At 73.0% G+C, this 55,229-nt stretch carries 54 protein-coding genes and 1 other RNA gene (1 of these 55 running past the window's edge); 24 read left to right on the top strand and 31 right to left on the bottom strand.

Going from position 1 to position 55,229, the window contains the following annotated elements; genetic code table 11:
- On the top strand, positions 1-715 hold the 3' portion of the coding sequence (locus tag ACLQ2N_RS35535; RefSeq protein ID WP_425819842.1) for a prenyltransferase/squalene oxidase repeat-containing protein. 359 nt of this gene lie to the left of the window's left edge; only the last 715 of its 1,074 coding nucleotides appear in the window; its start codon lies off the left edge, out of view; it ends in the stop codon at positions 713-715.
- A 9-nt stretch (positions 716-724) separates the two neighbouring features.
- Here ACLQ2N_RS35535 and ACLQ2N_RS35530 read toward each other — a convergent pair whose 3' ends face one another.
- The gene (locus tag ACLQ2N_RS35530; protein WP_383307100.1) at positions 725-1,012 is read right to left on the bottom strand and encodes a hypothetical protein; all 288 of its coding nucleotides are present in this window, start codon (positions 1,010-1,012) and stop codon (positions 725-727) included.
- 148 nt (positions 1,013-1,160) lie between these two features.
- Between ACLQ2N_RS35530 and ACLQ2N_RS35525 the strand changes: the two genes are divergently transcribed.
- The 3 genes from ACLQ2N_RS35525 (at position 1,161) to ACLQ2N_RS35515 (ending at position 3,665) form a co-directional block, all read left to right on the top strand.
- Positions 1,161-1,715 (top strand): hypothetical protein, encoded by a 555-nt coding sequence (locus ACLQ2N_RS35525; protein ID WP_425819840.1) that lies wholly within the window; start codon positions 1,161-1,163, stop codon positions 1,713-1,715.
- A gap of 40 nt (positions 1,716-1,755) precedes the next feature.
- Positions 1,756-2,532, top strand: coding sequence for a maleylpyruvate isomerase family mycothiol-dependent enzyme (locus ACLQ2N_RS35520; RefSeq protein WP_425819838.1), 777 nt, complete (start codon positions 1,756-1,758; stop codon positions 2,530-2,532).
- A gap of 92 nt (positions 2,533-2,624) precedes the next feature.
- Positions 2,625-3,665: a PHP domain-containing protein gene (locus ACLQ2N_RS35515; RefSeq protein WP_425819836.1), complete on the top strand. Its 1,041-nt coding sequence runs from the start codon at positions 2,625-2,627 to the stop codon at positions 3,663-3,665.
- Positions 3,666-3,735: 70 nt separating this feature from the next.
- Here the strand turns inward: ACLQ2N_RS35515 and ACLQ2N_RS35510 are convergent, their stop codons facing one another.
- The 6 genes from ACLQ2N_RS35510 to ACLQ2N_RS35485 all read right to left on the bottom strand — a co-directional run bounded on the left by ACLQ2N_RS35510 (position 3,736) and on the right by ACLQ2N_RS35485 (position 10,147).
- A complete protein-coding gene (locus ACLQ2N_RS35510; RefSeq protein WP_425819834.1) occupies positions 3,736-4,506 on the bottom strand; it encodes a hypothetical protein in 771 nt (256 codons plus the stop codon).
- A 223-nt stretch (positions 4,507-4,729) separates the two neighbouring features.
- Positions 4,730-5,659: an N-acetylmuramoyl-L-alanine amidase gene (locus ACLQ2N_RS35505; protein WP_425819832.1), complete on the bottom strand. Its 930-nt coding sequence runs from the start codon at positions 5,657-5,659 to the stop codon at positions 4,730-4,732.
- 83 nt (positions 5,660-5,742) lie between these two features.
- Entirely contained in the window at positions 5,743-6,387 is a 645-nt protein-coding gene (locus ACLQ2N_RS35500; protein WP_425819830.1) for a class I SAM-dependent methyltransferase, read from the bottom strand.
- Between the two features lie 93 nt (positions 6,388-6,480).
- On the bottom strand, positions 6,481-7,806 hold the full coding sequence (locus ACLQ2N_RS35495) for a M20/M25/M40 family metallo-hydrolase (RefSeq protein ID WP_425819828.1): 1,326 nt from the start codon (positions 7,804-7,806) through the stop codon (positions 6,481-6,483).
- Positions 7,803-9,194 carry a cytosine permease gene (locus tag ACLQ2N_RS35490; RefSeq protein ID WP_425819826.1) on the bottom strand — a complete coding sequence of 464 codons (1,392 nt, stop codon included), beginning with the start codon at positions 9,192-9,194 and terminating at the stop codon, positions 7,803-7,805. The genes ACLQ2N_RS35495 and ACLQ2N_RS35490 overlap by 4 nt, the downstream gene beginning before the upstream one ends.
- Positions 9,194-10,147, bottom strand: coding sequence for a DUF1177 domain-containing protein (locus ACLQ2N_RS35485; RefSeq protein WP_425819824.1), 954 nt, complete (start codon positions 10,145-10,147; stop codon positions 9,194-9,196). The genes ACLQ2N_RS35490 and ACLQ2N_RS35485 overlap by 1 nt, the downstream gene beginning before the upstream one ends.
- Positions 10,148-10,295: 148 nt before the next feature.
- Here ACLQ2N_RS35485 and ACLQ2N_RS35480 point away from each other — a divergent pair, with 148 nt between their 5' ends.
- A complete protein-coding gene (locus ACLQ2N_RS35480) occupies positions 10,296-11,129 on the top strand; it encodes an IclR family transcriptional regulator (RefSeq protein WP_425819822.1) in 834 nt (277 codons plus the stop codon).
- Between the two features lie 23 nt (positions 11,130-11,152).
- The gene (pepE, locus tag ACLQ2N_RS35475; protein ID WP_425819820.1) at positions 11,153-11,881 is read left to right on the top strand and encodes a dipeptidase PepE; all 729 of its coding nucleotides are present in this window, start codon (positions 11,153-11,155) and stop codon (positions 11,879-11,881) included.
- Here pepE and ACLQ2N_RS35470 read toward each other — a convergent pair.
- The 8 genes from ACLQ2N_RS35470 to ACLQ2N_RS35435 form a co-directional block, all read right to left on the bottom strand.
- The gene (locus ACLQ2N_RS35470; protein ID WP_425819818.1) at positions 11,844-13,649 is read right to left on the bottom strand and encodes an MFS transporter; all 1,806 of its coding nucleotides are present in this window, start codon (positions 13,647-13,649) and stop codon (positions 11,844-11,846) included. The two genes, pepE and ACLQ2N_RS35470, sit on opposite strands and share 38 nt — an antisense overlap.
- 298 nt (positions 13,650-13,947) lie before the next feature.
- On the bottom strand, positions 13,948-15,390 hold the full coding sequence (locus tag ACLQ2N_RS35465) for a glycosyltransferase family 39 protein (protein WP_425819816.1): 1,443 nt from the start codon (positions 15,388-15,390) through the stop codon (positions 13,948-13,950).
- 52 nt (positions 15,391-15,442) lie between these two features.
- A complete protein-coding gene (locus tag ACLQ2N_RS35460) occupies positions 15,443-16,075 on the bottom strand; it encodes a response regulator (protein ID WP_425819886.1) in 633 nt (210 codons plus the stop codon).
- 5 nt (positions 16,076-16,080) lie between these two features.
- Positions 16,081-17,313 carry a sensor histidine kinase gene (locus ACLQ2N_RS35455; protein ID WP_425819814.1) on the bottom strand — a complete coding sequence of 411 codons (1,233 nt, stop codon included), beginning with the start codon at positions 17,311-17,313 and terminating at the stop codon, positions 16,081-16,083.
- A 12-nt stretch (positions 17,314-17,325) separates the two neighbouring features.
- Complete coding sequence (locus ACLQ2N_RS35450; RefSeq protein WP_425819812.1) at positions 17,326-18,045, bottom strand: ABC transporter permease; 720 nt, start codon at positions 18,043-18,045, stop codon at positions 17,326-17,328.
- Positions 18,045-19,022 carry an ABC transporter ATP-binding protein gene (locus tag ACLQ2N_RS35445; protein ID WP_425819810.1) on the bottom strand — a complete coding sequence of 326 codons (978 nt, stop codon included), beginning with the start codon at positions 19,020-19,022 and terminating at the stop codon, positions 18,045-18,047. The genes ACLQ2N_RS35450 and ACLQ2N_RS35445 overlap by 1 nt, the downstream gene beginning before the upstream one ends.
- Positions 19,023-19,214: 192 nt before the next feature.
- Positions 19,215-19,391, bottom strand: coding sequence for a hypothetical protein (locus ACLQ2N_RS35440; RefSeq protein ID WP_425819808.1), 177 nt, complete (start codon positions 19,389-19,391; stop codon positions 19,215-19,217).
- A gap of 121 nt (positions 19,392-19,512) precedes the next feature.
- Positions 19,513-20,799, bottom strand: coding sequence for a hypothetical protein (locus ACLQ2N_RS35435; RefSeq protein WP_425819806.1), 1,287 nt, complete (start codon positions 20,797-20,799; stop codon positions 19,513-19,515).
- Positions 20,800-20,997: 198 nt separating this feature from the next.
- Here ACLQ2N_RS35435 and ACLQ2N_RS35430 point away from each other — a divergent pair, with 198 nt between their 5' ends.
- Genes ACLQ2N_RS35430 through ACLQ2N_RS35420 form a run of 3 tightly spaced genes read left to right on the top strand, consistent with a single transcriptional unit; the run spans position 20,998 to position 23,761 of the window.
- Entirely contained in the window at positions 20,998-21,834 is an 837-nt protein-coding gene (locus ACLQ2N_RS35430; protein WP_425819804.1) for a Nif3-like dinuclear metal center hexameric protein, read from the top strand.
- Positions 21,831-22,574: a zinc ribbon domain-containing protein gene (locus tag ACLQ2N_RS35425; protein WP_383306759.1), complete on the top strand. Its 744-nt coding sequence runs from the start codon at positions 21,831-21,833 to the stop codon at positions 22,572-22,574. Before ACLQ2N_RS35430 ends, ACLQ2N_RS35425 begins: the two co-directional genes overlap by 4 nt.
- Entirely contained in the window at positions 22,574-23,761 is a 1,188-nt protein-coding gene (locus ACLQ2N_RS35420; protein WP_425819802.1) for a bifunctional RNase H/acid phosphatase, read from the top strand. Before ACLQ2N_RS35425 ends, ACLQ2N_RS35420 begins: the two co-directional genes overlap by 1 nt.
- Positions 23,762-23,953: 192 nt before the next feature.
- Here ACLQ2N_RS35420 and eda read toward each other — a convergent pair whose 3' ends face one another.
- Positions 23,954-24,574, bottom strand: coding sequence for a bifunctional 4-hydroxy-2-oxoglutarate aldolase/2-dehydro-3-deoxy-phosphogluconate aldolase (gene eda / locus ACLQ2N_RS35415; RefSeq protein WP_425819800.1), 621 nt, complete (start codon positions 24,572-24,574; stop codon positions 23,954-23,956).
- Between the two features lie 64 nt (positions 24,575-24,638).
- The gene (gene yaaA, locus ACLQ2N_RS35410; protein WP_425819798.1) at positions 24,639-25,439 is read right to left on the bottom strand and encodes a peroxide stress protein YaaA; all 801 of its coding nucleotides are present in this window, start codon (positions 25,437-25,439) and stop codon (positions 24,639-24,641) included.
- Positions 25,440-25,619: 180 nt separating this feature from the next.
- Here yaaA and ACLQ2N_RS35405 point away from each other — a divergent pair, with 180 nt between their 5' ends.
- From ACLQ2N_RS35405 to rnpB, 4 genes are all read left to right on the top strand, one after another.
- Entirely contained in the window at positions 25,620-27,038 is a 1,419-nt protein-coding gene (locus tag ACLQ2N_RS35405) for an RNB domain-containing ribonuclease (protein WP_425819884.1), read from the top strand.
- A gap of 64 nt (positions 27,039-27,102) precedes the next feature.
- Positions 27,103-27,612, top strand: coding sequence for a TetR/AcrR family transcriptional regulator (locus ACLQ2N_RS35400; RefSeq protein WP_425819796.1), 510 nt, complete (start codon positions 27,103-27,105; stop codon positions 27,610-27,612).
- 115 nt (positions 27,613-27,727) lie between these two features.
- Entirely contained in the window at positions 27,728-28,297 is a 570-nt protein-coding gene (locus ACLQ2N_RS35395) for a Uma2 family endonuclease (RefSeq protein WP_425819882.1), read from the top strand.
- 31 nt (positions 28,298-28,328) lie between these two features.
- An RNA gene (rnpB, locus tag ACLQ2N_RS35390) (RNase P RNA component class A) lies at positions 28,329-28,728 on the top strand.
- A 24-nt stretch (positions 28,729-28,752) separates the two neighbouring features.
- Here the strand turns inward: rnpB and ACLQ2N_RS35385 are convergent.
- Positions 28,753-29,319 carry a TetR/AcrR family transcriptional regulator gene (locus tag ACLQ2N_RS35385; protein WP_425819794.1) on the bottom strand — a complete coding sequence of 189 codons (567 nt, stop codon included), beginning with the start codon at positions 29,317-29,319 and terminating at the stop codon, positions 28,753-28,755.
- A gap of 95 nt (positions 29,320-29,414) precedes the next feature.
- Between ACLQ2N_RS35385 and ACLQ2N_RS35380 the strand changes: the two genes are divergently transcribed.
- The gene (locus ACLQ2N_RS35380; RefSeq protein WP_425819792.1) at positions 29,415-29,879 is read left to right on the top strand and encodes a nuclear transport factor 2 family protein; all 465 of its coding nucleotides are present in this window, start codon (positions 29,415-29,417) and stop codon (positions 29,877-29,879) included.
- Positions 29,880-29,982: 103 nt separating this feature from the next.
- Here ACLQ2N_RS35380 and ACLQ2N_RS35375 read toward each other — a convergent pair whose 3' ends face one another.
- Entirely contained in the window at positions 29,983-31,668 is a 1,686-nt protein-coding gene (locus ACLQ2N_RS35375) for a glycosyl hydrolase family 18 protein (protein WP_425819790.1), read from the bottom strand.
- A 394-nt stretch (positions 31,669-32,062) separates the two neighbouring features.
- On the opposite strand from ACLQ2N_RS35375, the gene ACLQ2N_RS35370 reads away from it, so the two are divergent.
- The 4 genes from ACLQ2N_RS35370 to ACLQ2N_RS35355 all read left to right on the top strand — a co-directional run bounded on the left by ACLQ2N_RS35370 (position 32,063) and on the right by ACLQ2N_RS35355 (position 37,114).
- Positions 32,063-32,815 (top strand): lytic polysaccharide monooxygenase, encoded by a 753-nt coding sequence (locus tag ACLQ2N_RS35370; protein ID WP_425819788.1) that lies wholly within the window; start codon positions 32,063-32,065, stop codon positions 32,813-32,815.
- Positions 32,816-33,227: 412 nt separating this feature from the next.
- Positions 33,228-34,016: a MerR family transcriptional regulator gene (locus ACLQ2N_RS35365; protein WP_425819786.1), complete on the top strand. Its 789-nt coding sequence runs from the start codon at positions 33,228-33,230 to the stop codon at positions 34,014-34,016.
- A gap of 32 nt (positions 34,017-34,048) precedes the next feature.
- On the top strand, positions 34,049-35,266 hold the full coding sequence (locus tag ACLQ2N_RS35360; protein ID WP_425819784.1) for a glycosyltransferase: 1,218 nt from the start codon (positions 34,049-34,051) through the stop codon (positions 35,264-35,266).
- Positions 35,267-35,434: 168 nt separating this feature from the next.
- Complete coding sequence (locus ACLQ2N_RS35355) at positions 35,435-37,114, top strand: cytochrome b (RefSeq protein ID WP_425819782.1); 1,680 nt, start codon at positions 35,435-35,437, stop codon at positions 37,112-37,114.
- Here the strand turns inward: ACLQ2N_RS35355 and ACLQ2N_RS35350 are convergent.
- The 3 genes from ACLQ2N_RS35350 to ACLQ2N_RS35340 all read right to left on the bottom strand — a co-directional run bounded on the left by ACLQ2N_RS35350 (position 37,075) and on the right by ACLQ2N_RS35340 (position 39,740).
- A complete protein-coding gene (locus ACLQ2N_RS35350; RefSeq protein ID WP_425819780.1) occupies positions 37,075-37,464 on the bottom strand; it encodes a cytochrome c oxidase subunit 4 in 390 nt (129 codons plus the stop codon). The two genes, ACLQ2N_RS35355 and ACLQ2N_RS35350, sit on opposite strands and share 40 nt — an antisense overlap.
- A complete protein-coding gene (gene ctaD / locus ACLQ2N_RS35345) occupies positions 37,461-39,167 on the bottom strand; it encodes a cytochrome c oxidase subunit I (RefSeq protein ID WP_425819777.1) in 1,707 nt (568 codons plus the stop codon). Before ctaD ends, ACLQ2N_RS35350 begins: the two co-directional genes overlap by 4 nt.
- A gap of 195 nt (positions 39,168-39,362) precedes the next feature.
- Entirely contained in the window at positions 39,363-39,740 is a 378-nt protein-coding gene (locus ACLQ2N_RS35340) for a VOC family protein (protein ID WP_425819775.1), read from the bottom strand.
- A 524-nt stretch (positions 39,741-40,264) separates the two neighbouring features.
- On the opposite strand from ACLQ2N_RS35340, the gene ACLQ2N_RS35335 reads away from it, so the two are divergent.
- Positions 40,265-40,438: a hypothetical protein gene (locus ACLQ2N_RS35335; protein WP_425819773.1), complete on the top strand. Its 174-nt coding sequence runs from the start codon at positions 40,265-40,267 to the stop codon at positions 40,436-40,438.
- Here ACLQ2N_RS35335 and ACLQ2N_RS35330 read toward each other — a convergent pair.
- Positions 40,362-41,240: a PhzF family phenazine biosynthesis protein gene (locus tag ACLQ2N_RS35330; protein WP_425819771.1), complete on the bottom strand. Its 879-nt coding sequence runs from the start codon at positions 41,238-41,240 to the stop codon at positions 40,362-40,364. The genes ACLQ2N_RS35335 and ACLQ2N_RS35330 overlap by 77 nt on opposite strands.
- 45 nt (positions 41,241-41,285) lie before the next feature.
- Positions 41,286-42,068, bottom strand: coding sequence for an SDR family oxidoreductase (locus ACLQ2N_RS35325; RefSeq protein ID WP_425819769.1), 783 nt, complete (start codon positions 42,066-42,068; stop codon positions 41,286-41,288).
- Between the two features lie 240 nt (positions 42,069-42,308).
- On the opposite strand from ACLQ2N_RS35325, the gene ACLQ2N_RS35320 reads away from it, so the two are divergent.
- The gene (locus ACLQ2N_RS35320) at positions 42,309-43,937 is read left to right on the top strand and encodes an alkaline phosphatase D family protein (RefSeq protein ID WP_425819767.1); all 1,629 of its coding nucleotides are present in this window, start codon (positions 42,309-42,311) and stop codon (positions 43,935-43,937) included.
- Here ACLQ2N_RS35320 and ACLQ2N_RS35315 read toward each other — a convergent pair.
- Positions 43,934-44,932: a Gfo/Idh/MocA family protein gene (locus tag ACLQ2N_RS35315; protein WP_425819765.1), complete on the bottom strand. Its 999-nt coding sequence runs from the start codon at positions 44,930-44,932 to the stop codon at positions 43,934-43,936. The two genes, ACLQ2N_RS35320 and ACLQ2N_RS35315, sit on opposite strands and share 4 nt — an antisense overlap.
- A gap of 78 nt (positions 44,933-45,010) precedes the next feature.
- Between ACLQ2N_RS35315 and ACLQ2N_RS35310 the strand changes: the two genes are divergently transcribed.
- Both ACLQ2N_RS35310 and ACLQ2N_RS35305 read left to right on the top strand, forming a co-directional pair.
- Positions 45,011-46,318: a multidrug effflux MFS transporter gene (locus tag ACLQ2N_RS35310; protein ID WP_425819763.1), complete on the top strand. Its 1,308-nt coding sequence runs from the start codon at positions 45,011-45,013 to the stop codon at positions 46,316-46,318.
- Positions 46,319-46,348: 30 nt separating this feature from the next.
- Positions 46,349-47,344 carry a small ribosomal subunit Rsm22 family protein gene (locus ACLQ2N_RS35305; RefSeq protein ID WP_425819761.1) on the top strand — a complete coding sequence of 332 codons (996 nt, stop codon included), beginning with the start codon at positions 46,349-46,351 and terminating at the stop codon, positions 47,342-47,344.
- On the opposite strand, the gene ddaH is transcribed toward ACLQ2N_RS35305, so the two are convergent.
- Positions 47,341-48,192 carry a dimethylargininase gene (ddaH, locus tag ACLQ2N_RS35300; protein ID WP_425819880.1) on the bottom strand — a complete coding sequence of 284 codons (852 nt, stop codon included), beginning with the start codon at positions 48,190-48,192 and terminating at the stop codon, positions 47,341-47,343. The genes ACLQ2N_RS35305 and ddaH overlap by 4 nt on opposite strands.
- A gap of 299 nt (positions 48,193-48,491) precedes the next feature.
- Between ddaH and ACLQ2N_RS35295 the strand changes: the two genes are divergently transcribed.
- The gene (locus tag ACLQ2N_RS35295) at positions 48,492-49,238 is read left to right on the top strand and encodes a bifunctional DNA primase/polymerase (protein ID WP_425819759.1); all 747 of its coding nucleotides are present in this window, start codon (positions 48,492-48,494) and stop codon (positions 49,236-49,238) included.
- Between the two features lie 24 nt (positions 49,239-49,262).
- Here ACLQ2N_RS35295 and ACLQ2N_RS35290 read toward each other — a convergent pair whose 3' ends face one another.
- From ACLQ2N_RS35290 to efeO, 4 genes are read right to left on the bottom strand one after another with little or no spacing between them, the layout of a single operon-like run.
- A complete protein-coding gene (locus ACLQ2N_RS35290) occupies positions 49,263-50,165 on the bottom strand; it encodes a hypothetical protein (RefSeq protein WP_425819878.1) in 903 nt (300 codons plus the stop codon).
- Positions 50,116-51,084: an iron uptake transporter permease EfeU gene (gene efeU / locus ACLQ2N_RS35285; RefSeq protein ID WP_425819757.1), complete on the bottom strand. Its 969-nt coding sequence runs from the start codon at positions 51,082-51,084 to the stop codon at positions 50,116-50,118. The genes ACLQ2N_RS35290 and efeU overlap by 50 nt, the downstream gene beginning before the upstream one ends.
- A gap of 30 nt (positions 51,085-51,114) precedes the next feature.
- Entirely contained in the window at positions 51,115-52,380 is a 1,266-nt protein-coding gene (gene efeB, locus ACLQ2N_RS35280) for an iron uptake transporter deferrochelatase/peroxidase subunit (RefSeq protein WP_425819755.1), read from the bottom strand.
- Positions 52,381-52,403: 23 nt separating this feature from the next.
- Positions 52,404-53,540: an iron uptake system protein EfeO gene (gene efeO, locus ACLQ2N_RS35275; RefSeq protein WP_425819753.1), complete on the bottom strand. Its 1,137-nt coding sequence runs from the start codon at positions 53,538-53,540 to the stop codon at positions 52,404-52,406.
- A 265-nt stretch (positions 53,541-53,805) separates the two neighbouring features.
- Here efeO and ACLQ2N_RS35270 point away from each other — a divergent pair, with 265 nt between their 5' ends.
- Entirely contained in the window at positions 53,806-54,477 is a 672-nt protein-coding gene (locus ACLQ2N_RS35270; protein WP_425819751.1) for a PhzF family phenazine biosynthesis protein, read from the top strand.
- 34 nt (positions 54,478-54,511) lie between these two features.
- On the opposite strand, the gene ACLQ2N_RS35265 is transcribed toward ACLQ2N_RS35270, so the two are convergent.
- On the bottom strand, positions 54,512-55,229 hold a 718-nt coding region (locus ACLQ2N_RS35265), incomplete at its 5' end, for a TetR/AcrR family transcriptional regulator (protein ID WP_425819749.1).

The raw sequence follows: 55,229 nt of genomic DNA, 5'->3' as shown, positions 1-55,229 counted from the left end.
CGGCGACGACGCCTTCGTGGACCGGATGTGGCCCACGGTCTACGCGGCCGTCGAGTTCGTCCTGCGCCTCCAGCAGCCCGGCGGCCAGATCGGCTGGAAGCGGGAGGCGGACGGCACGGCAGTGACGGACGCGCTGCTCACCGGCTCGTCCTCGATCCACCAGGCCCTGCGCTGCGCACTCGCCATCGCCGAACGCCGCGAGGAGCCGCAGCCCGACTGGGAGCTGGCGACCGGGGCCCTGGGCCACGCGATCCGCAGCCACCCGGAGCGCTTCCTCGACAAGAGCCGGTACTCGATGGACTGGTACTACCCGGTCCTCGGCGGCGCCATCACCGGCGCGGCGGCCAAGGAGCGCATCGACGAGGGCTGGGACCGCTTCGTCGTCCCCGGCCTCGGGGTGCGCTGCGTGCTGCCGAACCCGTGGGTGACAGGCGGCGAGAGCTGCGAACTCGCCCTCGCGCTCTGGGTGATGGGAGAGTCCGACCGGGCGCTCGACATCCTCCAGTCCGTCCAGCACCTGCGGGCCGAGGGCGGCCTGTACTGGACGGGCTACGTCTTCGAGGGCGACCGCGCCTTCTGGCCCGAGGAGCGCACCTCCTGGACGGCCGGTTCGCTGCTGCTGGCGGTGGCCGCGCTCGGAGGGGACGAGGCGACCACCGCCGTGTTCAGCGGGGACCGGCTCCCGAAGGGCCTTGAGCCGGACTGCTGCGGCTGAGCGCTTCGCTCAGCGCCGGACGCGGCCCGCCACGGCGTGCCCGATGAACAGGTACACCAGGGCGGCGAGACCGTAGCCGGCGACGACGTTGGCCCATGCCTTGTCGAACGTGAACAGGTCGTAGGACCAGCCCGCGAGCCACCTGGCGGTGTCCCGCACGAACTCGACCAGCTCGTTGCCCCGGTTCGCGTCGAGCAGGTACATCAGGATCCACAGGCCGAGAATGAAGGCCATGACGTCCGCCACGAGGGCGATGACACGTGCTGCGGTGATGCTGTTGCCTCTGCTGTAGGACATGCACTCCACGTTGCCGCTCCCGCCCGGCCGAAACCCGTCGGCCGGACCCGTACGGCCGCGCAGCGGTGGCGCATCGCCCGCCTCCCGGCCAGCCTGGCGGGGAGTGCCGGGTCCCGGCACCCGCTCCGCCCGGCCAGGGAGGCCCGCCGTGCCCCGACCCGTACCGCTTCGCCGCCCGCTCCTCGCGCTGCTGCTGGCCTGCGTGCTCCTGGCGGGCGCCACCGCGTGCGGGAGCGACGACGAGGGCGGCGGTGCGAGCAGTTCGGCGTCGCCCACGGGCACCTCGTCGGCCCAGGCGCAGAAGTGGGCCAAGACCAGGTTCGTCGCCAACGCGGGGCTCGCCGCGGGCGCCACGTACCAGTGGATCGTGAAGCCGTACCGGGCCGGGAAGTTCAAGAAGGGCGCCGACGGGCGCACCTTCGCCCTCGTCAAGGCCGGGCTCGCGGGCGGCTTCGCCTACAACCGGCTGAAGGCCGCGACTACGAGCGCTAAGGGCGACCCCCTGCTGTCGAAGGCCGTCGCCCCGCTCACCGCGGGCATCGCCTCGCTCAAGGGACTCGCCGCCAAGGTCCGCAAGGGCGATGCGGACGCCGGTGACATCGGCGTGTTCGAGGACGTCATCAACGGCATCAAGGACGCCGGGAAGAGCGCCGGCGCCGAGGTGAAGGACAAGATCCCGTCCACCTCGCAGCTCGGCGGATAACCGCATGTGGAACGGGTGCCAACCGCACTAGGGTGCGATCATGGGACTTCTCGCGCACGAGCGCTACTGCGATGAAATCATCCGGCTCACCGGCGAGTTGAGGGCGGCCCTGCAGGGCGCCGACCTCGGCGCGACCGTGCCGACCTGCCCCGACTGGACCCTGCGCGAGCTGGCCGAGCACGTCGGCCGCGCCCACCGCTGGGCCGGCGAGATCGTCCGCACCCGGGCCGCCGAGGCGGTGGCGGACGAGAAGGTGCCGGACAACAGCCCCGCGAGCGACGACCCCGCCGCGCTCGACGCCTGGCTCGCGGCCGGCGCCGCGGGCACCGCCGACGCGCTGCGGGAGGCCGGGCCGGACGCCGAGGCGTGGTCCTGGGCCTGGGAGCACAGCGCGGGCTTCTGGGCCCGCCGCATGGCCATCGAGACCGTCGTCCACCTCGCCGACGCCGCCCTCGCCGCCAAGGTCCCGTACACGATGACGCCCGAGCTGGCCGCCGACACGATCGACGAGTGGCTGGAGATCGTGAGCTTCGCGCAGAGCGAAGGCGACCCCGAGGTCGCCCAGTTGCGCGGGGCCGAGCGCTCCCTGCACCTGCACGCCACCGACGTGCCCGACGCCGAATGGCTGATCGAGCTCGGCGCGGACGGCGTCACCTGGCGCCGGGCGCACGGCAAGGCGACCGTGGCGCTGCGCGGTCCGCTCACCGACCTGATGCTCGTCTTCAACCGCCGCCTCGCCCCGGGAAGCGACCGGGTCGAGGTCCTGGGCGACGCCGAGCTGCTGGACTTCTGGCTGGAGCGGACTTCGTTCGGCTGAGCGGGAAGCGCCCGGCCGGTGTGCGGGCCCGGCCCGGCTGGGCCAAGCTGGACGGGCGGCCGCCGACCGTCCCGTCCCGCGAGGAGGTGCCGATGGACCCCGTCAGGGCCCTGGAGCGGATCGCCTTCCTGCTGGAGCGCGGCAGGGCGGTCACCTACCGTGTCCAGGCGTTCCGCACCGCCGCGCGCACCGTCGCCGCGATGGACGACGGTGAGGTGGCGCGGCGCGTCGCGGACGGCTCGCTGGAACGGGTCAAGGGCATCGGTCCCCGCACCGCCCAGGTGATCCGCGAGGCGGTGGCGGGGGAGACGCCCGGCTACCTGGACCGGCTGGAGTCCGAGGCGGCGAGCGCCGGGCCCCTCGCGGAGGGCGGCGCGCACCTGCTCTCGCTGCTGCGCGGCGACTGCCATACGCACTCCGACTGGTCGGACGGCGGCAGCCCCATCGAGGAGATGGGCCGCGCGGCGGCGGAACTGGGCCACGACTGGACGGTGCTCACCGACCACTCGCCCCGGCTCACCGTGGCGGGCGGCCTCTCCCCGGAGCGGCTGCGCCGGCAGCTCGCCGAGGTGGCCGAACTCAACGAGCGGTGGGCGCCGTTCAGGCTGCTCACCGGCATCGAGTGCGACATCAACCTGGACGGCTCCCTCGACCAGGAGGAGGACCTGCTCGAAGAGGTCGACCTGGTCGTGGTGTCCGTCCACTCCAAACTCCGCATGGACGCCGCTTCGATGACCCGCCGGATGGTCGCCGCCGTCCGCCATCCGCAGGCGGACGTCCTCGGCCACTGCACCGGGCGCCTCGTCACCGGCCGGGGCCGCCCCGAGTCGTCGTTCGACGCCGACGAGGTGTTCGCCGCCTGCGTGGAGGCGGGTACCGCCGTCGAGATCAACAGCCGCCCCGAACGGCTCGACCCGCCCCGCGGGCTGCTGCGCCGGGCCGTGGCGGCGGGCACCCTGTTCGCCGTCGACACCGACGCCCACGCACCGGGCCAGCTCGACTGGCAGGCGTACGGCTGCGCCCGCGCCGAGGAGTGCGAGGTCCCGCCGGAGCGCGTGGTCACCACCTGGACGGCCGACGAGCTGCTGCGCTGGACCCGGCAGGGCAAGGTCCCCGCGCGCGCGACCGGTTGAGTCCCTGGTACGCCGACGGCCCCCCGCCCGGAAGGGGCAGGGGGCCGTGGTGACGGACGGGGTGCGGGCGTCAGCCGCGCTGGATGCCCGTGGTGTCCTGGAGGACGCCGCGACGGCCGTCCTGCGTCTGGGCGATCAGTGCCGCACCGCGCTGCTCGACCGCGAGGTACCAGGTGCCCGGCGCCAGTTCGGCGATCGGGGCCTGCGAACCGTCCTCGTTGTACAGCTGGCGGGCCACCGGCACCGCGAACCAGAACGGGGTGAAGTCGCCGGCACCGCCACCGGCCGCCGGCGCCGGGGCCTGCTGCGCCTCGGGCTGACCCGGCTGCTGCGCACCGTACGGCTGCGGCTGGCCCGGCTGCTGGCCGCCGAACGCCGGCTGCGGACCGCCCGGGTAGCCGTAGCCCTGGCCGGGCTGGGCGCCGTACGGCGGCTGCACGGCCTGCGGGCTGGGCGCGCCGGCGAGCGGGGCCTTCAGGGCCGGGACCAGCGGCGAGGCGACCGCGCCCGCGGCCAGCGCCAGCGAGGCGATGAAGCCGAGGATCAGGCCGGCGCCCGCGTCGATCTGACCGAGGTCGATGATCGTCCAGAACATGTTCCACGCGGTGAACACCGTGGCGGCGACGCCGAACTGGGCGAGGTCGAGGCCCACGACCTTGCGGGGCTGGGGCTGCGAACGGGAGAGCACGATCAGCGCTGCGCCGATCACCCCGACCATGTAGACGCCGATGCCGTTGCCCAGGGAGTCCCAGGCGTTGGGGGCGTCGACGCTGTTGCTTCCGTAGTCGAAGTAGTCGAGGAACGAGGCGATGAACAGCACGACCGCTGCTCCGATCACCACGCCATCGCCTCGAGTGAGGGAGCGGATATTCACGTGAAGGTCCTTAGTCGGTCGTCTCGTCGGGGCGGTCGTCGTTGCCGCCGGATACTCGGCGGGGACGGCTTGAAGCTCGGGAACGGCTCCCCATCGTACGGATGAATCTATCGTCTGCCCGGGCGGGTTGGGTTCCTGCCCGGTTGCTGCGCGGACATCCTCCCGAATTCATCGCAGAATCACCCCTTGCCTACCCCTTGAGGTAGCTGCTGATGCCGTCCGCGATGCCCTGGGCGGCCTTCTGGCGCCAACCCGGGCTGGTGAGCAGGGCGGCGTCCTCGGGATCACGCATATTGCCGCATTCGATGAAGACTTTGGGCACGGTCGACAAATTAAGTCCGCCGAGATCCCCGCGGACGTCCAAACCTGTTTTGCCGCCGATGTAATTGGAAGGGGAACTTCCGGTACTGCGTACGAACAGTCCCGCGATACGCGTGCCGAGGTCGCGCGAAGGGGCGACGATCTTCGAGGTGTCCGCATCCCCGCCGCGCACGGACGCGGGAAGGATCACATGGAAGCCCCGGTTGCCGGCGGCCGATCCGTCCGCGTGGACGGAGACCACCGCGTCCGCGTGGGCCTTGTTGCCGATACGTGCCCGCTCGTCCACGCACGGTCCGAACGCCCGGTCCCCGTCGTAGGTCAGGAGCACCGTCGCGCCCTGCGCCCGCAGCAGCGTCCGCAGCCGGTGCGCCACGTCGAGGGTGAACTCCGCCTCCGCGTAACCCCCGTTGGTGGCGGTCCCGGTGGTGTCGCACTCCTTGCGGCCGGTGCCGATGCCGACCTGGCGGTTGATCGCGGCGGTGTGCAGGTGGTTGCGCGGGTTGTGCCCGGGGTCGATGACCACGGTCTTGCCGGACAGCGGCCCGTCGGGACCGGCCGGCGGCTCGGAGGGGGACTTCGCCCGGGACGTGGACGGCGACGGGGTGGCCTTCGTGGGCGCCGGCGACGGCGAGGCCGGTGCGGCCGGGGTGGTGGCGGGACCGCCGCTCGGCCCGGCCTGGGCCTGCGCGGTGCCGCCTCCGTCGCCGCAGCCGGACAGGCCCAGGCAGAGCAGGGCAGCGGCGGCGGCGAGCCGGAGCGGGCGGCGCGGGGTGGGGGGAAGGCTCTCGTGGTGGCGCACCCGGCGATGCTACCGGCAGGCTCCTGCCCTGTCCGGGGCGTCCGCGGACCGGCCGGGAGCACCCCGTGGACAGGTCCTCGCGGTCAGATGCCCGGCCCGGTGCGGCGCAGCACGCGCAGCGAGTCCGTGACGGAGACCTCCGTGAAGGCGCCCGATTCCAGCGCCCGCAGATACACCCGGTACGGGGCCTGGCCGCCGTGCGCGGGGTCCGGGAACACGTCGTGGATCACCAGCAGCCCGCCCTCGGCGACATGCGGGGCCCAGCCCTCGTAGTCGCCGTTCGCGTGCTCGTCGGTGTGGCCGCCGTCGATGAAGACGAAGCCCAGCGGGCCGCCCCACACCGCCGCCACCTGCGGCGAGCGCCCCACGAGCGCCACCACGTGGTCCTCCAGGCCTGCCGCGTGCAGCGTCCTGCGGAAGGTGGGCAGGGTGTCCATCCGGCCGACCTCCGGGTCCACCACGGTCGGGTCGTGGTACTCCCAGCCGGGTTGCTGCTCCTCGCTGCCCCGGTGGTGGTCGACGGTGAGCGCGGTGACGCCGGCCGCCCGCGCCGCGTCGGCGATGAGGATCGTGGAGCGCCCGCAGTAGGTGCCCACCTCCAGCAGCGGCAGGCCGAGCGCGGCGGCCCCGGTGGCCGCCTCGTACAGCGCGAGCCCCTCGACCACCGGCATGAAGCCCTTGGCGGCCTGGAACGCGGCGAGAATCTCCGGCTTGGGCTCGGCGGCCACGGTGTTCCTCCTGGTCGGTGCGGGTACGGCGTCATCGTGCCGTACGCCCCCGCCGAACGTGTCGGCGGGGGCGTACGGGAAGACGGCGGCGGATCAGCAGCTCTGCCAGAGGCGCGTCATGACGCGCACCCCGAAGCGCAGCCCCTCCAGCGGGACGCGCTCGTCCACGCCGTGGAAGAGGCGGCCGTAGTCCAGGTCGTGCGGGAGCTTGAGGCCCTTGAAGCCGAAGCAGCGGATGCCCAGATGCGTGAACGCCTTGGCGTCCGTGCCGCCCGGGTTGCAGTACGGCACCGGGTGGCCGTCCGGGTCCTCCGCGCGGACCGCCGCGCACATGGCGTCGACCAGCGGGCCGTCGAACGTCGTCTCCATGGCGATGTCGTGGTTGACCCACTCGCGGCTGACCGAGGGCAGCAGCAGCCGGTCGATCGTGTCGATCAGCTCCTGCTCGTGGCCCGGCAGGAAGCGGCCGTCCACGCGGGCGGTGGCCTTCCCCGGGATCACGTTGGTCTGGTAGCCGGCGCTGAACATGGTCGGGTTCGCCGAGTTGCGCAGCACCACCTGCATGAAGTCCGCGACCGGGCCCAGCCGGGCGAGGCTGCCCTCGATGTCGTCCTCGTCGAACTCCACGCCGTAGAGCCGGGCGGCCTCTTCGAGCAGCGCGCGGACCGGCTCGATCAGGCGGATGGGGAAGGTCTCGCGGCCGATCCGGGTCAGCGACTCCGCGAGGTCGGTGACCGCGTTCTCGTCGTTGGGGGAGGAGCCGTGGCCGGCCCGGCCGGTGGCGGTGAGTTCCATCCAGGCCATGCCGCGCTGGGCGTTCTCGATGGGGTAGAGGCGCCGGGTGTCGTCGATGGCGAAGGAGAACCCGCCGCCCTCGCCGATCGCCTCGGTGACCCCGGCGAACAGCTCCGGACGGTGCTCGACGAGCCAGTGGGCGCCGAACTTGCCGCCCGCCTCCTCGTCCGCGAGGAAGGCGAGGACCAGGTCGCGCGAGGGGGCCGTACCGGTGCGGGCGAAGTGCCGGGCGGTGGCCAGCATCACCGCGACGGTGTCCTTCATGTCGATCGCGCCCCGGCCCCAGAGGTAGCCGTCGCGGATCTCGCCGGAGAAGGGCGGCACCTGCCACTCGGAGGCGTCCGCCGGGACCACGTCCAGGTGGCCGTGGACCAGCAGGGCGCCGCGGTCCCGGTCGCGGCCGGCGATCCGGGCGATGACGCTGGCGCGGCCGGGCGCGGACTCGACCAGCTCCGAGTCGATGCCCACCTCGGCGAGGCGGGCCACGACCCACTCGGCGCTCGCGCGCTCGGTGCTCGTCGGGTTGGAGGTGTCGAACCTGATCAGCTCGGCGCAGAGGGCGACGACCTCCTCCTGGGCCTCGTCGGAGGCCGGGACGAGTGCGGTGCCGGGTGCGGTGCTCATGCTGCTCCCACAGGGGTGGTGGTGCGGGCGGCCGGGGCCGGGCCGTCCTGCTCGTCGGCGAGGGCGGAGGTGCCGTAGGGCTTGATCCAGCCCAGCAGGCCCAGGGCGCAGTACAGGATGAAGGCGGTGGCCAGCGAGTTCAGGGCCGGGATGCCGCCGTCGTAGAACTTGCCGACGCAGAACGCCGCGATCCAGATCGCGATCGACATCGGCACCCAGGTCGGCGAGTGCGCCGGCAGGGTCTGGGCCTCCCGGGTCTCGTCCAGCGGCTTGCGCATCCGCTTCACGACCCAGTACTCGGCCACGATGATCCCGCCGATGGGCGGGATGGCGACGCCGAGGATCGTCAGGAACTCGGTGAAGTGGCTCATGATCCCGACGGCCGACAGGACCGTGCCCGCGATGCCGAGCACGATGGTCACCGCGCCGCGGTGCACGCGCTTGCCGAAGACGACCTGGAAGAAGTTGACGACGCCGAGCGAGGAGCCGTACAGGTTCCAGTCGTTGATCTTCGCCGTGGACATCAGGACGACGAGCACTCCGAAGGCGCCGGAGGTGGAGAGCACGATGTGCGAGACCTCGTTGCTCTTGACCAGGTGGCCCAGGAGCACACCGGTCAGGCCGACGATGTACTCGGAGAGGATCATGGACGAGGCGCTCTGCAGGAAGACGTGCGAGCCCTTGCGGTTGTAGCGGGTCATCTCGGGGGAGACGATCGCGCCCGTCATGTAGCCGCCCGCGATGGCGGTGGCGGCGACGGCCAGCGGAATCGTTTCTCCCGGCGGCGGCGAGTGGACCAGGTCGCTGAACGAGTGGTCGTTCAGGGTCCGGATCACCGAGAAGGCGACCATCGCGAAGAACAGCGGCGTGACGACCTTCGCGAAGTTCGCCATGTACTTGAAGCCGAAGATCACCAGGGTCGTGATGGCGATGCCCGCGAGCACGCACCACATCCAGGACGGGCCGCCGACCAGCGCCGAGACGCTGTCGCCGAAGATCTTGTTCTGGACGCCGAACCAGCCGACCAGGCTGACCGCGATCACGAAGCTGACCAGCGCCGAGCCGTTGCGCCCGAAGCCGACCCAGCGGGTCAGCATCGGCGTCGCCAGGCCCTCGCGCATCCCGGCCAGGCCGATCGCGAAGATCACCACCTCCAGGATCACCGCGCCCAGCGTGAACGCGAGGAACGCGTCGCCGAAGGTCATCCCGACGCCGATGGTGGCGCCGAGCGTGAACTGCGAGATCGAACCGGACTGGGCCAGCCACTGGAGGAGCATCGACCAGAAGCCGAACCGCTTGTCGCGCGGGACGCGCGAGAGCGCGTAGTCGTCGCTGCCGATGCTCTTGGGCGCGGGCGCCACGGCACCGGACTGCGGGGCGGCTGACATCAGGACTCCTGGGGGGTGCGGCCGAAGGTCTGCAGGTGGGTCAGCGAGCCGTAGCGGCTGACGAGGTTGTCGAACTCCACCGCGTCGTGGAAGTCCAGCCGGCCGTCGCCGTACGCCTTGGCGACCTCGACGGCATAGCGGGCGGCGGACGCGATGTCGCTCTCGTGACTCGCGCCCGTCCCGCAGCCCGGCACCGCCGCGGCCGAGGTGATGGCCAGGCCGATCACGGGGGCCGCCGTCGCGGTGGAGGGCTGGAGGATCGAATTGATGTGGTGTGCCCCATTACCGTACGGGGTGATGTCCTGGGTGGTCACGGGGTACGTGACCAACGGCTCACCGGTCACCACCGCCAGCAGCTCCCCCAGCTGCTCGTTCACGCGGAGCACCCAGCCCTCCTTGACGGTGGGCGACAGGGCGAGGCCCTTGTGGTTGATGATGCGGTTTCCCTTGGTGGTGTCGATGGAGAGCACGGCCTCCATCTCGCCGGTCACCTCGTGGCGGTTCATCGTGGCGATGTCCACCGGCGAACCCATGAAGGGCACCGGATCGTGCGGCTCGGTCGGCGCGTCCGGGCAGATGTGAGTGGCGATGATCACGTCACCGGGCAGCACATCGCCCCGGCGGCGCATGTCGAGCAGCTTGGCGGCGGCGGCCAGCGCCGAGATCGCGCCGTCGGCGTCGGAGACCAGACCGGTCACCTCGGGCCGGGCGCCGATACCGCCGAGCCGGCCCACGACGCCCAGGGTGCGGGCGTCGCCCCCGGCCGTACGGCCCCGGGAGCCGGGGATGCGGACCGACACGAAGTCCGTCGAGCCGCGCTCGCCGGTCACCGTGGTGACCTGGGCGGACGAGCCCCCGGCCCCCGCCGCGGCGTCCAGGTACCCGACGGCCGTCCTGCCATTGGCCCGGGGGTCGTCGAGCAGCTCGACGAGGTCCAGTACGTACTTCAACATGGGGGGCCTTTCTCGCGCATCCGTCACACCCGTCCGGAGTCCGTCAGGGAGCCGGGGCTCCGGACGGGGTGCTGAGAGCAGATTCGGGATCGGATAGCGTTGAGCGCAATGATTTCCCGTTATCTGCAATTCACGTCTGAATGGTGAGATGGCCATGGCGGAGTTCGAACTCGACCGGCGCACCCCCGCCGGAGCCCTCCAGACCGTCGACCGCGCGCTGCTCGTGCTGCTCGCGTTCGAGCGGACCCGGCCCGACTGGGGAGTGACCGAGGTAGCGGCGGAGTTCGGCTGGGACACCTCCGTCGCCCAGCGGCTCCTCGCCACGCTCGCGGGACGCGGCTTCCTGGTCTCCGACCCCGCCACCCGGCGCTACCGCATCGGCCCCGCCGTGCTGCGCCTGGGCCGGCTCTGGGAGCGCTCGGGATCACTGGAGCTGCTGGCCGGACCGGTCCTGGAGGAGCTGCGCCGCGTCACCGGCGACACCGTGCTCTTCTGCCTGCCCGACAGCTTCCACATGCGGTGCGTGGCCGCCGAGGAGGGCGAGGCGGGGCCGCTGCGCTACTACCCGCTGGTCGGCGAGCTGTACCCGGCGCACGCCGGGGCGACAGCCAAGTCCTTCTACGCCTACCTGCCCGACGAGCAGCGCCACCGGCTCTTCCGGGGCCGCCCGATGGCCCGCTTCACCGACCGCACGGTCACCGACCCGGACGCGCTGGAGCAGCAGCTCCTCAAGGTCCGCGCCCAGGGGTACGCCTGGACCGTCGGCGAGTACGACACCGGCATCGCGACCCTCGCCGTACCCGTCTTCCTGGGCCGCGAACCGTACGGGAGCCTCAGCCTCGGCGGCGCCGAGGAACGGTTCGAGGGCGCGCCGGAGAACCGCCTCGACGCGTTGCGAAACGCCGCCGCACTCCTGGAGAAGCGCCTCACCCACCCGCCGCAGCGCCCGAAGCCCAAGGCCCGCCGCACGACGTCCGCCTGACCGAACAACCCCGAGGAAGCCCCGTGAATCTGCTCCTGCTCTCCAACTCCACCCAGTACGGCCGCGGCTACCTGGAACACGCCCTGGACACGGTCACCGCGTTCCTGCCCGCCGGCGCCCGCCTCGCCTTCGTGCCGTACGCGCTCGCCGACCACGACACGTACACCGCGCGCGTGCGCGGCGCCCTGGAACCGGCCGGGATCACCGTGCGCGGTGTCCACGAGCACGCCACGCCTGCCGCCGCGCTGCAGGAGTCCGACGCCGTGTTCATCGGCGGCGGCAACTCCTTCCGGCTGCTCAGCGCGCTGTACCGGACCGGGCTGCGCGAGGCCGTCGCGGACGCCGTGCGCGCCGGGCTGCCGTACATGGGGGCGAGCGCCGGCACCAACATGGCGGCGCCCACCCTGCGGACCACCAACGACATGCCCATCGTGCAGCCGCCGTCCTTCGAGACGCTGGGCCTCGTCCCGTTCCAGATCAACCCGCACTACCTGGACCCGGACCCGGCCAGCACCCACAAGGGCGAGACCCGCGAGGAACGGCTCACCGAATTCCTGGAGGAGAACGACGTCCCGGTCCTCGGCCTGCGCGAGGGCTCCTGGCTCCGGGTCGAGGACGAGGCGGCCCGGGTCGAGGGGGCCCGCCCCGCCCGCCTGTTCACGCGGGACGGGGCGCCTCAGGAGCTGGCGGCCGGGACGGACGTGTCCTGGCTGCTCAGGACGGAACCGCGGTTCGACGCTCCGGCGCGCTGACACCTCCCAGGACGAGGTCGGTGGCGACGGGGCCGCCGTTCACCGGGCACGCGGCCGGGCAGGCGCGCGGGGCGTGACCGGTGGCCGACGCCGCCAGGACGAACGTGCCGGCCTCCGGGGCGCCCAGCGCCCAGCGGCCCCGCGCGTCCGTGGTGGTGAGTCCCGCCTGCCGGCCCTGCCGGTCGATCAGGGTCACGTTGGCCCCGGCGACCGGGGCCCCCTGCGCGTCCAGCACCCGGCCGCGGAAGCCCTCAGCGGCCGGCAGGGGGAGCGGCTCGACGTCCTCGGCGGCGCGCCGGGCCGCCTCGTCGCCCTCGCTGCTCGCCAGCAGTACCGGCGCGGTGGCCGTGCGCCGGGACGGCAGGAACGAGGCCAGGACGAGACCGGCGACCACGGCGCCCGTCGCGATGAGGAACGAGATCCGGAAGCCCTTCATCGTGGGCACCGCGACCGGGCCCATCCGGGTCGAGGTGTGGGCCAGGACCATGCCGATGACCGCGCTGGAGACCGAGGTGCCGATGGAGCGCATCAGGGTGTTGAGCCCGTTGGCGGCACCGGTCTCCGAGGCGTCGACGGCGCCGATGATCAGGGCGGGCAGCGAGGAGTAGGCGAGCCCGATGCCGGCGCCGAGCAGGACGGCGATGATCACGGTCTGCCAGGCAGCGCTCATCAGGCCGAGCCCGGCCCCGTAACCGATGGCGATGACCAGCATGCCGAGGATCAGCGAGACCTTCGGGCCCTTGCGGGCCGAGATCCGCGCGTACAGCGGGGCGACGAACATCATCGTCAGGCCGAGCGGGGCCACGCAGAGCCCGGCGACCACCATCGACTGGCCGAGGCCGTAACCGGTGGAGGCCGGCAGCTGGAGCAGCTGGGGCAGGACCAGGGAGACGGCGTAGAACGCGACGCCGACCATGATCGACGTCAGGTTGGTGAGCAGCACCTCGCGGCGCGCCGTGGTCCGCAGGTCGACCAGCGGGGCGTCGCTGCGCAGCTCGAACAGGCCCCACAGCACCAGCACGACGAGCGAGGCGGCGATCAGCCCGAGGGTGGTGGGCGAGCCCCAGCCCCAGTCGCTGCCCTTGGTGATCGGCAGGAGCAGGAGCACCAGCCCGAGCGAGAGACCGAGCGCGCCGACCATGTCGAAACGGCCGGGGGCGCGCAGCGTGGTCTCGGGCACCGCGAACACGGTCAGCGCCATGGCCAGCACGCCGAGCCCGGCCGAGCCGAAGAAGAGGACGTGCCAGTCGGTGTGCTGGGCGACGAGCGCGGCGGCCGGCAGCGCGAGTCCGCCGCCCACTCCGATGGACGAACTCATCAGCGCCATCGCCGAACCCAGCTTCTCGCGCGGCAGCTCGTCGCGCATGATGCCGATGCCCAGCGGGATCGCGCCCATCGCGAAGCCCTGGAGGGCGCGGCCCACGATCATGACGACGAGGTCGTCGGTGAAGGCGCATATCAGGGAGCCGACGACCATCACGGCGAGGCTGGCCAGCAGCATCCCGCGCTTGCCGTACAGGTCTCCGAGCCGCCCCATGATCGGGGTGGCGACGGCTCCGGCGAGCAGGGTCGCGGTCATCACCCAGGTCGCGTTGGAGGGGGCGGTGTGCAGAAGGGCGGGCAGATCCTTGATGACGGGGACGAGCAGGGTCTGCATCACGGCGACGGTGATACCCGCGAAGGCGAGCACGGGGACGATCCCCCGGCCCGCCTTCGCGCGCGGATCGGGAAGTTCCGCGCCGGGCTGTTCGTGCGTCGTCTGTGGCATGCGTGCGGCCTCCGGGCAGCAGTGAGGGGTGGGTGTGCGTACGGTTACGGTCGGTGCCGCGGACAGCACCGACCGCCAAGTCTGTGCAGGGTGAACCTTCCTCGGCTACGGCGTATTCCGGGGCGCGGGGTGCGAAGGGTGCGCGGATGCGCGCGGGCGCGTGGCGAGGCGAAGGGACGCCGGGCCGGTCCCACGCCGCCGGACCGAGGGCGACCGGCTCTGAAACGCGGACGGTACGGGGCCGGGCACCGGGGCCCGTGAGGCGTCGGGGCGCCCCGGGGCCGCGAAGCGGAGAACGTCAATCCCGTTCGTACAGCGTCACCCGACGCCCCCGCACCCGCTCGTCCTCGATCACGGTGAAGTAGTGCTTCAGGACGGCCGCCTTCACCTTCTCCCGCCGCCCGTTCTCCGGACGCGCCGCCCCCGGCGCGTCGGTGACCAGCAGTATCCGGCGCTGGGCGAGCATCGCCTTCCTTATCCGGGCCGGTGCCGCCTCCACCCCGTTCAGCGTCCCGGACGCGCGCGGGCTCCGGGCCAGCGCTATGTCGCGCAGACCGGTGAACGCCTCGGGCGAGACCAGCTCCGCGTCACGCCGGGCACCCGGCAGGAACACCACCGCGGTACCCGGCTCCCTCATCCGGCGCACGTCCGCCGCCATGGCCAGCACGTCGTCCACCCGGCTCGACGGCGACCGCTTGGCCAGCGACTGCGGCAGCAGCGCCGCCACCGCGCAGGCGAGGAGCACGGGCACGAGCCACCGCGACGCCGCCGGGAACCGGGGCGCCGCCGCCCCTGCCGCCGCCCCCAGCAGTGAGCCGATGAGCAGCGCCAGGCCGAGCAGGCTGAAGAGTATGTAGCGGTCCAGGAAGAGCGGCTTCCCCAGCGAGACGGCGGCCAGGCCGAGCTGGGGGACCGCCAGCAGCGGCAGCCCCACGGACGCCACCGAGAGCCGGCGCCCGCCCGGCCGGTCCACCAGGGCCCCGAGGCCGCCGATCGCCAGCAGCACCGCGGGGCCGATCATCATGTGCCAGGTCAGCGGCGGTATCCAGGACACCTGCCGGGACTGGCCCGAGGTGTACAGCACCAGCGGCAGCGCACCCGCCACGGCCGCCGCCGAGGCCGCCGTCCAGCGCGCCCACACCCATCGCCCGGCCCCGCTCCACGCCAGCGTCGCCGCGTGTGCGGGCAGGATCAGCAGCGAGAACCAGTTCAGCAGCGCGCAGACCAGCACCGTGCCCGCGTACGCCGCCCAGCGCCCCCACCCCTCGCGCCCGCCGAGCAGCGTCACGAGCAACAGCGTCGAGACCCCGGCGCCCGCCGCGACCAGCGCGTACGGTCGGCCCTCCTGGAGGTAGAACTGCACGGCCGGCAGGAGGCAGAGCGCCATTCCGCCGCCCAGGCCCGCCCATCTCCCGGCCAGCCGCTCGCCGATGGCCGTGACACAGGCCGCCGCCACCGCCATCGCCAGCACGGAGGGCAGCCGCAGGGTCGTGGTCGTCGGCCCGAACCAGTCGAAGAGGCCGTGCATCAGCAGGTAGTAGAGCCCGTGGACCGCGTCGACGTGGCCCAGCATGAGCCGTATCTCGGCAGCGGAACGCAGCGCCACCTGCCAGGTCGCCGCCTCGTCCCGCCACAGGCTGCCCTGCCGCGAGAGCCCCCAGAGCCCGAGGCCCAGGGTCCAGAGGGCCGGTATGAGCCAGAGCGGAACAGCGCGCCGGAGCACGGATATTCGAGACGACATGAAGCGGACAGGCCCTCGGGTGGTGACGGTAACGGACAAGGTGCGGACGCGGTCAGAGCCAGCCCTGCTGCCGGGCCGCGCGGACCGCCTCCATGCGGTTGCGGGTGCCCGTCTTGCCGATCGCCGATGAAAGGTAATTGCGGACCGTCGATTCCGACAGATGCAGCTTGGCCGCGATGTCGGCGACCGTCGCCCCGTCCACCGACGCGACCAGCGCGTCCCGCTCCCGCGCGGTGAGCGGACTCGGCCCCGAGCTGAGCGCGGCGGCCGCCAGCGCCGGATCGACCACCGTCTCCCCGGCGAGCACCCGGCGGATCGCCTCGGCCAGTTCCTCGACCGGGCCGTCCTTCACCAGGAAGCCCGACGCTCCCGCCTCCATCGCCCGGCGCAGATAGCCGGGCCGGCCGAAGGTGGTGAGGATCAGCACCCGGCAGTCCGGGACCTCCTCGCGCAGGTCGGCCGCCGCGTCCAGGCCGCTGCGCCCCGGCAGCTCGATGTCCAGCAGCGCCACGTCCGGCCGGGACGCCAGCGCCGCCGCCACGATCTCGTCGCCCGCGCCGACCTGGGCCACCACCTCGATGTCCGGTTCGAGCCCGAGCAGCAGGGCGAGCGCGCCGCGCATCATCCCCTGGTCCTCGGCGAGCAGAACGCGGACGGACTTGGCCGGGGGGTGCTCCTGAGGCATCTCGTTCACCGGCCCAGGGTAGGCGAGCAGGCCGGGCCGTCCCCCGCTCCGGGCGCCGGCGTCGCGCGGGCGTCGCCGTCCTCGGCCACCGGCAGCTCGGCGGTGACCACGAAGCCGCCCTCCGGGCCGGGGCCCGCCACCAGGGAGCCGCCCGCCGCCGCGAGCCGTTCGGTGAGCCCCTTCAGACCGGTGCCGCCGATGCCCGGGGCGGGCGCGGGTCCCTCGGGCCTGCCCCGGCCGTCGTCGGTCACCGTGAGCCGGACCTTCTCGCCGGTCCCGGCGACCTCGAACACGCAGCGCGTCGCCGTGGAGTGCCGCACCACGTTGGTGACGGCCTCCCGCACCACCCAGCCCAGCAGCGCCTCGGCCTGCGGGGCGAGCGGCGGTCCGGAGCGCCGGACGACCGGCTCGATCCCGGCGGCGGTCAGCGCGGACCTGGCCCGGTCCAGCTCGGTCGCGAGGCTGCCCTCGCGGTAACCGGTGACGGCCTCACGGATCTCGGTGAGCGCCTGGCGCCCGACGGACTCGATGTCGGCGACCTGGGACAGCGCCGCGTCCACGTCGCGCGGGGCGAGCCGGCGCGCGGCCTCCGACTTCACCACGATGACCGAGAGCGTGTGGCCCAGCAGGTCGTGCAGGTCGCGCGAGAAGCGCAGCCGTTCCCGCTCGACGGCGGCCCGGGCCAGCTCCTGCCGGGTGGCGCGCAGTTCCGTCACGGTCTCCGCCAGCCGGAGGATCGCCGACGTCACGGCCCCGGAGATGAACGTCCCGTACCCCAGCGTCCACGGCGGCGACGCGCTGTCGTCGCGCCAGACCGCGACCGCGCACGCGGCGACCGCGAGCCCGAGCAGCCCGACCGCCAGCAGCCGGTGGCGCAGGACGGTGCCGGCGGCCAGCGAGAGCAGCGGGAAGAACAGCAGCCAGCTGCCCCCGTAACCGATGGCGAGGGCGAAGGTGACGGCGGCCAGCGAGCCCAGGAGGACGTACGTCACCGGGCTCTCGCGCTTCTCCTTGGTGAAGCCCCGGAACACCACCGAGATGTAGAGCGAGTTGAAGGCGAGCAGGCCGGCGCCGGCGATCCACGGGGTGGGGGTCTCACCCTGGAAGAGGTTGGAGAAGGCGCCGAGGCCCATCAGCAGCCACGGCAGCAGGGCGTACGGCGTCGGCGGTCCCGGCCTGCGGCGCTCCTTCCGCATCCGGCGGCGCTCCTTGAACGACGGTCGTCCGGTCCCCGGCATGTTCGCTCCCCGTTACTCGGTCCTGGCGGACCGACGGTACGAGATCACCGCGTACGCGCCGAACAGCAGGAGCCATGCGGCGAGCACGCCCAGGGTCATGGCACCCGGCGCGTGCCCGTCGGTCGTCGCCCAGCCCAGGTCCGCGAAGCGGTTGGCCGGGGTGAACCGGCCGGCCGAACGCAGCCACTCGGGCAGCATCTCCAGCGGGAACCACAGCCCGCCGAGGACACCGAAGCCCATCAGGCAGGCGACGTTGACGACGCCGGTGCCCTGCGGGGTCAGCCGGTAGCCGTTGCCCAGGCCGAGCAGGGTGAAGGGCAGCGCGCCGGCCCACAGCAGCACCACCAGGACCGCCCACTGCCAGGCCGCCATCCGCACCCCGTTGACGAGGGCGCCGGCCAGCAGCACGGTGAGGATCACCGGCAGCACGGTCACCGAGCCGCTGACCGCCCGGCCCACCACCGCGTGCGCGGGGGAGAGCGGGGTGACCCTCAACTGCTGGAGCCAGCCGAGGGACTTGTCGGACGCGACGCCCGTACCGATCGACATCGCGGAGCCGAGCGCGCCGTACGCGGCCATGCCGACCATGGACGCGGTCTTCCAGCCGTCGGCGCCGTCGTCACCGATGTTGGTGAAGAGCAGGTACATCATCACCGGCATGCCCGTGCCGAAGATCAGGAACCCGGCGTCACGCAGGGTCCGGCGCATTTCGAGCAGGATGTAACGGAACATCAGACGGTCTCCTTCTCGGTCCCGGGCGCGGTCCGCGCGCGAGCGGTGTCCCCGGGCGGAGCGGTCTCGCCGGGCGCGGTGAGCGCCAGGAAGGCGGTCTCCAGCGTGGCCCGGGAGACCTGGAGGCCGCGGACCAGGCCCAGCCGGGCCAGCTCCACGACCGTCGCGTCCGAGTCGTCCGTGTGCAGCAGGGCGCGGTCGCCGGTCACCTCGACGGCGACGACACCGGGGAGCCGGTCCAGACCCCCGGTGGAGCGGCCCGCGAGGTCGAAGGCGACCTGGCTGTGCCCGGCCGCGTCCTTGATGGCCTCGCCGCTGCCGTCCGCGACGATCCGGCCCCGGTCGATGACGACGATCCGGTCGGCGTTCTCGTCGGCCTCCTCCAGATAGTGCGTGGAGAAGAGCACGGTGTTGCCGCGCCGGGCGTAGGCCCGCATCGAGTCCCAGAACGCGCGCCGCCCCGCCACGTCCAGGGCGGCGGTCGGCTCGTCCAGCACGATCAGCTCGGGGTTGCCGGCCAGCGCGACGGCGAACCGCACCCGCTGGGTCTGGCCGCCCGAGAGCTTGTCGATGCGCCGGTCCGCGTACTCCGTCACTCCGGCCAGGGCCAGCGCCTCGGCGGCCGGCAGCGGACGCGGATAGGTCGAGGCGACGAAGGCGACCAGCTCGCGCACGGTCACCCTGGGTATCGGCCGGCCCTCCTGGAGCATGGCGCCGACCAGTCCGGCCCGCACCGCCTGCGCGGGGGAGCGGCCCAGGACCCGCACGGCCCCCTCGTCGGGCTCGTCGAGCCCGAGCAGCAGCGAGATGGTGGTGGACTTCCCCGCCCCGTTGCGGCCGAGCAGGGCCACGGTCTCGCCGCGCCCGATCCGCACGTCGATCCCGTCGACGGCCCGTACGCTCCGCCCGGCCCGTCCGAACGTCTTCACCGCCCCGGTGAAGACCACCGCGGCCCCGTCGTCCCTTGTCTGCGTCATGTCTCCGACGTTACGCAGCGTGAGCGTGCGGCGGCAGATGTGAATGTACGCGGTCCGCGATGACATTTGTCATCGCGGACGCGGAGGCTTCGCGTCCGGATGTGACCGGTGCGGACAGCACGGCGCCCCCGCCGCACGGGACGGTCTCCCGGGCGGCGGGGGCGCCGCGTTCCCCTCCTCGATCGGCGGCGGTCAGGCCGCCGCCGCGCCGCTCTCCCCGGCGGGGCGGCGATGGCGGCCGGCCGGCGTCGCCACCGTGTCGTCCGTCGCCACACCCCCTCGGTGCTTTCCGGAGCCGCCGGCGTCGCCCCGTTGCGCGTCCGCCCCCGGCAGGAGCGTGTGGGTCGTGTCGGTGCGGGCTTCAGACATGTGGGAAGTCACCCCGTTGTGATCGCTTACGTGTGTGCCGACCGGAGCGTCACGCCGCCGCCCGTCCGGGAAAGGCCACGGTCGGTGACCGAGACGCACGGTGCGTGAGCCCGGTCCAAGCTTAGTCAGGGGCCGTACGCCCCATGAGTGGCGCCTGCCCCAGAGGAACCGGTGTACACACTGGAGGATTCACCGATGGCGCGGAAGGTTGCTTACCACTTACGTCGCACGCGGGTTCCGTCTCCTCCGGCATCTCCAGCAGGGCCACCGCGCACGCCGTGTCCCCGTCCGCGTACGGGAGTCCGAGCACCCCGTCACGCGACCAGACCCCGCTGCCCGCCAGCCAGCCCCCGGGCGCCGCGAGCTGGTGCAGCCGGCGGCCCGACGGACGCCACAGGCCGATCCAGCTGCCCGCCGCCCCGTCGATCCTGAGGGCGACCGCACAGCTCTCCGGCATCAGCGTCTGCCCCGGCTGCACGGCGAACGGCACCACCGAGCAGTCCGGCAGCCGCAGGCACTCGGGGAACCGCACGGGCAGGCGGCTGCCGAGAACCCCCCAGCCGAGCCGGTCCTGGCCGGGCGCGTCCGAGCGGATCAGCAGCAGCCCGCTGTCCGGGTCCGCGAGCAGCAGCCGGTCGTCGCTGTCCGGCGCGATCTGGAGCAGCGGGGTCGTCTCGGCGCCCCGCCCCAGGTCCACCGCGACCGTCTTCACCGGGCCGCCGCCCGCCGGTTCCCGGTCCAGGGCCAGCAGCCGGCCCGCCCGGTCCAGCCAGACGCCGCCGGAGCAGCGCCCCGGCAGGTCCGCGAGGTGTTCCGGCCCGGCCGCCCCGCCCGCCACCCGCCACAGCTCCGTGGAGTAGGTGCCGACCGCCAGGGCGTACGCGCTCGCCCCGTCGGGCGACGGCGGCAGCAGGGTGAGCGCGTCCCGCTCGACGGCACCGAGCAGCAGCTCGCCCGTGCCGGGGCCGGTCGGGTAGAGCAGCGAGAAGGTGTGCCGCTCGGCGACCCGCCGCCGGATCAGCACCCGCCCGTCGGAGAGCGGCACCACCTGCGCCTCGGCCTCCTCCGGCTGGTCGGTGGGCAGTGGCACGGCATACGGCTCGGGCCCGTCGAGCGTCCAGCGCTCGGCGTACCAGGCGGTGTCGGCGCCGGGCACGGGGGCGGCGGTGAGCCGGGCGCCGTACGCGCCGTCGGCGGTGAGCGTGAAGGGGGGCAGAACCGTTTCGGCGGGGGCGTCCGCCTCGGCCCCGGAGCCGGACGCCCCGAGAGCCTCCGGCTCCGGGGCGCCCTCCGGCGGGCCGGCCTCCGCGACGGCCCCCGCAGGACCGTCCGGACCGGGCTCCGGCTCCGGCTCCGCCGGTCCGTCGTCACCCGTGGTGGTCCCGCTCTCGATGGCACAGGCAGTCATCGACTCATCACCTCCGGCAACCGAAGCTAGTTTTCGCACTTCCAGCCGAACAACACGACCTCCCCCACTTCACACATAAGGGTGGTGATGGCCGGTTTTCGCTGTGCGACCGAGGGGGCGTGTGCTGTACGGGGCCGAGCCGCGGGCGGCCCGTTCCCGGGGCTTCCCGGGGCGCGGCGGGCAGGTAGCCTTTCCTCCGTGCCCCGTCTGTCTGAAGTCATCTCCGAGCTCGACGCCCTCTGGCCGCCCGAGCGGGCCGAGGGATGGGACGCGGTCGGCACCGTCTGCGGTGATCCGGACGCCGAGGTCCACCGGGTGCTCTTCGCCGTCGACCCCGTCCAGGAGATCGCCGACGAGGCGAAGGAGCTGGGCGCGCACCTGATCGTGACCCACCACCCGCTCTACCTGCGCGGTACGACGACGGTCGCGGCGGACACCTTCAAGGGCCGCGTCGTGCACACGCTGATCCGCGACGGCATCGCGCTGCACGTGGCCCACACCAACGCCGACACCGCCGACCCGGGTGTCTCCGACGCCCTGGCCGCCGCCCTCGACCTGCGCGTCGAGCGCCCCCTCGTGCCGGACCCGACGGACCCGGCGGGCCGCCGGGGGCTCGGCCGGATCTGCGTGCTGGACCACCCCGAGACCCTGGCCGCGTTCGCCGCCCGCGCCGCCGCCCGGCTGCCCGCCACCGCGCAGGGCATCCGCCTCGCCGGCGACCCGGAGGCGCTGGTGCGTACCGTCGCGGTGAGCGGCGGCTCCGGCGACAGCCTCTTCGGCGCGGTGCGCGCCGCCGGCGCGGACGCCTTCCTCACCGCCGACCTGCGCCACCACCCGGCCTCCGAAGCCACCCAGCACTCGCCGCTCGGCCTGGTCGATGCCGCACACTGGGCCACCGAGTGGCCGTGGTGCGAGCAGGCCGCCGCACAGCTCGAAGCGATTTCCGACCGCCTCGGATGGGACCTGAGGGTCCATGTCTCGAAGCAGGTCACCGACCCCTGGACCGCCCACCACTCTTCTGGAGCCCCCAACTGAACGCCGCGCCCGCCGACCAGATCCGACTTCTCGACGTCCAGGCGCTCGACCAGCGCCTCTCCCAGCTCGCGCACCGCCGCACGTCCCTGCCCGAGCACGCCGAGATCGAGTCGCTGACGGCCGACCTCGCCCAGCTCCGCGACCTGCTCGTCGCCTCGACCACCGAGGAGAGCGACACCGCCCGCGAGCAGACCAAGGCGGAGCAGGACGTCGACCAGGTCCGCCAGCGCGCCGCCCGCGACCAGCAGCGCCTGGACTCCGGCGCGGTCACCTCGCCGAAGGACCTGGAGAGCCTCCAGCGCGAAATCACCTCGCTCGCCAAGCGCCAGGGCGACCTGGAGGACATCGTCCTGGAGGTCATGGAGCGCCGCGAGTCCGCGCAGGAGCGCGTCGCCGAGCTGACCGACCGGGTCGCCGCCGTGCAGGCCAAGGTGGACGACGCCACCGCCCGCCGCGACGCCGCGACCCAGGAGCTCGACACGGAGGCCGCCTCGGTCACCAAGGAGCGCGAGGTCGTCGCCGGTTCGGTCCCCGCCGACCTGCTGAAGCTGTACGACAAGCTCCGCGCCCAGCAGGGCGGGGTGGGCGCCGCCCGCCTCTACCAGCGCCGCTGCGAGGGCTGCCGCCTGGAACTCAACATCACCGAGATCAACGACGTGAAGGCCGCGTCCCCCGACACGGTGCTGCGCTGCGAGAACTGCCGCCGCATCCTGGTCCGCACCGCCGACTCGGGCCTGTAGTGAGCCTGCCGCGCCGGTTCGTGGTCGAGGCCGACGGAGGCTCCCGGGGCAACCCGGGCCCCGCCGGCTACGGCGCGGTCGTGATCGACCCGGACACCGGTGAGACGCTGGCCGAGACCGCCGAGTACATCGGCGTCGCGACCAACAACGTCGCCGAGTACAAGGGCCTCGTCGCCGGACTCCGCGCGGTGGGCGCGCTGCTCGCGGACGGCCCGGTGGGCACTGGGGTCCGGGTGAGCGTCCGGATGGACTCCAAGCTGGTCGTGGAGCAGATGTCGGGCCGCTGGAAGATCAAGCACCCGGACATGAAGCCGCTCGCGGCCGAGGCGGCGGCGGTCCTGCCCGGCGCGGACATCACGTACGAGTGGATTCCGCGCGAGCGGAACAAGCACGCCGACCGGCTGGCCAACGAGGCGATGGACGCCGGCCGGCGCGGCGCCCGGTGGGAGCCCTCGGCGTCCACGGCCGCCCTGGACACCCCGCGCCCGCCGGAGGCCGCGGCGGCCCCGCCCCCCTCCGACCCGGTCACCCCCCAGGTGGGCTGGGGTGCGGCGCCCGATCTGGGCGCGCCCGCCACCCTCATCCTGCTGCGGCACGGCGAAACGGCCCTCACCCCGCAGAAGCGGTTCTCCGGAAGCGGCGGCACCGACCCGGCCCTGTCCGCAGCCGGCCTGGAGCAGGCCGAGCGCGCGGCCGGGGCCTTCGCGGCGCGCGGCACGGTCCAGGAGATCGTCAGCTCCCCGCTGCGCCGCTGCCGCGAGACGGCCGGGGCGGTCGCGGCCCGGCTGGGCCTGGAGGTCCGGATCGAGGACGGGCTGCGCGAGACGGACTTCGGGGCCTGGGAGGGGCTCACGTTCGGCGAGGTCCGGGAGCGGTACCGGGCCGACCTGGACGCCTGGCTCGCCTCCCCGGACGCGGCCCCCACGGGCGGCGGCGAGAGCTTCGCGGGGGTCTCCCGCCGCGTGGCGGCCGCCCGGGACGGCCTCGTCACGCGCTACGCGGGGCGCACCGTCCTCGTCGTCACGCACGTCACGCCGATCAAGACCCTGGTCCGGCTCGCCCTGGGCGCGCCTCCGGAGGCGCTGTTCCGGATGGAGCTCTCGGCGGCGTCGGTCTCGGCCGTCGCGTACTACGCCGACGGCAACGCCTCCGTACGCCTGCTGAACGACACGTCCCACTTGCGGTAACCGGCCCGGGACAGCGCTCGGCCCCGCCGGCGGGGGGAAGGCCGACGGGGCCGAGGCGGTTCCGGCGGGTCGGGGGATTACCGGCCGGAACCCGGGTCACCCGGCATGCGGGCTACGTCCCCTACAAGGGTCGTGCCCCGAATACCGGGGAGCATGCACGGTGAGGTGCGACGGGTTTCCCCGCCGCACCGCTCAGCCCCTCAGTGCCGCCGCCCCGGCGGCGAGCCGCTCCACGCGGGCCCAGTCCCGGGCCGCGACCGCGTCCCCGGGAACCATCCAGCTCCCGCCCACACAGCCGACGTTGGGCAGTGCCAGGTACGAGGGCGCGGAGGCGGCCGAGATCCCGCCCGTCGGGCAGAACCGGGCCTGGGGGAGCGGGGCGGAGAGGGCCTTCAGATACGCCGTGCCGCCCGCCGCCTCGGCCGGGAAGAACTTCATCTCGGTCACCCCGCGCTCCAGCAGCGCGACCACCTCGGAGGTGGTCGAGATGCCCGGCAGGAACGGCAGCCCGGACCCCTTCATCGCGTCCAGCAGTGCGTCGGTCCAGCCGGGGCTGACCAGGAACCGGGCCCCCGCCGCCACGGTGTCCGCGACATTGCGCGCCGAGATCACCGTGCCCGCCCCGACGACCGCGTCCGGGACCTCCGCCGCGATCGCCCGGATCGCGTCCGGGGCGGCGGCGGTGCGCAGGGTCACCTCGATCGCCGGCAGCCCGCCCGCGACCAGGGCCCGGGCGAGCGGCACCGCGTCGGCCGCGTCCTCCAGGACGACGACGGGCACGACGGGGGCGAGGTCCAGCACGGAGGAGGTCATGCCCCCATCCTGCCCGGTGCGCGGCGCACTACGCAACGAACGTTGCGGAGGGTGCAACGCAACCTCAGTGGATCTCCGTGACGACCACGTCGAGCTGCCAGGGGCGCCCCGTCCGCACGGGCGGGGCGGCCTCGACGGTGTATCCGAGGTCCCGCAGCGCGGTCACCAGCTCGGCGGGCCCGGCCGGCCGGGCGCCCGCGAGCAGCAGGTCGCGCACCATGCGGCCCTTGGTGGCCTTGTTGAAGTGGCTGACCACGGACCGCTTCTCCACCCCGTCCACGATCTGCGCGTGCAGCACCCGCACGCTCGCCGTGCGCTCCGCGACCGCCCCCTTCGGCCTCCACGCCGCCGCGTACGCGGACGAGCGCAGGTCCAGCACGAGCCCGTCACCCGCCGCCTGCGGCATCACCTCCGCCATCGGCACCCGCCAGAACGCCCCGAGAGCGCCGAGCCCCGGCAGCTTCACGCCCATCGAGCAGCGGTACGGCGGAATCCGGTCACCCACCCGCACCGCGCCCCACAGCCCCGAGAACACCAGCAGCGACTTCCCGGCGAGGCGACGGGCGGCCGGGTCGAGCGAGTCCAGGCCGAGAGCGTCGTACAGGACACCGGTGTACAGCTCCCCGGCCGGACGCGTCCCCGCCGTCCGCAGCGCGACGTTCTTCGCGACCTCGCCCCGCAGTCCCTCGCTGAGCCCCAGCACCTCCCGCGCCTTCTCCTCGTCGGCCGCGCACAGCTCCACGAGCGCGTCCAGCACCTCGGCCCGCGCCCCCGTGAGACCGGGCAGCGACAACGACTCGGGCTTCAGGGGTGCCCCGCGCCCCGAGGCGGCCTTTCCTTCGGAGGGCGGCAACAGCACGAGCACGGCGGTTCTCCTTCGTACGTACGGGGAAGAGGCGCCCAAACGGTGTGTGCGGACCGCACGGACGCCCCCGGCCAGCGTACGGGGGCGGAGGGGCGCACCGTACGGGCACGGAGCCCTCCCGGAATGCCGCGTTCCGGGCCCCGTCCTACGCTCGGGACCATGCCCCGCCGCCAGCTGCACATGACCGGAGCAGCCGAGACCCCGCTGCGGGCGGCCCTGCGCGGCCTCCGCACCGGCCTCTCGCTCCCCGACGACTTCCCGCCCCACGTGCTCGCCGAGGCGGCGGACGCGGCCCGGAGCCCGGAGCTCGCCGGGCACGCGGACGCGACGGACCTCCCCTTCCTCACCATCGACCCGCCCGCGTCCACGGACCTCGACCAGGCGATGCACCTGGAACGCCGCGCCCACGGCTACCGCGTCCACTACGCCATCGCGGACGTGGCCGCCTTTGTACGCCCCGGCGGCGCGCTCGACGCCGAGGCGCACCGCCGGGTGACGACGCTCTACTTCCCGGACGGCAGGGTGCCGCTCCACCCGGAGGTGCTGTCCGAGGACGCCGCCAGCCTGCTGCCCGGCCGGGTCCGCCCCGCGGTCCTGTGGGAGATCGACCTGGACCCGGAGGGCGCGGCGGTCGCGACCCGGGTGCGCAGGGCCCTGGTACGCAGCCGCGCCAAGCTGGACTACGCCGGCGTGCAGCGGCGGATCGACGCGGGCACCGCGGAGGAACCGCTCGCGCTGCTCCGGGACATCGGCACCCTCCGCGAGGAGCAGGAGGTGGCCCGGGGCGGCATCTCGCTGGGTGTGCCGGAGCAGGAGATCACCGAGCACGACGGCACGTACGGCCTGGAGTACCGCGCCCCGCTCCCCGCCGACGGCTGGAACGCCCAGGTCTCCCTGCTCACCGGCATGGCGGCGGCCCACCTGATGGCGGAGAGCGGCACGGGCATCCTGCGTACGCTGCCGGTCGCGCCCGACGGCGCGGTGGCCCGGCTGCGCCGCAGCGCCGAGGCCCTGCACATCGACTGGCCGCATCACGTCTCGTACGCGCAGGTCGTCCGCTCGCTCGACCCGGCCCGCACCGACCACGCGGCGTTCCTCCAGGAGTGCACGACCCTGCTGCGCGGCGCGGGCTACACGGTCTTCGGCGGCGGCGACCTGCCGGACCCGGCCGTGCACGCGGCCGTGGCGGACCTCTACACGCACTGCACGGCGCCCCTGCGCCGCCTCGTGGACCGTTACGCCTCCGAGGTGTGCGTCGCCGCCTGCGAGGACCGGGACCCGCCGGAATGGGTCCTCGCCGCCCTGCCCGTGCTGCCCAAGGAGATGGCGGAGGGCACGCGGCGCGGCAACACGGTGGAGCGGGAGTCCGTGGACCTGGTCGAGGCGGCGCTGCTCAAGGACAAGGTGGGCGACGTCTTCGACGGATACGTGGTGGACGTGAAGGAGAACGAGCCGGCCACCGGCACCGTCCACATCGACGCCCCGGCGGTCGTCGCCCGCGTCGAGGGCACCGCGCCGCTCCCCCTGGGCGAGCGCCTGCGGGTCCGCCTCGCCCAGGCGGCCCCGGGCACGGCGAAGGCCCTGTTCGTCCCCGCCTGACGGCGTCTCGTACGATCGCGAGTTCGGGCCCCGCGCCCCGCGCCCGTACGACGGAAGGACCGGCGTGACCGACCGCGCCCGCCAGCACCAGATCCTGGCCGCCGCCCGCACGCTCCTGGAGCAGGAGGGCCCGGAGGCGCTGACCATGCGCCGCCTCGCGGGCCTGTTGGGCATCACGGCCCCGTACCTCTACAAGCACTTCCCGGACAAGTCCTCGGTGGTCGGCGCGCTGGCCGACGCGATGCTGACGGAGACCGCAGAGGCCCTGGAAGCGGCGGAGACGGCCGCCCCGGGCTCCTTCCCGGCCCTGGCCACCGCCTACCGCGCCCACGCCCTGGCCCACCCCCACCTCTACCGCCTCACCACCTCCCGCCCGTACCCCCACCAGCTGGAGGACCGGGCCGCAGCCCCCCTCTTCCGCGCCCTGGCCCCGGACGAACCCCTGGCCCGCGCGGCCTGGGCCTTCGCCCACGGCATGGTCATGATGGAACTGAACGGCCGCTTCCCCACCCCGGAGGCCGTCACCACGGCCTGGACGGCGGGCATCACCGCGCTGGCGTCGGGCCGCCTCTGACGTCATGACGTCGCCCTGTGCCACGATCGGGGGAACGACTCCCATCTCACGGACGGCTGGTTCCGCGATGGCCCACTCTGGCGAACGACCGAGGAAGGGGCGTGACATGTCTGCCATGCCGCACGAACCGCTCTCGCAGGCGGACGTCCTGCTTGAGGGCTTCCTGGCGCTGGACACGCCGGAGGGCTTCCGGGCGGAGCTGATCGAGGGGGAGATCGTCGTGACACCGCCGCCGGACGGGGATCATGAGGACTACATCGGGCTGATCGTCGAGCAGGTGATGGCTTTTGCCCGCACGAAGATGCAATTCGCGGGGAACAAGGGCCTGAAACTGAGAAGCGGCGGACGCTGCCCGAAGAACCACGCGATCCCCGACGGCACGTTCGCCCCGAAAGCCCTGCGGCTGTACCGGGGCGCGCAGCCGTGGATGCCGTGCGAGGGGGTGGCGCTGGTCGTGGAGGTCACATCGTCCAAACCGGCCGCCGACCGTGAGGCCAAGCGGCACTGCTACGCGAGGGGCCCGATCCCGCTGTACCTGCTGGTCGACCGGGAGGAGTCCTCGGTGACGCTGTTCAGCGACGCGGAGGGCGACGACTACCGCCAGCACTGCACGGTCCCCTTCGGTAAGCCGGTCCGCCTTCCGGAGCCGTTCTCGTTCGACCTGGAGACGGCGGACTTCATCTGATCCGGCCGGGTAGCATGGGCCCCACGGCAGACGAGCCGGGCGGACGGCCGCGTGGGGATCTCGATCCCCCCGAGGAACGTCCGGGCTCCACAGGGCAGGGTGATGGCTAACGGCCACCCGGGGTGACCCGCGGGACAGTGCCACAGAGAACAGACCGCCCGGGACCTCGGTCCCGGGTAAGGGTGAAACGGTGGTGTAAGAGACCACCAGCGCCTGGGGCGACCCAGGCGGCTAGGTAAACCCCACCCGGAGCAAGGTCAAGAGGGGCCGTCGCGAGACGGCCCTGCGCGAACGCTTGAGGGCTGCCCGCCCGAGTTCGCGGGTAGACCGCACGAGGCCGGCAGCAATGCCGGTCCTAGATGGATGGCCGTCTCCCCGGCCGCCGCGAGGCGACCGGGCGACAGAACCCGGCGTACAGCCCGACTCGTCTGCCGCCACTCGTGGCTCTTTGGGGCTCAGCCGGTCCCGAGCAGCGTCGCGGCGGCCGACCGGGCGTGCCCGGCCGGGGTCGGGTCGCCGGTGATGCCCGCCGTCACGATCGCGCCCTCGGCGAGCAGGAAGACGGGGTCGGCCACGGGCGCTCCGGTGGCGTCGGCCCATGCGGCGATCTGGGCCCTGAAAGCCCTCTTGTGCTCCCGGACTTCGGCGAGGACCGCCGGTGAGGTCGTGCCGAGCTCGCCGTGCGCGTTGATCCAGGCGCAACCGCGGAAGCCCGGCCGGGCGAACCACAGGGCCAGCCAGTCGAAGACCGCGAGCACCCGTTCGCGGGCGGCCGGGACCTGTTCCACGTACGCCGCGAGGTCTCCCCGCCACCGTCGGTCGCGCCGCCGGAGCACTGCCACGACCAGGTCCTCCTTCGTGGCGTAGGACTCGTAGATCCGCTTCAGCGACAGACCCGAGGCCGCCCGCACCTGGTCCATGCCGACCGCCTGGATGCCCCGCTCGTAGAAGAGCTCCTCCGCCGTGTCGAGCAGCGCGTCGCGGTCCCGCTCCCGCTGCTCCGCTGAGATCGGCGCCGGCATCAGGGCCTCCTTGACGTTGAAAACGATCGTTCTCTACCGTGGTCATCCTAGTGCTGGAGAACGCTCGTTCTCCAGCTGTCGCCGTGGGAGGCGCCATGTCAGCCGAGGACCGTCGGTCCGGTACACCGTTCACCCGCGAGACCGCCCTGCGGAAGGTCCAGGCCGCAGAGGACACCTGGAACACCCGCGACCCCGACCGCGTCGCGCGGGCCTACACCCGGGACTCCGTCTGGCGGAACCGGGACACGTTCGTCCGGGGACGCGAGGAGATCGTCGCCTCCCTGGCGCGCAAGTGGCAGCGCGAGCGGGGATACGCGCTGCGCAAGAGCCTCTGGGCGTTCGGCGACGACCGGATCGCCGTCCGCTTCCAGTACGAGTGGCACGACGCGAGCGGCCAGTGGTGGCGCAGCTACGGCAACGAACTGTGGGAGTTCGACGAGCACGGCCTCATGCGGCGCCGCGAGGCGAGCATCAACGACCTCGCCATCTCCGAGGCCGCCCGGCGTATCCACGGGCCCCGGCCCGAGGAGCAGCATGGAGCCGACTTCCCGCTCAGGTGAAGCGACGCCGTGCGGGTTACGGCGTCTGCACGCCGGACGCCGCCCCGGATCACGGGCGAGCCCCCCGCCGGGACCGGTGGGGGGCTCGCGTGGGGCGGGCTGTTCAGCAGGCGCCCTGGTCCTTCCAGACGCCCCAGGCGCCGGTGCTGCCGGGGGCCTCGTTCTGGGTCCACCACTGGGCTTTGTACGTGTGGCCGTTGTACGAGACCACGTTGCCCGTGGTGTAGACCGTTCCGGCCACGTATGCCGGGGCCGAGCCGCAGCCGCCGGCGGGCGGGTCCGTGGGGTCGGTGGTGGGCGGGGTGGTCGGGTCGGTGGTCGGCGGGGTGGTGGGCTCGGTGGTGGTGCCGCCGATCGCGGTGTTGATCTGGTTCAGCAGGGTCGTCTTCTCGTCCAGGCCGAGGAGGGAGTACATCATCGCGCCGGCCAGGCCGCGCTGCTTGGCGTAATCCGCCCTGGCCTGGATGGACTTCTGGTCCAGGCCCGTGAAGAACTCGCCGTCCTTGTAGAAGTAGGACGCCTTGGCCTCGTCGTCCCAGTAGGTGGTCGCCGGGTTGTCGACGATGCCGCCGAGCTCCTTGTAGTGCGCGATGCCGGCCTGCTGGCTCAGCGGGCGGGGGGAGGAGCCGCCGGTCGCGGACTGGGCCAGGCCGTGGGTGGTCCCCTCCGGGACGCCCTTCCAGCCGCGGTAGTAGAGCTCGTAGCCCAGGGTCAGCTTGTTCGCGGGGAAGCCGCCGGCGATGCCGTAGGCCGGCTTGCCGTCGAGCCAGGAGTCGACCGCGTTGTCGATCGAGTACTTCTCGGTGCCGGGCGCGACCGGGTCGGAGGGGTCCTTGGAGCCCGAGTACAGCGGGGACTGGTGGTACGTCGGCCCGTCGCCGTCCCAGGCGCCGTGCATGTCGTACGTCATCAGGTTCGCGTAGTCGAGGTACTGGCCGATCTTGTCGGTCTCGATGTTCGCGATCTTGTCCTGGCCGGCCCCGAAGGCCGCGGTCAGCAGGTACTTCTTGCCGCCGTTGGCGGCGCCGTACGCGTCGAGCTGCTTACGGAACTCGGCGAGCAGCAGGGTGAAGTTCCGCTTGTCCTCGGGGGCGTAGTGGTTGCCCAGGTGGCCGCCCGCGGAGGCGGGGTACTCCCAGTCGAGGTCGATGCCGTCGAAGATGCCGGCCGCCGTGCCGGGGCCGCCGAAGCCGCCCTCCACGGGCAGGTTGCCCTTGATGTACTGGTCGATGCAGGACGAGACCAGCTTCTTGCGGCTCGCGTCCGTCTTCGCCGCGTCGCTGAAGTACTTGGAGTAGGTCCAGCCGCCCAGCGAGATGTTGATCTTCAGGTGGCGGTACTTCGCCTTCAGTTCCTTGAACTGGTTGAAGACGCCGACGATCGGCTGGTTCCACGTGTCGGCGACGCCGTCGACGCTGTCCGCCGCGCTGAAGGACTTCTGGTAGTCGGCGTACGAGTCGCCCGCACCGTCACCCGCGTTGGGGTTGTTGTCGTCGCCCGCCGCCTTGTTGGCCTCGAAGCACGTGAGGTCGGTCGGGTGGATGTTGCCGAACGAGTAGTTGATGATGTCCAGCTTGCCCGCGATGCCCCGGGTGTCGAGCTGCTTCGGGTAGAAGGCGTTGCCGTAGACGCTCCACTGGTCGTAGTACGCGATGCGCACGCCGCCTGGTGAAGCGGAAGCCGGAGCGTCGGCCGCCTGGGCGGAGCCGATGCCGACGGTCGCGGCGAGGCCGCCGGTGGCGAGGGCCGTGCTCAGGAGCGCGGCGATCAATGTCTTACGGGGGTGCACGTGCGGCCTCCAGCGGGGGAGCGGGTGGTGCTGTGGATGGGCTGGAGCAGTGATAACCGGCCCGTGACCTGCGCGTCAACGATTCCAACGAGATTAGGACTAGACCAATTTGATGGTTCGTATGGTGCTCGGCGAGCGCCGTCGCGCCGTGCGGCGACCGGTCGGCGCCGGTGACCAGCGGCTTAAGGATCACTTAAAAGTGGTGCCGTGAGTGCTGCGGTGGCGAACCACTCGACGCTGAGAAGCGGAGGCGCGAACCGGCCTGGTTCACCCCCTTGACCGGGCCTCGTTCGTCATTAAGGTCTAGACCTGCATCGGCCAGGTCCGGACCAGGGGTCCTCGGGTGCCGCAGGTGAACGCCCGGCCTCCGTACGAGCGAAAGAAGTGATGTGGCATGAACACCAAGCGGCGGATGGCCGTTTCCATCGGAGCGCTGGTCGCCCCCGTGCTCGCCCTCGGCATCCAGACGGGCACCGCCAGTGCCCACGGCTGGGTCACCGCGCCGACGAGCCGGCAGGCCCAGTGCGCGTCCGGTGTCGTCGACTGCGGTCAGATCAAGTACGAACCGCAGAGCGTCGAGGGCCCGAAGGGGCTCAAGAGCTGCAGCGGAGGCAACGCGGCGTTCGCCGAGCTGGACGACGACACCAAGGGCTGGCAGGTCACCCCGGTCGGCCGGAAGTTCACCTTCACCTGGCACCACACGGCCCGTCACGCCACCGAGAACTGGCAGTACTTCATCGGCGGCCAGAAGATCGCCGAGTTCGCCGGCAACCACGCGCAGCCGCCCGCCGACGTGAGCCAGGAGGTGGACTTCGGCAGCTTCACGGGCCGTCAGAAGGTGCTCGCCGTCTGGAACGTCGCCGACACGGCCAACGCCTTCTACGCGTGCGTCGACGTCAACATCGGCGGCACCGGTGGTGGCGGCGACGACGGCGGCAACCCCGGCGGTGGTGACGGCGACGGCGGCGAGACCGGCGAGCCGGGCGCCTGCTCCGTGCCGCTGTGGAGCACCGAGGCCGTCTACTCCGGGGGCGACACCGTCTCGTACGACGGGCACACCTGGCGCGCGAAGTGGTGGGTGCAGGGCGACAAGCCCGGCACCACCGGTGACTGGGGCGTCTGGGAGGACCTCGGGGCCTGCGCCTGACCGCACGACCGGCCCGGCGGGGGAGCGGCGCCCCCGCCGGGCCGCGCCCGTGACCTCGGAAGCTCACCGGTTCACGGATCGGCGGGCACGTCATGCGGTGCCCGCCGCCCCGCTCCCGGCGCCGACGGTCTCCGGCACCCCGGCACCGGCCTGCCGCACCCACGCGTGGGTCTGGTGGTGCGCCCGGCACGTCGTCGGCGGTGGCGCGGCGCGGGAAGCGCGGCATGTCATGGTCCTGCGCGACGGCCGGCGCGGACGGCGTCATCAGCGAGAGCTTCGCCCATGAGGGCGAAATACACCTTTTGTTACGGAGGTGCGCCCCGCTGCCGGGCCGGTGTCCCCGGACCGGGGCGCGGCTTGACCCTCCCCTTACGTCAGGCTCGATGATCGGTCGCGAGGAAAGGGCGGGTGGATGACGTATTCCGTGGGGCAGGTGGCGGCCTTCGCCGGAGTGACGGTGCGCACGCTGCACCATTACGACAAGGCGGGGCTGCTCTCGCCCAGCGCGCGCAGCCAGGCCGGCTACCGGCTCTACGGCGAGGAGGACCTGGTCCGGCTCCAGCAGATCCTCTTCTACCGCGAACTGGGCTTCCCGCTGGACGAGATCGCCGAGATCTTCAAGAACCCGCAGGCCGACGCCCTGGACCACCTGCGGGCCCGGCAGGAGCAGCTGGAGGCGGAGATCGCCAGGCTGCGGCGGCTCTCCGAGGTGGCCCAGCGGGCGATCGAAGTGCAGCGGACCGGGGTCTCGCTGACGCCCCGGGAGCGCTTCGAGGTGTTCGGCGAGATCACCGCCGACCTGAGCTACGCCACCGAGGCGGCGCTCAAGTGGGCGGACTCGCCGGGGCAGCGCGAGTCGATGACCCGGGCCGCCGCGCACACCAAGGAGGACTGGCGGCAGCTCATGGGCGAGGCCACGGCCTGGCGTGCCGAGCTGCTGGCGGCCTTCGACGAGGGCGAGCCGAGCGACGGCGAACGGGTCATGGACCTCGCCGAGGAGCACCGGCTGCACATCTCCCGCTGGTTCACCGCCTGCCCGCCCGACATGCACCGGCGCATCGCGGACGACTTCGCGGCCGATCCGCGCGCCTTCGCCCTGGTCGTACCACCGTCCCGGCAGCGCCCCGGCCTGGCCGCCTACCTGTGCAAGGCCGTCCACGCCAACGCGGCCCGCCGCAAGGACGGCGGCGACGACCGGTGAGCCGGGCCGGCCGACGAGCCTGAGGAGAACCGATGAGAATACTGATCGCCGCCGCCGGATCGCGCGGTGACATCGCCCCCTACACGGGCCTGGGCGCCGCACTCCGCGCCGTCGGCCACGACGTCGCCCTCGCCACCACGGACGCCTTCGCGCCCCTCGTCCGCGCCGCCGGGCTGGACTTCCGCGCCCTCCCGGGCAACCCGGCGAAAGGCGGCGGCGGGAGCGGCGACAAGCGGGAACTCATGCGGGCCGCCTCCGCGTTCATCACGGACCTGGGCCAGGGGTTCGCCGACGCGATGGCCGACGGCACGGATCTGATGCTGCTCTCGACCACGACCGCCCCCCTCGGCCGGCACCTCACCGAGGCCACCGGCACCCCGGGCATCGGCGTGTACCTCCAGCCCACCGCGCCGACCGGCGACTTCCCGCCCGTCGTCACGGGCACCCGCTCCCTGGGCCGCACCGGCAACCGCCTGGCCGGGCGCTTCGCGCTGCGCATGACCGACCGCCTGTACGCCCCGGCGGTGACCGCGCTCCGCGAACGGCTCGGGCTGCCCCCCGCCAAGCCCTCCGACACGCGCCGGCGCCAGGAGCGCGCCGACTGGCCCGTCCTGCACGGCTTCAGCACCGCCCTGGTGCCCCGGCCCGCCGACTGGCGCCCCGGCCTGCACGTCGTCGGCAACTGGTGGCCCCACCACGACCCGGACGAGCAACTTCCCCCGGCCGTGGAGGACTTCCTGAGCGCCGGCGCCCCGCCCGTCCTCATCGGCTTCGGCAGCATGGCGGCCGGCGAGGGGGAACGGCTCGGCGAGCTCGCCGTGCGGGCCCTGCGCCGCGCCGGGCTGCGCGGCATCCTCCAGTCCGGAAGCGCCGGGCTCGCCGCCGAGGGCGACGACGTCCTCACCGTCGGGGACGTCCCGCACGCCCTGCTGTTCCCGCGCCTGGCCGCCGTGGTCCACCACGCCGGGGCCGGCACCTCGGCCGCCGCGCTGCGGGCCGGGGTCCCCGCGGTGACCGTGCCGGTGACCGCCGACCAGCCGTTCTGGGCCGGCCGCCTCGCCGCGACCGGTGCCGCCTGCGAGCCGATCCCCTTCCGCGCCCTGACCGCCGACCGCCTCGCCGACGCCCTCGACCGCGTCGTGCGGCAGGGGGCGTACGCGGAGGCCGCCGCGCGGGGTGCGAAGCGGATGGCCGCGGAGGACGGGGCGGCGGAGACGGTGGAGGCGGTGCGGCGGCTGACCGGAGGCTGAAAGGGGCGGCCGTGCGCCGGGCAGAGGGCTCGCCTCGGCCGAGCGGCGCAAGAGGGCGGCGCCGTTGCGCGTAACCCCGCCGCCGACCCGTGACAACGCGGGATCCGGGGGTACCGCTTCCGTCGGGCGCGCAACAAGCGGGACAACCGGCCGACGGAAGGGCGACTCGTGCTGCTGGCGAAGAGCAAGAGGCGGATGACGGACCGGGCGCGGCGTGCGGGCGCGAGGACGGCGGACGCCGTGGACGCCCGGCTCCCGCTCGCCGGGGCCGCCCGGTCGCTGCTGCGGAAGGCGTTCCCCGACCACTGGTCCTTCCTCCTCGGCGAATTCGCCCTCTACAGCTTCCTCGTGCTCCTGCTGACCGGGGTCTACCTGACGCTGTTCTTCCAGCCGTCGATGGCCGAGTCGGTGTACACGGGCTCGTACGGCCCGCTCCGGGGAGTCCGCACGTCGGAGGCGTACGCCTCCACGCTCCGCATCAGCTTCGACGTGCGCGGCGGGCTGCTGATCCGGCAGATCCACCACTGGGCGGCGCTCGTCTTCGTCGCCTCGATCGGTGTGCACCTGCTGCGCGTCTTCTTCACCGGCGCCTTCCGCAGGCCGCGCGAGGTCAACTGGATGGTGGGGGTGACGATGTTCCTCCTCGCGCTCCTGGAGGGCTTCGCCGGCTACTCCCTCCCCGATGACCTGCTGTCCGGTACGGGGCTGCGCACCGCGCAGGGGATCATGCTGTCGATCCCGGTCGTCGGCACCTATGTGAGCCTCTTCGTCTTCGGCGGCGAGTATCCGGGCGAGGACATCGTCTCCCGGCTCTATCCCGTCCACATCCTGCTGGTCCCCGGGCTGCTCCTCGCCCTGATCAGCCTGCATCTGCTGCTGGTCGTGCACCTGAAGCACACCCAGTGGGCGGGCCCGGGACGCACCGGCCGCAATGTCGTCGGCAAACCGTTCTTCCCGCAATACGCGGCGAAGTCGGCCGGTCTCTTCTTCATGGTCTTCGGCGTGCTCGCCCTGCTGGGCGCCCTCGCGCAGATCAACCCCGTCTGGGACTACGGCCCCTATCGCACCGACCAGGTCTCCACCGGCTCCCAGCCCGACTGGTACGTCGGCTTCCTCGAAGGCGCCCTGCGGCTCATGCCCGGTGTCGAGACCCGGCTGTGGGGCCACACACTGATGTGGAACCCGCTGGTCCCCGGCGTGCTGCTGCCCGGCGCGCTCTTCCTCGTGCTGTACGCGTACCCCTTCTTCGAGCGCTGGATCACCGAGGGCTCCGGCGAGCGCCACCTCTGCGACCGCCCGCGCGACCGTCCGGTCCGCACGGGGCTCGGCGTGGGCGCCCTGACCGCCTACGCGGTGCTGCTGCTCGCCGGTGCGCAGGACGTCATCGCCGACGTCTTCGACGTACCGGTGCACGCCCTGACCTGGACGTTCCGCGTCGCCCTGGTCGTCCTGCCGCCGATCGCCCTCGTGGTGACCGACCGGCTCTGCCTGGCGCTCCAGGCGCGGGACCGGGAGCTGCTGGAGGACGGAGAGGAGACCGGCGGTGTGGAGCAGTCGGTGGAGGGCGGCTACCACCCCGAGCACGCTCCGCTGCCTGCGGAGAAGCGGTACGTCCTGCTGGCGCGGGAGCTGCCCGGGCCGCTGGACGTCCCCGTGCCCCGGCTGGCTCCCGCCCGCACCCGGCTCGCCCGGCGGCTGCGGTCACGGCTCAGCCACTGGTACTACCGCGACCAGGTCCGCCCCGCACTGACGCCGGAGCAGGAACGGGAGGCCCGCGAACTGCTGGCCGGGCCGCGCGGGGCGGAGGATCAGCGCGCCGGGTCGGGATTCTGGAAGACGAAGCCGTAGACACCCGGGATCAGCACGCCGACCCCGATCAGGAACAGCCACAGCCCCTGGACGGTGCCCAGGCCCAGCAGCGCGGTGCCGGCCGCGCTGATCGCCGGGTAGTAGCTGCGCGCCGGGAAGTACCCGCGCCGGCCGCTCACCTCCTGGACGCGCGCGTCCCCGCGGTCCTCCGGGCGGGGGGCCGTGCGGTGGGCCTGCCGCCACAGGAAGGCGGAGACGAGCGCCGCCATCAGGCCGGACACGGCGAGCGCCGCGATGCCCGCCGGGTCCGGCGCGAACACCGCGTACACCGCGCAGGTCACCGCGAAGAACAGCGCCACCCCGCTGAACAGCCACGCCTCGCCCCTCATCGGCCCGCCCTCCCCGCCGGGGCGGCCGCCGCCTCCGGGTGGTGCAGGTCGAACGCCGGGGACTCGGAGCGGATACGGGGCAGCGCGTGGAAGTTGTGCCGGGGCGGCGGGCAGCTGGTCGCCCACTCCAGCGAGCGGCCCCAGCCCCACGGGTCGTCGCCCGTGACCCGCTCCCCGTACCGCCAGGTCTTCCACACGTTGTACAGGAACGGCAGCGTGGACAGGCCCAGCAGGAACGCCCCGATGGTGGACAGGGTGTTGAGCGTGGTGAACCCGTCGGTGGCCAGGTAGTCCGCGTACCGGCGGGGCATGCCCTGCTCGCCCAGCCAGTGGTGGACGAGGAAGGTGAGCTGGAAGCCCACGAAGAGCGTCCAGAAGTGGATCTTCCCCAGCCGTTCGTCGAGCATCCGGCCGGTGAACTTGGGCCACCAGAAGTAGAACCCGGCGAAGGTCGCGAAGACGATCGTCCCGAACAGGACGTAGTGCAGGTGGGCCACGATGAAGTACGTGTCCGTCAGATGGAAGTCCATCGGAGGCGACGCGATCAGCACCCCGGTGAGCCCGCCGAGCAGGAAGGTGACCAGGAAGCCCAGGGACCAGAGCATCGGCGTCTCGAACGACAGCGAACCGTGCCACATCGTGCCGATCCAGTTGAAGAACTTCACGCCCGTCGGCACCGCGATCAGGAACGACATCAGCGAGAAGAACGGCAGCAGCACCCCGCCCGTCGCGAACATGTGATGCGCCCAGACGGTCGCCGAGAGCCCCGTGATCGCGATGGTGGCGCCGACCAGACCCACGTAGCCGAAGGCCGGCTTGCGGCTGAACACCGGCAGGATCTCCGTGACCACCCCGAAGAACGGCAGCGCCACGATGTACACCTCGGGATGGCCGAAGAACCAGAACAGGTGCTGCCACAGCAGAGCCCCGCCGTTGGCCGCGTCGAAGACGTGCGCGCCGAACTTCCGGTCCGCCTCCAGAGCCAGCAGCGCCGCCGTCAGCACGGGGAAGGCGAGCAGCGCCAGGATCGACGTGAAGAGCACGTTCCAGGTGAAGATCGGCATCCGGAACAGCGTCATGCCCGGGGCGCGCAGGCAGATGATCGTGGTGATGAAGTTGACCGAGCCGAGGATCGTGCTCAACCCCGCGACCACGAGCCCCATCACCCACAGATCCCCGCCCGACCCCGGCGAGAACACCGGTCCGTTGAGCGGCGCGTAGGCGAACCAGCCGAAGGCGGCGGCCCCGTTGGCCGTCAGGAACCCCGAGACGACCATCAGCCCGCCGAAGAGGTACACCCAGTACGTGTACGCGTTCAGCCGGGGGAACGCCACGTCGGGCGCCCCGATCTGCAGGGGCATGATCGCGTTGGCGAAACCGGTGAACGTCGGGGTGGCGAACAGCAGCATCATGATCGTGCCGTGCACGGTGAACAGCTGGTTGTACTGCTCGTGGGAGACGATCTGCATGCCGGGGCGGGCGAGTTCGGCCCGCATCACCATGGCCAGCACCCCCGCGAACAGGAAGAACGCGAACGAGGTCACCAGATACAGGTCGCCGATGACCTTGTGGTCGGTCGTCGACATCAGCTTGAGGACTCTCGCGCCCCCGCTCACCCGGCGCTCGGTCGCCCGCCGCTCGGTCGCCCGCCGCTCCCGGCCGTCCACCGCTGCCGCACCCGGTCGCCCGTCCAGCGACGTCATACACCCTCCCGCTCGGCCCGGTCCTCGGCCGGCCCGGCGGCCACCGGCCATCATGGGCCCGGCGCCCGGCCGCACCGGTCACCAGCGGCGTGTACCCGGGGCAGGGCTACCCGAACGGCGGAAGGCGGGGGAGTACGCCGAAGAGGGCCCGGTCGCGGGCTCCCTCGCGGTCACGCGGCCGGGCAATCGGGCGGCTCAGCGGTGCGCCAGGACGTTGATCACGCGGCCGTTCGGATCGCGTACGAAGAAGCGGCGCACGCCCCACTCCTCGTCGTGCGGGCCGTACACGATCTCCGCGCCTGCGCGGACGAGCGCGGTGTGCGCCGCGTTCACGTCGGCGACCTCCACGCTGAGGTCCGGGTTGACCGGGCCGGTCGCGTCCTTGGTCATGAAGCTGATCTGGACGGCCGGCTGGGTGGGCGAGGCGAGGGTCATGATCCAGCCATGGTTCATGACCTCCTCGAAGCCGAGCAGGCCGTAGAACGCGGTGGTGTCCCGCAGGGCGGACGCATCCGTCCTGGTCCCGCCGCCGGCGCCCACCGGGACGTTGGGGACCACACGGTGCACGGACATGGGGCACTCCTGACGCATCGATGACGGGTGGTCACTCCAACCCTAGGGGCTGCCTCAAGGGGGTGGCTGGAAGCTGTGGGTAGGGCGATGCTGGTCTGCCACGCCGAACTCGGGGTGCCGCTCCGCTACGCCTTCGTGATGGGGGAGCCTGCGCCGCACCACCGCCGCCGGACACCTCGTGCTCGGCGACGAGCCCTGGGACGTCATGGCCGAGTGAACCGCTCCGACATCCGCCGCCGGGGCCGCGGCCCTGGCTCGATGCGCGTCGACTTCATGCTGCGCCGGGCCGGGGCGGTGCTCGCCGTCTGCGGCTCGCGGATCAGCCGCACCTCGGCCGCCGCCTGCCGCCGCCTGCCGCCGCCTGCCGCCGCCTGCGCGGCCACCGGTCCGCCGCCGCCCCCCGTGCCCCCGCTCCCGCCGCTCGCGCCGCGACCCGTGGGGCGGGCCGCCGAGTCGCCCCCGGGCGCCGGCCGCTGCGGCGCGACACCGGGCACCCGACGCTGTTCGGCCGCCCCAACGACCATGTGCCGGGCATCCTGCTCCTGGAGGCGGCCAGGCAGGCGGCCACCGCCACCGTGCACCGGCGCGCCGGGGAACGGCTGACGCGGACCGGCCCCCGCGTCAGGCCGGGTCCGGCAGCCGGGTGCCGGTCCCGCTCACCCTCACCCGCGCGTCGCCCGCCCCCAGCGTCACGGTGAGCGTGCCGGGGCGGCCCATGTCCTCGCCCTGGTGCAGGGTCAGCACGGCGGCCTCGGGCACGAGGGCCAGCTCCCGCAGGTACGCCCCGAACGCGGCCGCCGCGGCACCCGTCGCCGGGTCCTCCACCACCCCGCCGACCGGGAACGGATCGCGGACGTGGAACACCGCGTCGGACGCCCGCCACACCAGCTGCACGGTCGTCAGGTCCAGCCGGTGCATCAGCGCTTCCAGCCGCGCGAAGTCGTAGTCCAGCGCGGCCAGCCGCTCCCGGGTGCCCGCCGCCAGCACGAGGTGGCGGGCCCCGGCGTACGCGATCCGGGGCGGCAGGGCCGGATCGAGGTCGGCGGCCGGCCAGTCCAGCGCCGCCAGCGCCTCCGCGAGGTCGCCCGCGCCGACGTCCTCGATACGCGGTTCCACACTGGTCAGCGTCGCCCGCAGCTCGTCGCCCTCGCGGACCACGGTGACCGGCACCGTACCGGCGGGGGTGGCGAACTCCACCTCGCCCGGACCGTCCCGCTCGGCGAGCGCGAGGGCGGCGGCGACCGTGGCGTGGCCGCAGAACGGCACCTCGGCCTTCGGGCTGAAGTAGCGGACCGCGTAACCGCGCGCACCGGGCTCCGACGCCTCGGTCCGCCCGGTCAGAAAGGCCGTCTCGCTGTAGCCGAGGTCCGCCGCCACGGCCAGCATGGCGGCCTCGTCGAGACCGGAGGCGTCGAGCACCACCCCGGCGGGATTGCCGCCCTCGGGGTCGGCGGAGAACGCGGTGTAACGCAGGATGCCGGTTGCGGGGAGATCAGTCATGTGCGGCTCAACCCCCCGTCGGGCGACGGCATTCCCGGTGCGTCCTCAGCCCCGCCCCACGTACGGCATCGCCGTCGCCATCACCGTCGCGAACTGGACGTTCGCCTCCAGGGGCAGCTCCGCCATGTGCAGCACCGTCCGGGCCACGTCACCGGCCGCCATCACCGGCTCCACGGCGAGTTCGCCGTTGGCCTGGAGGGTGCCCGTGCGCATCCGCTCCGTCATGTCCGTCGCCGCGTTGCCGATGTCGATCTGGCCGCAGGCGATGCGGTACGGACGCCCGTCCAGCGACAGCGACTTCGTCAGCCCGGTGATCGCGTGCTTCGTCGCGGTGTACGCCACCGAGTGCGGGCGCGGCGTGTGCGCCGAGATCGAACCGTTGTTGATGATCCGCCCGCCCCGCGGGTCCTGCTCCTTCATCTGCCGGTACGCGGCCTGCGCGCAGAGGAACGCCCCCGTCAGGTTGACGTCGACGACCCCGCGCCAGTCGTCGTACGCCAGCTCCTCGACGGGCCCGCCGGGGCCGAAGGTGCCCGCGTTGTTGAAGAGCAGGTCGAGGCGGCCGAAGCACTCCCGTACGGAGGAGAACAGCGCGTCCACGTCCTCGGGGCGGGTCACGTCGGCCGGGACGGCGAGCACCCGGGCGTGCTCACCGGCCAGGGCCGCCGTCTCGGCCAGCGGCTCCGGGCGGCGGCCCGCCAGCGCCACCGACCAGCCCGCGCCGGCCAGGGCGAGCGCCACCGCACGGCCGATGCCGGAACCGGCGCCCGTCACCACCGCGGTCTTCGCCGGGGGGTTCTCCGCGGAATTCAACAGACTGTTGCTCATGCCGGGGCAGCGTACGCGCAGCCCCGGCGGGGTGATTCGGGGCGGGGCCCCGGCGATTCCCGCGCCCGTGCGGAGCCGGACGATGATCATGGATTTCGCCGCGAACGCGGAGTTTGCCCCTGGGGGCACCATCCTGCCGCACTCCTCATCCGGGCGACGCCCGCACGACGCGAACACGTCAGCCTCTGGATGCGCCGGGCCGCTGGACTTCCCCCACACCACCAGTCAGGGGAGGGACAGATGACGCACTCATCGCCACAGCAGGAGCTGCGCGAAGCGGCCCGGCACACGGACCGCCGCCGCTTCCTCACGGTCACCGGCGCCGCCGCCGCGCTCGCCTTCTCGGTCGGCCTGCCCGCCGCCGGGACCGCCAGTGCCCGCGAGATGGAGGCCCGGCAGATCGGCGAGGACCCGTTCACCCTCGGCGTCGCGTCCGGCGACCCGCTGCCGAACTCGGTCCTCCTGTGGACCCGGCTCGCGCCCCGCCCGTTCGAACCCGGCAGCGGCCTCCCGGACGCCCGCGTCGAGGTCCGCTGGGAGCTGGCGCACGACGAGCGGTTCAGCCGCGTCGTCCGGCGCGGCACCACGTACGCCCACCCGGAGTTCCACCACAGCGTCCACGTCGAGGTCCAGGGCCTCGCCCCGGACCGCGTGCTCTACTACCGCTTCCGCGCCGGACAGTGGACGAGCCCGGTCGGCCGCACCCGTACGGCACCGGCGCCCGGCGCCCGCAAGCGCGAACTGGCCCTGGCCGCCGTCTCCTGCCAGGCGTACCACGACGGCTACTACACCGCGTACCGGCACCTCGCCCAGGAGGACGTCGACGTCGTCTTCCACCTCGGCGACTACCTGTACGAGTACGCCGTCACCGCCGTCGGCGGCGCCCGCAAGTACACCGACCGCACGCTGCCCGCCCTGTTCAACCGGGAGACGGCGACGCTGGAGGACTACCGGCTGCGCTACGCCCTCTACAAGTCCGACCCGGACCTGCGCGCCGCCCACGCCGCGCACCCCTTCGTCGTCACCTGGGACGACCACGAGACCGAGAACAACTACGCGGGCGACACCCCGGAGAACAGCGTGCCGCCGGAGGAGTTCCTGATCCGCCGGGCCGCCGCGTACCGCGCCTACTGGGAGAACCAGCCGCTGCGCGCGCCCCAGCGGCCGACCGGCCCCGACATGCGGCTCTACCGGCGGCTGAACTTCGGCCGGCTCGCCCAGTTCGACGTGCTCGACACCCGGCAGTACCGCAGCGACCAGGCGTACGGCGACGGCTGGCAGACGCCCGGACCGGAGTCCGAGGACCCGAAGCGCACCCTGACCGGCGCCACCCAGGAGCGCTGGCTCATCGACGGCTGGCGCCACTCGCACGCCACCTGGAACGTCGTGCCCCAGCAGGTCACCTTCGCCCAGCGGCGCGACGTGCCCACCGACGCGTTCAAGCTGTCCATGGACTCCTGGGACGGCTACCCGGCCTCCCGCGACCGCATCCTGAAGGGCGCCGAGCGCGTCGGCGTGGACAACCTCATGGTCCTCACCGGCGACGTGCACGTCAGCTACGGCTTCGACATCAAGCGGGACTTCGACGACCCGGCGTCGCGCACCGTCGGCACCGAGATCGTCACGACCTCCATCACCAGCGGGAAGGACGGCTCCGAGAAGCCGTCCAACTACAACAACCTGATGGCGGCCAACCCGCACCTGAAGTTCTACAACGGGCGCCGCGGCTACGCCGTCGTCACCCTCCAGGAGCGCGCGGCGCGCGCCGACTTCCGTACGGTCTCGGCCGTCACGACGCCGGGCGCCCCCGTCACCACCGCCGGCTCCTACGTCACCGAGGCCGGCGACCCGGGCCTCAAGCCCGCCTAGACGGCATCCACCGGGTAGCGGACGCCGATGCGGTCACGGACCGCGTCGAGCGTCCGCATCACCGCGAGCGAACCCTCCAGCGGCACCAGCGGGGACTCCGTCTCGCCGGCCAGGACCGCCCGCATCACCTCGGCCGCCTCGTACTGCATCCCGGACAGGCCCTGCGGACCCGGGCCCGAGGTGATCTCCTCGGGCTCGGCGCCCGCCCGGTGCAGCACGAAGCCCTGCGGGTGGAAGAAGCTGTGCGGGATGTCGATCCGCCCGCCCGTCCCGATCACCGTGGCGGCCGTCGGGTGGTGGCCGACGATCGAGCAGGACAGCAGGGCGTTGGCGCCCGACTCCCAGCCCAGCAGCATCCCGGTGTTCAGGTCCACGCCCTCCGGCGACAGCAGGGCGTCCGCCCGCACCCGGTCCGGCTCGCCCAGCAGCAGCTGCGCGAACGACACCGGGTAGACGCCCAGGTCCAGCAGCGCCCCGCCGCCCAGCTGGGGGTCGCGCAGCCGGTGATCGGGGCCCAGGTCCGCCGCGAAGCCGAAGTCGGCCTGCACGGTGCGGATCTCCCCGATCGCCCCGTCCCGCACCAGCTCGGTGAGGCGCCGGATCACGGGGTTGCAGTAGGTCCACATCGCTTCCATCAGGAAGACCCCGCGGTCCCGGGCCAGCTTCACCAGCTCCCGCGCCTCGCGCTCGTTCAGCGTGAACGCCTTCTCGCACAGCACGTGCTTCCCGGCCTCCAGCGCGAGCGCCGCGGCCTCCCGGTGCGCGGAGTGCGGCGTGGCCACGTACACCACGTCGACCTCGTCGTCCGCGACCAGACCGGCCCAGTCCCCGTACGCCCTCGGTATCCCGAACCGCTCCGCGAACGCCCGCGCCGAGGCGTCCGAGCGGGACGCCACGGCCACCACCTCCGCATCGGGCATGGCCTGGAGATCGGCGGTGAACGTCGCCGCGATCCCGCCGGTCGCCAGCACGCCCCAACGGACAGTCCTGCTCATGCACGCTCCCAAAAAGGTGTCGACCATCCCCGCCGAGCTGAGAGCATAGAGCCGGATTCAACAACTATGGAGATGAGAATGCCGGAGAGCGGCGTCAGCCGGGCCCAGCAGATACGCACCACCGACACCACCACCCCACAGAGCGCGACCCCCCTTCCCGGGAGAGCCGCCACCCCCGCCGCCCGGCGCACGGGCCTCCTCGTCACCCTCGTCCTCGGCGGCCTCACGGCGCTCCCGCCGCTGTCGATGGACATGTACCTCCCGGCCCTTCCGGCCGTCACCGACTCGCTGCACGCCCCCGCCGCCACGGTCCAGCTCACCCTGACCGCCTGCCTCACCGGCATGGCGCTCGGCCAGGTCGTCGTCGGACCGATGAGCGACCGCTGGGGCAGGCGCCGCCCGCTCCTCCTCGGCATGGCCGTCTACGTACTCGCCACCGCGCTCTGCATCTTCGCCCCGTCCGCCGGCCTCCTCATCGCCTTCCGCCTGATCCAGGGCCTCGCGGGCGCGGCCGGCATCGTCATCTCCCGCGCCGTCGTCCGCGACATGTACGACGGCGTCGCGATGGCCCGGTTCTTCTCGACGCTGATGCTCATCTCCGGCGTCGCCCCCGTCATCGCCCCGGTGATCGGCGGCCAGGTCCTGCGCCTCACCGACTGGCGCGGCATCTTCGGGGTCCTGACCGCCGTCGGCATCCTGCTCACCTTCGTCGTCTGGAAGTGGCTCGGCGAGACCCTGCCGCCCGCCGAGCGCCACACCGGCGGCATCGGCGACGCCCTGCGGACCATGCGCGGCCTGCTCGCCGACCGGGTCTTCACCGGTTACATGATCGCGGGCAGCCTCGCCTTCGCCGCCCTCTTCGCGTACGTCAGCGCCTCGCCGTTCGTCATTCAGGAGATCTACGGCGCCTCACCGCAGACCTTCAGCCTGCTGTTCGGTATCAACTCCATCGGGCTGATCGCCGTCGGCCAGATCAACGGCAAGCTGCTCGTCGGCCGGGTCAGCCTGGACAAGGCCCTCACCTTCGGACTCGTCGTCATCGTGGCCGCCGCGACCGCGCTGCTCCTGATGACCTCCGGTGTCTTCGGCGACGTCGGTCTCGTGCCGGTGGCCGCCGGGCTCTTCGTGCTGATGGCGGCGATGGGGCTGGCGATGCCCAACACCAACGCCCAGGCGCTGATGCGTACCAAGCACGCCGCCGGATCGGCCTCCGCGCTGCTCGGCACCTCGCAGTTCCTGATCGGCGCCATCGCCTCCCCGCTGGTCGGCATCGCCGGCGAGGAGACCGCGGTGCCGATGGCCGTCGTCCAGCTGGTCTGCGCGGTGGGCGCCCTCGCCTGCTTCCTGGGCCTGTGCCGCCCCTGGCAGCGTCCCTCCACGATCTGACGGGCGCCCCGCCCCGCCTACAATCCTTCGGTGAACGCCACCCTCCCCACCGCGGACGCCCTGCGTGCGGCCCTCGCCGGACTCCTGGACGGGCTGCCGCCCAAGCAGGCCGGCCAGGCCGTCGACCGGCTCATCGCCCACTACCGGGGCACGATCCCCACCGACGCCCCCGTGCTCCGCGACCGCGCGGACGTGGTCGCGTACGCGGCGTACCGGATGCCCGCCACCTTCGAGGCGGTACGGGCCGCCCTCGCCGCCCTCCGCGAGGCCGCCCCGGACTGGGCGCCCGCCACGCACACCGACGTGGGCGGCGGCACCGGGGCGGCGACCTGGGCCGTGGCCGGGGAGTGGGAGGGCCACCGCACCACCGTCCTGGACTGGGCCGAGCCCGCGCTCGCCCTCGGCCGCGAACTGGCCGCGGGCGGCCCGACCGCCCTGCGCACCGCCGACTGGCGGCGGGCCCGCATCGGCCAGGACCTCGACCTCGCCCCGGCGGACCTCGTCACGATCTCCTACGTGCTCAACGAGCTGACCGGCCCCGCCCGCACCGCGCTCATCGACGCCGCCGCCGCGGCCGGCCAGGCCGTCGTGGTCGTCGAGGCCGGCACCCCGGGCGGCTACGCCCGGATCATCGAGGCCCGCGACCGGCTCACCGCCGCCGGGCTCACCGTCGCCGCGCCCTGCCCGCACAGCGGCGCCTGCCCCATCGAGCCGGGCACCGACTGGTGCCACTTCTCGGCCCGGGTCAGCCGCTCCTCGCTGCACCGGCAGGTCAAGGGCGGCTCACTGGCGTACGAGGACGAGAAGTTCAGCTACGTCGTCGCCACCCGGTTCACGCCCCTGCCCGCGGCCGCCCGGGTCGTCCGCAGGCCCCAGATCCGCAAGGGGCAGGTGCTCCTGGACCTCTGCACCCGCGAGGAGGGGCTGCGCCGGGAGACGGTCACCAAGCGGCACGGCGCCCTGTACCGCGCCGCCCGGGACACCGACTGGGGCGACGCCTGGCCGCCCCCCAAGGACGCCGCTTAACGCGTGTGCGACCCCTGGCCGCGCAGCTCCTGCGTACAGCACTTCACGCTGCCGCCGCCCTTCAGCAGCTCGCTCAGGTCCATCGGCACCGGTTCGTAGCCCCGCGCCCGGAGCGGGTCGAACAGCCCCGTCGCGGCCTGGGGCAGCAGGACGTGGAGCCCGTCGCTCACCGCGTTCAGGCCGAGCGCCGCCGCGTCCGCCTCCCCGGCGATCAGCGCGTCCGGGAAGAGCCGCGCCAGGACCGCCCGGCTGCCCGGGGAGAAGGCCGGCGGGTAGTACATGACCTCGCCGGCCGCGTCGTCGAGCACGCACAGGGCCGTGTCCAGGTGGTAGTAGCGCGGGTCCACCAGGTCGAGGCCGATCACCGGGCGCCCGAAGAACTCCTGCGCCTCCGCGTGCGAGAGCGGCGACGACCGGAAACCCCGGCCCGCCAGCACGTACGCGGCGGTCACCGCGAAGTCGCCCTCGCCCTCGTTGACGTGGTCCGGCTCGTGGACCTCGGTGAAGCCGTGGCCGAGGAACCAGTCGCGGTGGGCGGCCGCCTCCTCGAAACGTTCCTGGTACGCGAAGCGGGCGCCCAGCACCCGGCCGTCGATCACCGTGGCCCCGTTCGCCGCGAAGACCATGTCCGGCAGGTCGGGGCGCGGCTCCAGCAGGTCGACGGTGTGGCCGAGGGCGCGGTAGCGGTCGCGCAGGTCCTCCCACTGGGTCTGCGCCAGCGGCAGGTCGACCGGCTTGGTGGGATCCATCCACGGATTGATGGAATACGTCACCTTGAAGTGGGCAGGGGCACACATGAGGTAGTGCCGGGGTGTGGCTTCACGAGGCAACTGGGGCTCCTCACGAATCGTCGCGGCGGCTGGTGGCCGCTGCGGCCGGTGCGTCGCACGGGTGTGTGCGTGAGCTCATGGTGCGCCGTACGGGGCGCCGGCGCTGTGGTCCGAACGGGTGGTTCGCGCGGACGCGGACCCCGGGCGCGTGGCGCGGCCCCGCCGGGACAGGTCACCATACGGGCTTTTTCATGACAAAGCGTGTGATCATGCCCCCCGTGCGGCATCGGCCGTCCCACCCCGCTTCCGGACTCCGGCCACCCGAGGCGCAGGATGGTGGGACCATGGGCAGGGGCAACGCAAAGGCAAGGGGATAGATGGGCGCCGATTTCGGCCGTAATCGCGGCTCAGAGAGCAAGATTTCCCAGTGGCTGCGGCGACGACCCAAACCGCAGCGACGCGAGGTCGACGACACCGCACGGGAGGCGCTGCTCCTGGCTGTCGCCGAGGCCGGAATGCCGATCGCGCCCGCCGCCCACCCGGTCGGCTACCGATGTTCGTGCGAACGCATCGGCTGCCCCACCCCGGCCCGCCATCCGCTCTCCTTCGCCTGGCAGACGCAGTCCACCACCGACCGCGCCCAGATCGAGCGCTGGGCCCGCAGTCAGCCGCAGGCCAACTTCATCACCGCGACCGGCATGATCCACGACGTCCTCGACGTCCCGCTGGCCGCCGGCGAGCAGGCCCTCGAACGGCTCCTCGCGGCCGGGGTCGAGGTCGGCCCGGTGGCCCGCTCCGGCGACGACCGGATGCTGTTCTTCACCGCGACCCGCGGTACCCCGGAGGACGAGGACGAGTGGTGGCCGTGCGAGCTGGACTGCCACCCCGAGACGATGGACGAGCACCCCGGCCTGCGCTGGCACTGCCGGGGCAGCTATGTCCTGCTGCCCCCGGCCCAGCTCCCCGGTGAGCTGGACGTGGCCTGGCTGCGCGGCCCCGAGCACCCGCTGCCGGACCCGCTGACGCTCCTGGAGACGCTGACCGACGCCTGCGCGCGGTTCGTCGGCTCCGAGGGCCAGAGCGAGGTCGACCACGAATCGGTGGCCTGGCCGCTGCGCCGGTAGCCGGGACCGGGGCCGTGGCGGCCTTTACGAGCCCTGCGCCGAGGTCAGCCCGGGCAGCCGGCTGAGCACGGACACCTTGCCCGTGCCGGCGCCCTTCTTCGGCACGTACACCAACTGGCTGGAGACCCGCTCCTTGGTCAGCGTGCTCTTCACCTCACCCGTGAGCAGCGCCTCCACATCGGGGTCGACCGCCGGACGCAGCCCCTGCGCGGCGGTCTGCCGCTCGTAGTGCCTGCTGCTGAAGAAGACCAGCGCCCCGCCGTCCTCGGTGGCCAGCCCCAGCGGGGCGTACGCGCCGCCGTCCAGCGCCTGGTCGGCGTACTGGTACGAGAACCCGGCCCGCCGGGTGTTCAGCCGCGCCTCCCGCCACTGCGAGGTGGCCGCCCCCGGCGCGAAGACGTCCGGGGTGCCCTTCTGGAGGTACTGCGCGTACCGGGTGCCGAGATCGCGCGGCGCGACGGCCAGGCCCGGTCCTTGCGCCGCGACCGGTGCGGCGTCCTTCGCGAGGGCGGGCAGCCGGTCCTGGGCGACGACCGACAGATAGGCGGCCTTCCAGCCCGCGTCGGGGCCGGTCTTCGTGAACGCCAGCAGCCAGCGGCTGTCCTGCTCGCCCTGTTCCGTGTCGCGGTTGGAGTCCGTGTCGGCGAGGAACCAGCGCGGCCAGCCCGCCTTCTCCGGGATGACGAAACGGGCGTCGGTCAGTTTCAGCGGCCGGTGCCGGGAATTGCCGGTGGGTGCTATCCGGTGCCGGGCCTTGAGCCCCGCCTGGTTGACGGCACCGAGCGAACCCGTCACCACGTCCGCGTCCAGCGCCGGATCGTACGCCTTGTCTGCGGCGTTGTACGCGGCGGTGAAGTCCTTCAGGGCCCGGGCGGCCTCAGCCCTCGTCGCCGCCGGTACGACTGCCCGCTCGCCGTGCACCGTCACGCACCCGCTCGCCGTCAGGCTCAGCGCCGTCGCCACCGCGAGTCCCGCCACCCGCCGTACCGGCCTCAGACTTCCCATCCGCTGCTTTCCGCGCCTTCTGATCCGTCGCCACTGACCGTCCGAACCCTACCGGGGACAGGAACAGCGCGAGGGCCGGGACGAGATACAGCACCCAGACGGTGAGTTGGAGGACGGTGGGGTCGGGCTGGAAGTTGAACGTGCCCTTCAGCAGCGTCCCGTACCAGCTGTCCGGCGGGATCGTGGAGCTGATGTCGAACGCCCGGTTCCGCAGACCGCCCAGGAACTCCGCCTCCTGGAGGTCGTGCACGCCGTACGCCAGCACACCCGCCGCGACGACCACCAGCATCCCGCCGGTCCAGGTGAAGAACTTCGCCAGGTTGATCTTGAGCGCGCCCCGGTAGAACAGCCAGCCCAGCACCACCGCCGTGGCGATGCCGAGGACCGCGCCGATCATCGGGTGCCAGCCGTCGTCCGCCGCGTGCACCGCCCGCCACACGAACAGCGAGGTCTCCAGGCCCTCCCGCCCGACCGCCAGGAGCGCGGTCGCGACGAGCGCGCCGGTGCCCATGGCGAGCGCGGCGTCCAGCTTGCCGTGCAGCTCCGCCTTGAGGTGGCGGGCGGTCCGCCGCATCCAGAAGACCATCCAGGTCACGAGGCCCACCGACACGATGGACAGCGAACCGCCCAGCGCCTCCTGCGCCTTGAACGTCATCTCCTGCGAGCCGAACTCCAGCCCGGCGCCGAAGCCCAGGCTGACGACGACGGCGACCGACACACCGATCCAGATCGGCACCAGCCGGTCGCGGTGGCCGGTCTTCACCAGGTACGCGATGAGGATGCAGACGACCAGGCTGGCCTCAAGCCCTTCACGCAGCCCGATCAGGAAGTTGCTGAACACGTCTCGGTTCCCTTTCCGCTTCGAGTCCCGTTACGAGAACAGCGCCCGTCCCCACCAGTCGTCCTTGTCGCGGACGCCCGGCGGGACGGCGAAGTGCGCCGAACCCACGTGCTGGATGTACTCGTTGAGTGCGTCGTGTGCCGCCAGGCGCCGTTGCAGGGGAACGAACGCCTTGCGGGTGTCGCGTTGGTAGGCCAGGAAGAACAGCCCCGCGTCGAGCCGGCCGAGGCCGTCGGTGCCGTCCGTGAAGGAGTAGCCCCGGCGCAGGATCATCGCCCCGTCGTTGCTGTCCGGGTGCGCGAGGCGGACGTGCGCGGTCGGCAGCATCGCCTTCAGGAACGGCTCGTCGCGCTCCTTCGCCTTGCCGACCGGGGCGCCCTCGCCCTTGTCGCGGCCGAAGACGTCCTCCTGCTCCTGCAGCGGGGCGCGGTCCCAGGTCTCGATGTGCATCCGGATGCGCCGGGCCACCAGGTACGAACCCCCGGTCATCCAGTCGGGGCCGTCGCCCTCCCCGACCCACACGTGCCGGCCGAGGGTGGCCGTGTCGGTGCCGGAGATGTTCCGGGTGCCGTCCTTGAAGCCCAGCATGTTGCGCGGGGTCTGGGCGTCCGGCGTCGTCGAGGACGTCTTGCCGAAGCCCAGCTGCGACCAGCGGATCGCGGTGCGCCCCATGCCGATCCTGGCGAGGTTGCGGATGGCGTGCACGGCGACCTGCGGGTCGTCCGCGCACGCCTGGACGCACAGGTCGCCGCCGCTGCGGGCCTTGTCGAGGTTGTCACCGGGGAACTTCGGCAGGTCCACCAGCGCCCCGGGCCGCCGCCCTTCGAGCCCGAACCGGTCCTTCGCGAACAGCGAGGGCCCGAAGCCGATGGTCAGCGTCAGCCGCGACGGCTTCAGCCCCAGCGCCTCGCCCGTGTCGTCCGGCGGAGCCTCGGGCAGGCCCCCGTACGCCCCGTCGCCGACCGCGTGCCCGGCGGTCATCCGCTCGGCCGCCCGGGTCCACTCCTTGAGCAGCGCGACCAGTTCGGCCCGGTCCTTCGTCGTCACGTCGAACGCGGCGAAGTGCAGCCGGTCCTGGACGGCGGTGGCGATTCCGGCCTGGTGCGCGCCGTGGAACGGCACGGCGGCGCCGCTGTCCGCGGCCGTGGTCCGGCCGCCGTCGTCGGAGCGGGCCGCGGCGACGCCCACCCCGGCCGCGGTGGCGCCGAGCGCCAGCCCGGCACCGCCCCAGCCCAGCAGCGCGCGCCGCGACGGGGCGCTTCCGCCGGCGGGTGCCTCGTGGGTTTCCTCGCTCATGCCCGGAGCCTCTTTCCGGCCGGCTACTTCGTGACCGCGGCGGCGAGCTTGGACAGCGGCTCGGCCAGTGCGTTGACCGCGTCCGACAGCTCCTTGCGGTCCGCCTTGCCGACCTTGTCGTAGGAGGTGAAGTCGTAGGAGGACGGGTCCTCGCGGTACTTGTCGAGCAGCTTGTTCAGCTCCGCGAACCGCTTGCCCAGGGTGGCGGTGAGCGCGGCGTCGTTCTTGGCCGCGATCGCCTTCAGCAGGTCGTAGGACTGCTCGGCGCCCTCGACGTTGGCCTTGAAGTCGACCAGGTCGGTGTGGCTGTACCGCTCCTCCTCACCGGTGACCTTGCCGGTCGCGACCTCGTCGAGGAGTTCCTTGGCGCCGTTGGCCATCGAGGTCGGGGTGATGTCGGCGGTGCCGACGCGCTTCTGCCAGTCGGCCAGGTCCTTGTAGAGGGTCGCCGCGAGGGCCTTCTCCTCGGCGCCGAGCTTCTTGTCGTGCCACAGGGCCTTCTCCAGGCGGTGCCAGCCGGTCCACTTCTGGCCGTCCTCGAGACCGTCCTCGCGGACGTCGACCTTGGGGTCGATGTCGCCGAAGGACTCGGCGACCGGCTCGGTGCGCTCCCACCCGACGCGGGAGTTCGCGTACGCCTTCTTCGCGGCCTCGATGTCCCCGGCGGCGACGGCGTCCGTGAAGACCTTGACCTTCGGCAGGGTCTCGTCGGCCTGCGCCTGCACGTAGGTGCGGTACCCGGCGACGGCCTTGTCCATCTCGGGGCTGCGCTTGGCCGCCTTGCCGCCGCTGACCTCGATCTTCTGCCGGATGCCGTGGCCCTTCATGCCGGGCTTGCAGGCGATCTCGTACGAACCGGCCTTGATCTCGGCCGTGATGGTGGCCTTGGTGCCGGGGCCGATGTTCTCGCGCTCGGCGACGATGCGGTCGTCCGGGAACAGGACGTAGACCTCGGTGACCTTGGAGCCCTTGTTCTGCACGGCCAACTCGATGTGCCCGGCCGGCAGCTTCTTCTTCGAGACCTCGCAGGAATCGTCCTTCGCGACGACCTGGACCGCCCCCTCGCCCTTTCCGTCGCTCTTCTCGGCGCAGCCCGTGACGGCGGTCAGAGCGGCCGCGGTGGCGGCTGCGGTGACGACGGAGAGGCGAACGGCTCGCATGCGGGCTCCACTTGAGGATGAGGGAGAAGGCGGTGAGGGGCCGGACCAAGCCGGGTGAGGCGGACCTAACTTAGCCCAGGCTTATCTGTCCGATACCCGCCCGCGCAGTGATTCAGCTCTCACCGCGAGGTCCCGGAAACGGCCCGATCACGGCCGACCCATGGACGTACCACGCACAGGTAATGCACAGGTCAAGAGATGAGGGCGGCGCGGCCTCCGGCGTGACCGCGGCGGCCGGTGTCCGCGCGGATGCTTGAATGCGGGCGTGAGCGACTACGACGTACCCGCCGGCACCGACATCCTCCGCGTGTTCTGCGACCCGGACGGCCGGCACGGCAACGCCCTCGGTGTCGTACGCGACGGGCGCCGCATCCCCGGCCGCGCGGACCGGCAGGAACTCGCCGGGAAGCTCGGCTTCAGCGAGACCGTGTTCGTGGACGACCCCGAGCGCGGCCGGCTCGACATCTACACCCCGGGGCTCCGGCTGCCGTTCGCCGGGCATCCCGTCGTCGGCGCCGCCTGGCTGCTCGACCTGGAGGTCCTGGAGCTGGAAGTGGGCGACGTGTTCGCCCGCCACGACGGGGAGTTCACCTGGATCACCGCCCGCCCGGAGTGGGCCCCGCCGCGCACCCTGGAGCAGTACGCCTCGGCCGCCGAGGTCGACGCGCTCCCCGCGCCGCCGCCCGGCGACGGCTGGCTCTACGCCTGGGCGTGGGAGGAGGAGGCGGCGGGGCGGGTGCGGGCCCGGGCGTTCCCCCGAAGGGACGACGGCATCGCGGAGGACGAGGCGACGGGGGCCGCGGCGCTGTTGCTGAGCGCCCGCCTCGGGCGCGCGCTCAACATCAGGCAGGGGCGCGGCTCCCAGATCCTCACGGCGCCCGCGCCGGACGGCACGGTGGAGATCGGCGGCAGGGTCGTCCTGGCCCACCACGGATAACCGGGCAGCCTGCTGCTCGCGGGGCGCCTTCCCGTCAGGTGTGCTCGTCCGGGGCGGCCGAGATGCGGTCGAGCAGTTCGGTCAGCAGGGCGCGTTCGCCCGCCGTGAGGGCGCCGGTCCGGGGGAGGAGGGCCTGCAGCGCCACGGCTGCCGCGGCCGGGCCGGGGGGCGGGGAAGCGGGCGCCTCGGTGGTGATCGCGGCGATGACCGCTTCCCTGGCCAGGTGGGACACGCTCATGTCCCGCCGGTCCTCCGGGGTGGCGATGAGCGAGAGGGTGGTGCCGCCGCCCACGGCGTGCACGAGGTGGGTGGCGCGCGCCTCGTCGATCCGCAGGCGTCCGGCCTCGGCGATCCGGTGGACGTGCGCGGCGAGGATCTCCAGCGCGGCGACGGCGGCGGGGGAGGGGGTGCCCGGGCTGGGCTGGGCGTACATCAGCGTGTACAGGGCCGGGTTGGCCAGGCCGAACTCCGTGTTGAAGTTCCAGCCCCTGCGCAGGTCCTCCACCGGGTCGCCGGTGAGCTCCAGTGCGGCCTTGTCGTCGATGTGGCTCGCGAAGCCGTGGGCGGCGACCGCGTCGAGCAGCCCCTGCTTGTCGCCGAAGAGCCGGTAGATGGTGGGCGCCTGGACGCCGGCCGCGGCGCCCACGGCTCTGGTCGACACCGCCTCGCGCCCCTTCTCCGCGAGCAGCCGGGTGGCGGCGGCGATGATCCGCCGGCGGTTGCTCTCGGCGGGGGCGGGGCGCTCGGTCTCC

The sequence above is a fragment of the Streptomyces sp. DT224 genome (assembly GCF_049844595.1).
Lineage (GTDB): Bacteria > Actinomycetota > Actinomycetes > Streptomycetales > Streptomycetaceae > Streptomyces.
Note: the sequence above shows the minus strand (reverse complement) of the source record. Positions and strands in the feature narration are given on the sequence as shown.

Coding starts and splice junctions, on each gene's coding strand:
- ACLQ2N_RS35530 (WP_383307100.1), bottom strand. CDS start 1,012: ATGTCCTACAGCAGAGGCAACAGCATCACCGCAGCACGTGTCATCGCC.
- ACLQ2N_RS35520 (WP_425819838.1), top strand. CDS start 1,756: ATGGGACTTCTCGCGCACGAGCGCTACTGCGATGAAATCATCCGGCTC.
- ACLQ2N_RS35515 (WP_425819836.1), top strand. CDS start 2,625: ATGGACCCCGTCAGGGCCCTGGAGCGGATCGCCTTCCTGCTGGAGCGC.
- ACLQ2N_RS35495 (WP_425819828.1), bottom strand. CDS start 7,806: ATGAGCACCGCACCCGGCACCGCACTCGTCCCGGCCTCCGACGAGGCC.
- ACLQ2N_RS35490 (WP_425819826.1), bottom strand. CDS start 9,194: ATGTCAGCCGCCCCGCAGTCCGGTGCCGTGGCGCCCGCGCCCAAGAGC.
- ACLQ2N_RS35485 (WP_425819824.1), bottom strand. CDS start 10,147: ATGTTGAAGTACGTACTGGACCTCGTCGAGCTGCTCGACGACCCCCGG.
- ACLQ2N_RS35480 (WP_425819822.1), top strand. CDS start 10,296: ATGGCCATGGCGGAGTTCGAACTCGACCGGCGCACCCCCGCCGGAGCC.
- ACLQ2N_RS35470 (WP_425819818.1), bottom strand. CDS start 13,649: ATGCCACAGACGACGCACGAACAGCCCGGCGCGGAACTTCCCGATCCG.
- ACLQ2N_RS35465 (WP_425819816.1), bottom strand. CDS start 15,390: ATGTCGTCTCGAATATCCGTGCTCCGGCGCGCTGTTCCGCTCTGGCTC.
- ACLQ2N_RS35460 (WP_425819886.1), bottom strand. CDS start 16,075: ATGCCTCAGGAGCACCCCCCGGCCAAGTCCGTCCGCGTTCTGCTCGCC.
- ACLQ2N_RS35455 (WP_425819814.1), bottom strand. CDS start 17,313: ATGCCGGGGACCGGACGACCGTCGTTCAAGGAGCGCCGCCGGATGCGG.
- ACLQ2N_RS35450 (WP_425819812.1), bottom strand. CDS start 18,045: ATGTTCCGTTACATCCTGCTCGAAATGCGCCGGACCCTGCGTGACGCC.
- ACLQ2N_RS35445 (WP_425819810.1), bottom strand. CDS start 19,022: ATGACGCAGACAAGGGACGACGGGGCCGCGGTGGTCTTCACCGGGGCG.
- ACLQ2N_RS35440 (WP_425819808.1), bottom strand. CDS start 19,391: ATGTCTGAAGCCCGCACCGACACGACCCACACGCTCCTGCCGGGGGCG.
- ACLQ2N_RS35435 (WP_425819806.1), bottom strand. CDS start 20,799: ATGACTGCCTGTGCCATCGAGAGCGGGACCACCACGGGTGACGACGGA.
- eda (WP_425819800.1), bottom strand. CDS start 24,574: ATGACCTCCTCCGTGCTGGACCTCGCCCCCGTCGTGCCCGTCGTCGTC.
- ACLQ2N_RS35405 (WP_425819884.1), top strand. CDS start 25,620: ATGACCGGAGCAGCCGAGACCCCGCTGCGGGCGGCCCTGCGCGGCCTC.
- ACLQ2N_RS35395 (WP_425819882.1), top strand. CDS start 27,728: ATGCCGCACGAACCGCTCTCGCAGGCGGACGTCCTGCTTGAGGGCTTC.
- ACLQ2N_RS35385 (WP_425819794.1), bottom strand. CDS start 29,319: ATGCCGGCGCCGATCTCAGCGGAGCAGCGGGAGCGGGACCGCGACGCG.
- ACLQ2N_RS35380 (WP_425819792.1), top strand. CDS start 29,415: ATGTCAGCCGAGGACCGTCGGTCCGGTACACCGTTCACCCGCGAGACC.
- ACLQ2N_RS35370 (WP_425819788.1), top strand. CDS start 32,063: ATGAACACCAAGCGGCGGATGGCCGTTTCCATCGGAGCGCTGGTCGCC.
- ACLQ2N_RS35365 (WP_425819786.1), top strand. CDS start 33,228: ATGACGTATTCCGTGGGGCAGGTGGCGGCCTTCGCCGGAGTGACGGTG.
- ACLQ2N_RS35360 (WP_425819784.1), top strand. CDS start 34,049: ATGAGAATACTGATCGCCGCCGCCGGATCGCGCGGTGACATCGCCCCC.
- ACLQ2N_RS35350 (WP_425819780.1), bottom strand. CDS start 37,464: ATGAGGGGCGAGGCGTGGCTGTTCAGCGGGGTGGCGCTGTTCTTCGCG.
- ctaD (WP_425819777.1), bottom strand. CDS start 39,167: ATGACGTCGCTGGACGGGCGACCGGGTGCGGCAGCGGTGGACGGCCGG.
- ACLQ2N_RS35340 (WP_425819775.1), bottom strand. CDS start 39,740: ATGTCCGTGCACCGTGTGGTCCCCAACGTCCCGGTGGGCGCCGGCGGC.
- ACLQ2N_RS35330 (WP_425819771.1), bottom strand. CDS start 41,240: ATGACTGATCTCCCCGCAACCGGCATCCTGCGTTACACCGCGTTCTCC.
- ACLQ2N_RS35325 (WP_425819769.1), bottom strand. CDS start 42,068: ATGAGCAACAGTCTGTTGAATTCCGCGGAGAACCCCCCGGCGAAGACC.
- ACLQ2N_RS35320 (WP_425819767.1), top strand. CDS start 42,309: ATGACGCACTCATCGCCACAGCAGGAGCTGCGCGAAGCGGCCCGGCAC.
- ACLQ2N_RS35315 (WP_425819765.1), bottom strand. CDS start 44,932: ATGAGCAGGACTGTCCGTTGGGGCGTGCTGGCGACCGGCGGGATCGCG.
- ACLQ2N_RS35310 (WP_425819763.1), top strand. CDS start 45,011: ATGCCGGAGAGCGGCGTCAGCCGGGCCCAGCAGATACGCACCACCGAC.
- ACLQ2N_RS35295 (WP_425819759.1), top strand. CDS start 48,492: ATGGGCGCCGATTTCGGCCGTAATCGCGGCTCAGAGAGCAAGATTTCC.
- efeB (WP_425819755.1), bottom strand. CDS start 52,380: ATGAGCGAGGAAACCCACGAGGCACCCGCCGGCGGAAGCGCCCCGTCG.
- efeO (WP_425819753.1), bottom strand. CDS start 53,540: ATGCGAGCCGTTCGCCTCTCCGTCGTCACCGCAGCCGCCACCGCGGCC.